Here is a 54,390-nt window from a genome sequence, read left to right as displayed (position 1 = left end):
TCCACGGCCCCCTCAAGCCGCCCTTCAACGACGAAAAACGCGCCGAGGCCGGGCTGCCGCCGGATTTCTACTGGCCCCTGACCGAAGCTCAAGAGCGCTGACGAAGCCCTTGGTGTCGGCGGATTTTTGCCAATTGGGCACAATTGCGCCGCTGCCTTCGAATCATTGCGCCAAAATTGTTGCGAAAAAGTGAATGGATGGGTAAGCCCCGTACCCAAGGCGCCACGGAGGGGGAAACCGAGCGTCGTAATTGGGACGGGAATGAGGGACAGGAACATTGAGAACGCGTTTCGCGATCAAGACACATGCGCTGATGGAACGGTATTTTCCCGAGCGTCGACTGTTCCTCAGGTCTGACAACGATACCCGCTTCATCCGACTTAAATCCGAAACACAGCTTCTGGCCTTTGCGGGCGGCGCGCTGGTCGTCTCCTGGACGATCGTGGCCACCGCGATCCTGCTCATGGACAGCATCGGCGCGGGCAACTTCCGCGAACAGGCCAAACGCGATCAGCAAACCTATCAGCAGCGGCTCAACGACCTGAGCCAGGAACGTGACGCCCGCGCCGCCGAAGCGCAGGCCGCGCAGGACCGGTTCAACACCGCGCTGCAGCAGGTGTCGGTCATGCAGTCGCAACTGCTCGACTCCGAAACCCGCCGCCGCGAGATCGAAACCGGGATCGAAGTGATCCAGGCCACGCTGCGCGACACCATGAAGCGCCGCGAAGAGGTCAGCGCCAAGCTCGCCAGCCTGCAGGCGCAGATCAACGGCGACGGCACCGCCATCGCCTCGGGCGGCGGCGACGATGCGACGGTCGAATTCCTCAACAAGGCGCTGGCCCAGACCGCGGCAGAGCGTGATCGGGTCGTGGCCGACGCGCAGGACGCGCTGATCCGCGCGGACGAGATGGCCACCGAAATCCGCCTGATGGAGGAAAAGAACGACGCCATCTTCCGCCAGCTCGAAGAGGCGATGACCGTGTCGGTCAAGCCGCTGGACAAGATGTTCGAAGCCGCAGGCATGAACCCCGACCGGATCCTGAACCAGGTCCGCCGCGGCTATTCCGGCCAGGGCGGTCCGCTGACCCCGCTGTCCTTCTCGACCCGCGGCGAAGATCCGTCGCCCGACACGCTGCGCGCCAACCGCATCCTGGGCGAAATGGACCGGCTGAACCTGTACCGCATCGCGGCACAGAAGGCGCCTTTCGCCTCGCCGCTCAAGGACGCGTTCCGCTTTACCAGCGGGTTCGGTTATCGCTGGGGCCGACTGCACGCAGGCACCGACTTTGCCGCCCCGCACGGTACCCCGATCTATTCCACCGCCGATGGCGTCGTGGTGCACGCGGGCTGGCAGTCGGGCTATGGCCGTCTGGTCAAGATCCAGCACGAGTTCGGCATCGAAACGCGCTACGCGCACATGTCGAAAATCCGCGTGAAGGTCGGCCAAAGGGTCTCGCGCGGGGATCGCATCGGTGATATGGGGAATACAGGACGGTCGACCGGCACGCATCTGCACTACGAAGTGCGCGTGGGTGGTGAGGCCGTAAACCCCATGATCTATATCAAGGCTGCAAACGATGTTTTCTAAGAGCAAGATCAACGAGCCCGGGCCGAAGGCTGACGAGGCGGCCAAGCCCGCCTCGCCCGAGATGCCGCGCCCGGCCCCGCAGGATTTCAAACCCTCTGCCCCCAAGGCCAAGCCGCCCGCATCTGTGCTGTCCAACGATCTGCACATCACCGGCAACCTCAAGACCACCGGCGACATCCAGGTCGAAGGAACGGTCGAGGGTGACATCCGCGCGCATCTGCTGACCATCGGGGAATCCGCCACCATCAAGGGCGAAGTGACCGCCGATGACGTGGTGATCAACGGCCGGATCGTCGGCCGCGTGCGCGGGCTCAAGGTACGCCTGACTGCCACCGCGCGGGTCGAGGGCGACATCATCCACAAAACCATCGCGATCGAAAGCGGCGCGCATTTCGAAGGCTCCGTGCAGCGTCAGGACGATCCCCTGTCGCAAAAGGGCAAGGCCGCAGCCCCCGCACCGCAGGGCGGTGGCCAGCAGCCGGCCAAGGCACAGCAGAACGGCTGATCGCCCCTGCGTCCGAAGTTTGATTAGGCCGTCCCCCCGGGGGGCGGCCTTTTTCGTTGGTCCGATACGGGGTCGGACGGGCCATTCCCTACCCCCGCGGCCTGCGCACCGGCCAAACCTCGAGCAGCCCGGCGCAAAGCACCAGTGCGCCCCCCGCGATCTCGATCCCGTTGAGCGTCTCTCCGGCCAGCCAAGCGGCGGATGCCGCGCCGACCAGCACCTCGGACATCAGCAGGATCCCGACCCTGGCCGGGTCCAGCCGCGCGGTGGCCCACATCAGTCCCGCCATAGACAGTACCCACCAGAACGCCGCCGCCGCCAGCGCCCAACCCAGCGCCACGGCCAGCCCTTGGGGTGCCATGTCCTGCGGCCAGGGGGCGAAAAGCGGCGCCGCGATCCCGGCCATGACACAGGCCCCGCAGGCAAAGACGAAGGCCGCATCGGGCGGCGCCATGGCGGGCCGCATGCGGATGCCCGTCGTCGCCAGCGACCAGAGCAGACCGGACACCAGCCCGCACCATTCGCCGATGCCGCGCGGCCAGGGCATAGTGCCGCCCGCGCTCAGCATCACCGCCAGCCCGGCCAGGCCCAGACAGATCGCCACCATGCGCAGCCGCGGCGTCTGCCAGCCCAACACGAAGCGCGCCAGAAGCACGCTCCAGACCGGGGTGAGAAAGAACAGCAGCACCACGATGGCCACCCGCCCATAGACCAGCCCGACGGAATAAAGCACGAAGGCCCCGCCCCCCAACGCCACCGCCGCAAGCGCTCCGGGGTCGGCGGCGCGCAGATGCGCCCGCCGCACCAGCGCCACGGGCGCCAGCATCAGCACTGCCAGAAACACGATGGCGAGCGTGCCCCAGGCACCGGCAAGCCCGGCTTCCTCCAGCCTGCGCACCGGCAGCCAGTAAAAACCCCAGAGCACACCTGCGGCAGCGGTGACGAGACTGGCAAAGAGCGAAAGGCGCGCGTCGGTCATGCGGCGGCTATACCCCCGACCGCGCGCCCGGCCAAGACGGTTGTCATCCCGGGGGTCGCCCGTGAAAAAGGCCCGTCAAAAAAGCTGGCCCAAAGCCCCAAGTTGCCCTTCTTACTTCGGCAAAACTTCGCTAGGGTGCGGCACTTTCCCTAAAAACAAACGAAGCAGGCGATGGCAGCGACAAAAGACGGCGGCCCCCAGGGGGCCGCGCGAGAGTGGGTCAAGGTACTGGCCAAATACCGAGAGCCCAATACAGCGCGCAGCCTGTTCGAACTGGCCGTGACCGTGGTGCCGTTCCTGGGCCTTTGGGCGCTGTCGTGGTGGCTCCTCGATCACAGCTATGTGGCGGCCGTGCTGGTGGCGATGCTCAACGGCGGCTTTCTGGTGCGGCTTTTCGGCATCCAGCACGACTGCGGGCACGGGTCGTTCCTGGCCAGCCGCCGCGCGCGCGACTGGATCGGGCGCATCCTGGGCGTGGTGACGGTGACGCCTTACGACGTCTGGCGGCGGGCGCATTCGATCCATCACGCGACCTCGGGCGACCTGTCGCAACGGGGTCTGGGGGATGTGACCACGCTGACCGTGGCAGAGTACCGCGAAAAGGGGCCGCTGGGGCGGCTGCAATATCGCATCTATCGCAATCCGCTGGTGATGTTCGGCATCGGGCCGGTCTACCTTTTCATGCTGCGCAATCGCCTGCCGTTCGGGTTGATGAACCAAGGGCGGCGCTACTGGATCAGCGCCATGGGCACCAACCTGGCCATCGCGCTGGTGCTGGGCGCGCTTGCCTATTTCGGCGGCTGGCAGCCGCTGGTGCTCATCTTCCTGCCCTCGACCCTGACCGCGGCGTCGATCGGCGTTTGGCTGTTCTACGTGCAGCATCAGTTCGAGGATACGCATTGGGACGGGGCCGAGGACTGGCAGGTGCACGAGGCGGCGCTGCACGGCAGCTCGCATTACGACCTGCCGCTGGTGCTGCGCTGGATCACCGCCAATATCGGCATCCACCACGTGCATCACCTTTACAGCCGCATCCCGTTCTACCGCCTGCCGCAGGTGCTGCGCGACCATTCCGAACTGGTCGACTGCAGCCGCATGACCCTGCGCGACAGCCTGAAATGCGCCCGCCTGCACCTGTGGTGCGAAGAGCATCGCAAGCTGGTGACCTTTGCCACCGCCAGACGCGGGGCGCTGGCGTGATCTTGCGCCCCGGCCCCGGTCAGGCCTGAAGCTCGGCGTCCCAGTAGAGGAAATCCATCCAGCTTTCGTGCAGGTGGTTGGGCGGAAACTTCCGCCCCATGTTCAAAAGCTCTTGGGCGTTCGGCTGGCGCGGCGGCTTGCGCAGGCTCAGCCCCACCTGCCGCAGGCTTTTCGACCCCTTGCGCAGGTTGCAGGGCGCGCAGGCCGCAACGACGTTTTCCCACGACGTGATGCCCCCGCTGGCGCGCGGCACCACGTGATCGAAGGTCAGTTCGCTGCGTGTGCCGCAGTACTGGCAGCGGAATTCATCCCTCAGAAAAAGATTAAAGCGCGTGAAGGCCACGCGCTTTTGAGGTTTTACGAAATCCTTGAGCACCACAACGCTCGGTATTCGCAGGGTCATCGAGGGGCTTCGGACCACCTCTTCGTATTCCGAGACGATGTCCACCCTGTCGAGAAACGCCGCCTTGACCGCATCCTGCCAGGGCCAGAGGCTGAGCGGGTAGTAGGACAGCGGACGGTAGTCCGCATTGAGCACCAGCGCCGGATAATGTCGCAGCGCCCCCGGCTCTCTCACAAATGCGGTTCTGAACTCAGCATCCATCTGCGACTCGTCTCCTGCCCTGTCTGCCCGTCGTCCGGCACCAGAGCGGGACACCCCGCCCCAGTTGCGATCACTATATATCGCGGAAGGCATCTGGCAAGCCCCGCAATATGCGGTGTCGTCCTTACGGATACGGCACGGTTGTAACGCCTTTTTGACAGGCATGGCTGACGATATCGCGGGCGCATGCTAGGGTGCGGCCATGTCGCAATCCGACCTGCCGCCCGCCCCTTTGCCGCCCGCGCTGCTGGAAGCCGCGCTATATTGTGACGACCTCGACCGGGCCGAGGCGTTCTATGCCGGGATATTGGGTCTGCCGCGCATCCAGCGGGTCGGGAACCGGCATGTCTTTTTCCGCGCCGGAACCGGCACGCTGCTCGTCTTCAACGCGGATGAAACCGAGAAGCCGCCGACCAACCCGGCGATGCCGGTGCCGCCGCACGGCGCCCGCGGGCCAGGCCATGCCTGCCTTGCCATGCCGGCCGAGGGGATCACCGCGTGGGAGACGCGCCTGCGTGCCGCCGGGGTGGAGATCGAGGCGGATTTCACCTGGCCCAACGGCGCCCGGTCGCTCTATTTCCGCGATCCCTGCGGCAATTCGCTGGAATTCGCCGAGCCTTGGCTCTGGGACGAAAGCTAGAACCGCAGCGGTCTGCGTGATCCGGTCCCGCCGCGCGGGTCTCGTTGATCGTTAGTCAGCGCGACGCCTGTTCAAAGGTTGCACTTGTCCCGCATGAAGGCCAGCGCCACCGACAGCCCGTCGGGCGCGATGCCATGCGCCGTGCCCTTCATGATATGTGCGAAGACATCCGTCCAGCCCGCCTCTTGCAGGGCCTCGGCGGCAGCAGGCAGCGACTGCGGCGGCACCACATCGTCCTGATCGCCGTGCACCAGAAGCACCGGCGGTCGGCTCAGCGCCGCGTCGGCCAGCAGTTCGGGCTGCAACAGCCGCCCGGAAAAGGCGACGATGCCCGCCACCGGATCCTCGCGCCGCGGCGCGACGTGCAGGCTCATCATCGTGCCCTGGCTGAAGCCGAACAGCACGACCTGTTCGGGCAGCAGATCCTCGTCGACCATCAGCGCATCGAGGAAGGCATCCAGATCCTGCGCCGCCTGCACCAGACCCGCTTCGGCCTCTTCCTCGCTCGACCCGTCGATCCAGGGGATTGGAAACCACTGAAATCCGAAGGGCGCCCCGGCACACGCCTCGGGCGCATCAGGGGCCACGAAGAGCGTATCGGGCAGATGTTCGCCCAGCGGATCGGCAAGGCCCAAGAGGTCCGCGCCATTGGCACCATAGCCGTGCAGGAACACCACGCAGGACCGCGTCTCTCCCGATACCGGCGCCCGCTTTTCCGCCTGCAAAACCCGTGTCATGCGATGCCCTCTCTCTGTTTTCTCACGTGGTAGTAGGCCCAGAGCGTGCGCGCCGCAACCGATCTCCACGGGCGCCAGTCCTGCGCCATCTGCCGCAACGCCCGGTCCCGGGGCCGCTCGGGAAGATCGAACAACAACCGCGCACCTTCCTGCAAGGCCAGATCGCCGGGGGCGAAGACATCGGCCCGACCCAGGCTGAACATCGCATATATTTCCGCCGTCCAGACGCCGATGCCGGTCACCGCCGTCAGCTCCTTGACCACCGCGTCGGTGGGCGTTTGCCGCAACGCGTCATAGTCGATGCCGGCCCCCGCCAGCGCCATCGCATAGCGCGCCTTCTGACGGCTGAGGCCGAGGCCCCGCAGATGCGCCTCATCCACCGCGAGGATCGCCTCGGGCGTGACCATGCCCGCCGCCTCGAGCTTGGCCCAGATCGCGCGGGCGCTGGCGACGCTGACCTGCTGGCTGCAGATCGCGCTCAGCAACTGCGCAAAGCCGTCGGGGCGCAGGCGCAGCGGCAAAGGGCCTGTTACCTCGAGCGCATGGGCAAAGCGCGGGTCGTGCCGCGCGAGCCACGCCGCGCCTTCGGCGACGCAGGCATCGCCCTGGATCACCCGCCCGATATCTGTATCCGCCTCAGCCATGCCAGCGCCCCTTTCACATCCCTCACCCTTGCCCCACCGGGTCGCACGGGGCGGCGCAGCATCGCCACCCGCAACCCCAGCGCCCGCGCCGCCGCCAGTTTCGGCCAGCCGCCCGGGCCCCCTGCATTGCGCAGCACCAGCCAGTCAATCCGAAGCCTGCGCAAAAGCCGCATCTCGTCCGCAACGCTGAACGGCCCCTGCCCCGGCACGAAGCGGCCGCGCCGCAGCGGAAAGGCCCCGTCGGGTGCCCCCAGAAGCCGGGCAAAGACCGGCCCGCGCAAGGCCCGAATATCCGCCATCCCGCCGCGCCCCAGCGTGGCAAAGACCCGCGCTTCGGGCGGGACCACGCGCGCCAGATCCCGCGCGGCCCACACATCGACCCAGCGGTCGCCCCGGCCCGCGCGCCACGCCGGGCGCACCAACTGAAGATGCGGCACTCTGCAGGCGCGGCAGGCGGCGGCGACGTCATGGGCGGTCCCGGCATCGCAGGGATGCGCCGCCTCGATCACCGCCCGCAGTCCCTGCGCCGCCAACCAGTCCGGCGTGACCCGCCCCATGCTGTCGGGCGGCGGTCCGGCCTCGGGCACGCGCTCCGCCACCGGCAGGTGCAGCCGCGCCCCGGGCAAAGCCCGCGCCAGCGCCCGCGCCTCGGCAGAGCCGCCGACGATCAGCAGGGGAAAGGCGCGGTCATCCATCATGGCGTGTTGATAATCGACGTGGTCCCGCCCCGCCATGCCAATCCGCGACAACATCGCGCTTGCGGCCCTTCGCGCGGCGGACTACGCCAAGCCCATGGAATACGGCCACCCTTCCGCGAAACGAAACGTCCTTGTGCTGGTGACGGCGCAGGCGTTTCTGGGCGCGCAGATGCCGATGATCTTTATCATCGGCGGGCTGGCAGGGCAGTCGCTGGCCTCGAACGTTTGCCTTGCGACGCTACCGATTTCGCTGATCGTGCTGGGCTCGATGCTGACCGCGACGCCGATTTCATGGTTCATGCAGCGCTTTGGCCGCCGCGCGGGGTTTTTCGTGGGGGCGGTGGGGGGCGCGCTCGGGGGCGCTGTCGGGGCATACGGGCTTTACCTCGCGTCCTTCCCGGTTTTCCTGGCCGGGTCGTTCCTGACCGGTATCTACATGTCGGCGCAGGGATTTTACCGCTTCGCCGCCGCCGACACCGCTTCTGCAAGCTTCCGGCCCAAGGCGATTTCCTATGTCATGGCGGGCGGTCTCGCCTCGGCCATCATCGGTCCGCAACTGGTGAAGGTCACGGCGGATGCCTATGTGATCCCCTTCCTTGGCACCTATTTCGCGGTGATCGCGGTCAACCTCGTGGGCGCGCTGGTCTTCCTGTTTCTCGACATCCCCAAACCGCCGGTCCCAGCCGAGGACGCCCCGCGCGGCCGGTCGCGGTGGGAACTCATCACCACCCCGCGGATCGCCGTTGCGGTGATCTGCGCGATGGTCAGCTACGCGCTGATGAACCTGGTGATGACCTCGACCCCGCTGGCGGTCGTCGGCTGCGGCTTTGACAAGAGCAACGCGGCGGACGTGGTCACCGGCCACGTGCTGGCGATGTTCGCGCCGTCCTTCTTCACCGGCCACCTGATCGCGCGGTTCGGCACCGAACGGGTCGTGGCCGCCGGGCTGCTGATCCTTGCCGGGGCCGGGGCGGTGGCGCTGTCGGGGGTGGAGCTTGGGCATTTCTTCGTCGCGCTGATCCTGCTCGGGCTGGGCTGGAACTTCGGCTTCATCGGCGCCACCACCATGCTGGCCGAAGCGCATGCCCCACACGAACGGGGCCGCATGCAGGGCATGAACGACCTGCTGGTCTTTGGCGGCGTGACGCTGGCCTCGCTGTCGTCGGGCGGGCTGATGAACTGTTCGGGCGGCACGGCACAGCAAGGCTGGACGGCGGTGAACCTCGCGATGGTGCCCTTCCTGGTGCTGGCGGGGGCGGCGCTGATCTGGCTGGTGATGCGCCCCGATCCGCGCCCCGCAGAATAGAGCGAGATACAGACAGTCTGGATCGCGCGCGACCGTGCTGAGGCGGACGTTCGAGCCAAGTACCCGGCGCGGAATCGAGGCCGAAGGCCGCCGCGCCATCGCAGTCGCGCGCCCACGCGGCTGCGATTTGGCTGAGCTTGGTGTATCGTGGACGTGGTGTGCGAATTTGGCTGGCATAAAGCGCAGAGCTGAAACACCTGATCGCATCCGCGCGCGACTGCAATGGCGCGGCGCCTCACCCGGTTGCCCAAGGTCCGCTACAGGCCGGTTCAAGCCAATCGCATCACGCTGTATCGCCTCGACCGTGCCTGGGCGTCAGACCCGCCCCAGCGCCGTCACCCGCAAAAGCCGCAGCCTCTTGCCAACCTCCGACAGACCCAGCCGCCCGTCCTTGACGCAGGCGGGATCGCGCACGACCTGCCGCAGGAGAGGCCGTGCCGCCCAGGCCGCCAGCACCGCGGGCCGCGCCGCCTTGGGCACACCGACCTGCTGCCCCCGGTCGAGCCGCATCAGCGCATCCTGCGCCAGCACCGCGACCGCTTCGGGCCGCCCGTCGACCATCGGCACCCGCCCCTTGGCCTCAAGCTCCGGCACCGCCTGCAGAAACGTAGCCAGACCCTGGGCATAGCCCAGATCCAGCAGCGGCTGCGCCTCGACCGACGTCAAGGCCCGCGCCGCCGCCAGCATCAGATGCCCCGCCGTCTGTTCCAGATAGACGGCAAAATGCGCCTCATCCTCGAACGCGTCGCGGTAGACATCCCAGCGCCGCGCCTGCACCAACCGGTCCAGCAACGTCGCGCCATCGGCATCCAGCACCCGGGCCAGCGGCGTGACCACCTCGTGCCGTCGCACCGGTCCGCCTGTGCGGATTTCTTCCAACGCGTCGCGCCACCATTGCAGGCGCATTTCGGCGATCATCGGCTCTTGCGTGACCCAGGGCGCGCGCGCCACCTCGATGTTGAAGGCATAGATCGGGAATAGCCGCGCCCGCGCCCACACCGGTCCCGCCATGACGCTGGCAAAGCGGTCGGGATCCCCCCGCTCCACGATCTGCGCGCAGGCGGTAACATCGGCATCGAAGTCCGGCGCCGTGGTCACTCGGGCTGCACCAGCATCAGCACATAGGCGATCTCATCCGGGGCGGCCTTCCAGCGGGCGATCTCGGCCTCCGACGCCTCGATGACCTCGGCCAGCGCCTCGGCGCGCCCTGCGGCCTTCAACTCCGCGATCCGCGCCGCCAGCGGATCATAATAGGCGGCCCAGGCCTCTCCGGTGATCAGCCGTTCGGCCCGCACAGCGTACCCTGCCGCCGCGACCCGCGCGCGAATGCTGTCGATATCGCCGACAGCGCCTTCCCCCTCCCAAAAGGCACGCGCCGCCTCGGACGGCGGATCGCTCAGGTACACCGGTTCGGAAAACGCCACCCAGCCGCCGGGGGCCAGCGCATCGGCCCACCCCTGCAATCCCTCGGTGACGCCCAGAAAATAGAGCGCCCCCGCGCACCAGATCAGGTCATAGGGCCCCTCAACCTGCGCCATGTCGCCTTCGCGCGCGGTCACACGCGGCCCGAAGGTGTGCAGCCGCGCCTGCGCTTCGGACACGAACTGCGCCACGCCCTCCACCGCGTCGATCCGGGCCTCGGGCAGCGCTTGCGCCAGCGTTTCGCTGTCCGCCCCCGATCCCGCGCCTGCGTCCAGCACCCGCAACGGGCCCGACAGCCCGCTTTCGTTCAGCGCCCAGACCACATCGGCGGGCAGGCCCGGCCCCTGCCGGTGCAGGTCGGTATAAAGCTCCAGAAATCCGTCGGGTAGGGTCAAATGCTCTCTCCTGTATCGCGGATCAGTTTCCAGCGCACCGCGTCCAGCAGCGCCTCGAAACTCGCATCCACTATGTTGGCCGACACGCCGACGGTGGACCAGCGCCGCCCCTGCCCGTCTTCGCTGTCGATGATGACGCGGGTCACCGCCTCGGTCCCGCCCTGGGTGATGCGCACCTTGAAGTCAATGAGGCGCATGTCCGCGATGATGTCCTGATAGCGCCCCAGGTCCTTGGCCAGCGCCTTGGCAAGCGCGTTGACCGGGCCGCGGTCGCTGCCGGTCTCGTCCATCGACTCGCTGACCGACAGCTTCTTTTCGCCGTCAACCTTCACCACCACCACCGCTTCGGACAGCGACACCATGCGGTCGTACTTGTTCTTGCGCCGCTCGACCGTCACACGGTAGCGCTTGACTTCGAAAAACGCGGGCAAGAGGTCAAGCTCGCCCCGCGCCAGCAGTTCGAAACTGGCCTCGGCGGTGTCGTAGGAATACCCCTCCGCCTCGCGCGCCTTCACCACCTCGAGGATCCGGCCCAGGGCCGGATCTCCCGGCGCGACCTCCAGCCCCGCCTCGGCGAGACGGCGGCGCAGGTTCGACTGCCCGGCTTGGTTCGACATCGGAATGAACCGCCGGTTGCCGACCAGCGCCGGGTCTATGTGTTCATAGGTGCTGGGGTCCTTGAGGATCGCACTGGCGTGCAGCCCGGCCTTGTGGGCAAAGGCCGAGGTGCCGACATAGGGCAACTGCTTGAGCGGCACGCGGTTGAGGATATCGTCGAGCATCCGGCTCAGCCGCGTCAGATCCTCCAGCGCCTCCATGCTCACCCCGATATCGAACCGGTCCGCATAGGGCGCCTTGAGCATCAGCGTCGGGATGAGAGACACGAGGTTGGCATTGCCGCAGCGTTCGCCCAAGCCGTTGAGCGTGCCCTGGATCTGCCGCGCCCCTGCCTCGACCGCAGCCAGCGACGCCGCGACGGCGGTTTCGGTGTCGTTGTGGGTGTGGATGCCAATACGGTCGCCGGGCAGGTCCGCCGCGATCACCTCGGTCACGATGCGCCGCACCTCGGCGGGCAACGTGCCGCCGTTGGTGTCGCACAGCACCACCCAACGCGCACCCGCGTCCAGGGCTACGCGCAGGCACGACAGCACATAACCCGGATCGGCGCGGTAGCCGTCAAAGAAATGCTCCGCATCGAACAGAGCCTCGCGCCCCTGCGCCACCAGATGCGCGACGCTGGCGCGGATGTTGTCCAGGTTTTCCTCCAGCGTGATGCCCAGTGCCGTGTCGACATGGAAAGGATGCGTCTTGCCCACGATGCAAACCGCCCCGGTACCCGCATTCAACACCGCCGCCAGCACATCGTCATTCTCCGCCGACCGCCCGGCGCGCTTGGTCATGCCAAAGGCCGTCATCCGCGCCCGGGTCGCGGGCACCTCGTCAAAGAAGGCCGAATCCGTCGGGTTCGCCCCCGGCCAGCCGCCTTCGATATAATCCACGCCCAGCGCATCCAGCGCCCTGGCGATCTTGAGCTTCTCGGCGGTCGAGAACTGCACGCCCTGCGTCTGCTGCCCGTCGCGCAACGTGGTGTCATAAAGGTACAAACGCTCCTTACCCATGCCACACCCCCTGCTTCTTCTTGGTCAATATCCTCCGGGCGTGTGGGGGCTGGCCCCCACCATTCCTTGCATCCAGAGCCGACAAGCCGGGCAGCCCCCGACCGCAGGTGGGGGTGAAGCCCCCGCCCGTGGGGGCGGTCGGGGGCTGCCCGGCGTGCCGCCGGGCCAATTCCCTCAAATGTCCAGTCATTTCAAGGCCTCCAGCTTGACCGGATCAAAACCGGCAACCTTTTCAGCCTGAACTGCACCCTTCAATGCGCTCAGAACCAATCCGGCATCTGCTGCACGCGTCTTTAGCTCATCCGCATGATCATAGTTCTTCGCGATACGTAGATCGTGCCATTTCTGCGCAACGGCTCTGGCCAATGAACCATAGGTCTCGTCACCGTCGCCAACGAACTGAATGACACCATCGGTTTTTTCGACCTTCTGCCATTTCCATCCAGCGAGTTCATCGCCGAACAATCCAAGCAGTGAACCGGCGCTGCGGAGCCCGGCTCTATCACCGCTGTTTGCAAGCTTATGCATTTCCGCGATCGCGCCAGCCGTGTTCAAATCATCCGACAACGCAAGCACGATTTCGTCTGGAACGTCCGTGGCCTCGACACCATCGACCAATCGCCGCCACTTGCGCAGCGTCGCCTCCGCCTCCCTCGCCTTCTTCTCCGTCCAGTCCATCGGCTTGCGGTAATGCGTGCTCAGCATCACAAAGCGGATCACTTCACCCGGCACGCCCTGATTCAAGAGATCGCGCACGGTAAAGAAGTTGCCCAGGGACTTGGACATCTTCTTGCCCTCGACCTGCAGCATCTCGTTGTGCAGCCAGACCCTGGCGAACCCGCCTTCGGGATGCGCGCAGCAGCTTTGCGCGATCTCGTTCTCGTGATGCGGAAACATCAGGTCGTTGCCGCCGCCGTGAATGTCGAAGCTCTCACCCAGCAACTCCTGCGCCATGGCCGAGCATTCGATATGCCAGCCCGGACGCCCCCGGCCCCAGGGGCTGTCCCACCCCGGCAGATCGTCCGGCGACGGCTTCCACAGCACGAAATCCATCGGGTTGCGCTTGTAGGGCGCAACCTCGACCCGCGCCCCCGCGATCATGTCGTCAACCGACCGGCCCGACAGCTTGCCGTAGTCCTTGTAGCTCTCGACCGCGAACAGCACATGCCCCTGGGCCTCATAGGCATGGCCTCTCTCGATCAGCCCCGCGATCATCCCAACCATCTGCGGAATGTACTGCGTGGCGCGGGGCATGTGATCTGGCTCCAGCGCCCCCACCGCGCCCATGTCGTCCAGGAACCACTGCGTCGTCTCGGCGGTGATGTCGCCGATGGGGCGGCCACTCTCCGCCGCGCGGGCGTTGATCTTGTCGTCCACGTCGGTGAAATTGCGCACATAAGTCACATGCTCCGCCCCGTAGACATGCCGCAGCAGCCGGTAAAGCACGTCGAATACGATCACCGGTCGCGCATTGCCCAGATGCGCCCGGTTATACACCGTCGGGCCGCAGACATACATCCGCACATCCTGCGGATCGATCGGATTGAACCGCTCTTTTTTCCGTGTGGCGGAGTTGGTGAGAGAGATATGCATGGGCCGTCCTCGCGCGGGGTCGCGGCGGGCTTATCAACTCTGTCTATGATTGGGAATAGAAGACCGGCCCGCCAGATGGGTTAGCGGATAATGCAGCAAATGAGGGATGCAGCGGTCATCATGGGAACTGCATAGCACTCCGCACCCGCCCCCACAAGCGAGGACTGTCCGCTCAGGACAGGAGGAGCTACGCCCCGTAGCTCACAACCTCGTATTCCACCTCGTCCGGCCCGTCGAAATAGAACCGCCGCCCGGGCTCGTAATCGGCATGCGAATGGGTCCTCAGCCCCTCGGCCCGCACAGCCGCTTCCAGCGCGTCCAGATCCTCGACCACCACCCCGATGTGATTGAGCGATGCCCAGCGCCGGTACTTCCCCTCCGCCGCGTTCATCTCGTGCCCGGGCCGGTAGAGCGCCACATATCCCCGGTCGTCCCCCACATGCACCGAATAGCCGTCCCCCATGGCCGCGCCTTCCCAGCGGACCCGCCAGCCGAACAGCCGCCCTAGGACCTCTGCCGTCGCCTTCGGGTCCGTCACGCATATGTTCACATGTTCCAGCCGTGCCACCATCGTCTCTCTCCTTTTGAGTTGCGATTCACTGACCGTAATTCCTCAAGCGCGCTTGAGATCAAGCCCATTCCCCTTGACCGTCGTCGTTTTCGCGCCGACCCTTCGGGCATGAGCCGCGACACCGTCAACGATCTCTGCCGCGCCCTGCCCGGGGCCGACTGGTCCGAACCCTTCGGGCCGGGCCATGATGTCTGGAAACTTGGGGGCAAGATCTTCGCCGCCATCGGCAGCCAGGGCACCGGCGTGTCGGTCAAGACCCCGTCGGTCGAGGATGCGCAGCTGCTCATCGACATGGGCCGCGCCACCCGCGCACCCTATTTCCACCGCTCCTGGGTTCATGTGCCGCTCAACGCCGACGCGGACGAGTTGCAGGACCGCATCGCCATCTCCTACAGCCTGATCCGCGCCAGCCTGCCGAAAAAGCTGCAGGCCACGCTCGCGCCGCTTTAGCCGCCTGCTCTTGCACCCGTTCGCACCGGCTGGCAGAGAGGCAGGGCCATTGCCGACAGGAGTTTCGCCATGCCCGCGCTTTCAGACCGCATCACCGGGATCAACGGCGGCGGGTCGGACGGCTGGGATGTTTTCTACCGCGCGCGGGCGATGATCGCGGACGGCATCGCCGTCACCGAACTCACCATCGGCGAACACGACATCCGCACCGATGCGTCGATCCTGAATGCCATGCATGAGGCCGCGATGGCCGGGCACACAGGCTATGCCATCGTGCCGGGCACCCCCGGCCTGCGCGACGCCATCGCGCGCCGGGTCAGCGACCGCACGGGTGTTGCCACCACGCGCGACAACGTGCTGATCACCCCGGGCGGACAGGCCGGGCTTTTCGCCGCGCACATGGCCTGCTGCAATCCCGGTGATACCGCGCTTTACGTCGATCCCTATTATGCCACCTATCCCGGCTCGATCCGCGGCGCCGGTGCGGTGCCGCGCGCCATCACCACCCGCGCCGCCGACGCCTTCCTGCCGCAGCCCGATGCGCTCGACGCGGCGGCAAAGGGGGCCGCGTCGCTGCTGATCAACACCCCCAACAACCCCACCGGCGTGGTCTATCCTGCCGACACCATGGCCGCCATTGGCCAGACCGCGCGGGACCATGACCTCTGGCTGATCTCGGACGAGGTGTACGACACGCAGGTGTGGGAGGGTACGCATCTCAGCCCCCGCGCCCTGCCCGGCATGGCCGAGCGGACGCTGGTCATCGGGTCCATGTCGAAAAGCCATGCCATGACCGGCAGCCGCATCGGCTGGATCGTCGCCCCCGCCCCGGTGATCGAGCGCCTTATCGATCTGGCGACCAACACCACCTACGGCGTGCCTGGCTATATCCAGGACGCCGCCCTGTTCGCGCTGAACGCCGGTCCATCTCTCGAAGAGGCCATCGCCGCACCGTTCCGCCGCCGCCGCGCGCTGGCCACCGACATCCTGTCGCGGCAAAGCACCGTCGGCCATATCTCCAGCCAGGGTGCGATGTACCTGATGCTCGATATCCGCGCCACGGGACTGGATGGCGAAGGCTTCGCCAACGCGCTGCTGGATCAGCACCAGATCGCCGTCATGCCCGGCGAAAGCTTCGGTACGTCGGCCAAAGGGCATATTCGCGTCGCGATGACAGTGGATGACGACACCTTCGCCCGCTCCCTGACCACCCTCTGCCGTTTTGCCGAAACCCTGCGCGCCGCCGCCTGACCCGCGGTTGACCAAGCCCGGACCCACCGAACACAGTGATGCCATGACCAAGGCCCCCGTCTCGTCCCTGCGCAACCTTGGCCCTGCCGTCGAAGCCGCCTGCACCCGCGCGGGCATCGACAGCGCCGAGGCGCTGCGCGATCTGGGCGCGCATGAGGCCTATCGCCGGATGGTCGCCACCGGCACCCGCCCGCATTTCATCGGCTACTACGTGCTGCACATGGCGCTGCAGGGCCGCCCCTGGAACGACTGCACCGGCGACGAGAAAAAGGCCCTGCGCCGCGCCTTCGACCAGCTCAAGGCCGAACGGCGGGACGCCCCCGGGCGCCCCTCGTCCGAGCTGGAAAAGTTCCTGGCCGAGATCGGGCTGAGCCGTCCGGATCCCAGATAGGCGGGAACCATCCGGTCCGTTCACGGGTTTGTCAGGCAAGCACGTAAACAGAAAGGGACTGAACCATGGACCTTATCCGCATCATTCTTTCCGTCATCCTGCCGCCTCTGGGCGTCTTCCTGCAGGTCGGCATCGGCAAACATTTCTGGATCAACATCCTGCTGACGATTCTGGGCTATATCCCGGGCATCGTACACGCCGTCTGGATCATCGCCCGCACCGGCCCCGCCCGCGCGTGACCAGGCATCCCGACTTCAAGCGGGTCGAAAGAGCAGAGGCGCTGGCCCATCGCATGGACAGCGCCTTTCGCTTGCCTCTGACCCGGATCCGCCTGGGCTGGGACTCAATTCTGGGCCTCATCCCGGGTGTCGGCGACACGCTGGCGCTCATGCCCGCCGCCTATATCGTCTGGAGCGCGCATGACATGGGCGTGCCGCTGCACCGCAAGACGCAAATGGTCGGCAATGTCTTTATCGACTGGCTACTTGGCCTTGTCCCGCTGGTCGGCGACATTTTCGACGTCGGCTTCAAAGCCAACCGAAAGAACGCCGCGATCCTGCGCCAGCATATCGAAGAGCGTCACGCCGACACATCCTCGCCCGGGACGTGACTACGGCGCACCCGTCAAATCCGACCCTGAACGCAAAACGGGGGGCCAAGGCCCCCCGTTTCTGACGTTTGAAAAGGTCCTGACCCCGGCTCAGCCGACCAATTCGAGACCCGAAAAGAAATACGCGATCTCTTCCGCCGCGGTTTCCGGCGCGTCAGAGCCATGGACCGAGTTTTCGCCGACCGACTCGGCGAATTCCGCGCGGATCGTGCCTTCGGCGGCATCGGCGGGGTTGGTGGCGCCCATCACTTCGCGGTTCTTCGAAATCGCGCCGTCACCTTCCAGCACCTGCACCACGACCGGCTCGGATGCCATGAATTCGCACAGTTCGTCGTAGAACGGACGCTCTGCATGCACCTTGTAGAATTCACCGGCCTGCGCCTTGGTCAGCTGGATGCGCTTTTGCGCGATGATGCGCAGGCCCGCTTCTTCGAACTTGGCATTGATCTTGCCGGTCAGGTTGCGCTTCGTGGCATCCGGCTTGATGATGCTCAGGGTGCGTTCGGTGGCCATATGTCTTGCTCCATGGTCAAAGCCGGGCCTCTGCCCGGCCGGAATTACGATTGGCGCCCCGATAACATGCGCCGTGGGCCTTGGGAAGGGCGCGCAGAACCGTCACCGCCGCAAATCGCGCCATCTCCGCGTGGGCCAACGGGCGCGATGGGCCGCCGCATTGACAGCACCTCACGGCTGGGGCATTGCCCCGCCCATGCTGCAGATCAAGGACATCTCCTATTCGGTCGAGGGCCGCCCGCTTCTGGTCGACGCGTCGGCGACCATCCCCGATGGCCACAAGGTCGGCCTTGTCGGCGCCAACGGCGCGGGCAAGACCACGCTCTTCAAGCTCATCCGCGGCGAACTTGTGCTCGACACCGGCAGTATCTCCCTGCCCAGCCGCGCCCGCATCGGCGGCGTCGCGCAAGAGGTGCCCGCGTCCGAGACATCGCTGCTGGACACGGTGCTGGCCGCCGATACCGAACGCGCCCGCCTGATGGCCGAGGCTGAGACCGCCACCGACGCCCACCGCATCGCCGAGGTCCAGACCCGGCTGGCCGATATCGACGCCTGGTCGGCCGAGGCGCGCGCCGCCGCGATCCTCAAGGGGCTTGGCTTCGACGACCATGAACAGCAGCAGCCCTGTTCCGCCTTCTCGGGCGGCTGGCGCATGCGCGTGGCGCTGGCGGGGGTGCTCTTTTCGCAGCCCGACCTGCTGCTGCTGGACGAGCCGACGAACTATCTCGATCTCGAAGGGGCGCTCTGGCTCGAGGCGTATCTCGCCCGCTATCCGCACACGGTCATCATCATCAGCCACGACCGCGGGCTTCTGAACCGCGCCGTCGGCGGCATCCTGCATCTCAGCGAAAAGAAACTGACCTACTGGACCGGCCCCTATGACCAGTTCGCGCGCCAGCGCGCCGAACAGCGCGCCGTGCAGGCGTCGATGGCCAAGAAACAGCAGGCCCGCAAGGATCACCTGCAAAAGTTCGTGGACCGCTTCAAGGCCAAGGCGTCCAAGGCCAAGCAGGCCCAGGCCCGGGTCAAGATGATCGAAAAGATGGACACGATCACGCCCCCAGAAGAGGCGGCCAAGCGCGTCTTCTCTTTCCCGCAGCCCGACGAGTTGTCGCCCCCGATCATCCACATCGAAGGCGGCGAGACAGGGTATGGCGACACGGTGGTGCTGAGCCGCCTGAACCTGCGCATCGACCAGGACGACCGGATCGCGCTTTTGGGCAAGAACGGCCAGGGCAAATCGACCCTGTCGAAACTGCTCTCGGACCGGCTGCCACTGATGGCAGGCAAGATGACCCGTTCCAACAAACTGCGCATCGGCTATTTCGCCCAGCACCAGGTGGACGAGCTGCATATCGACGAATCGCCGCTCACGCATCTGCAACGCATGCGCCCGGACACGCCGCCCAGCAAGCTGCGCGCGAGGCTCGCAGGCTTCGGCCTCGGCGCCGATCAGGCCGATACCGAGGTCGGGCGCCTGTCGGGCGGGCAAAAGGCGCGGCTGTCGCTGCTGCTGGCCACACTCGACGCGCCGCATCTGCTGATCCTCGACGAACCGACCAACCACCTCGACATCGAAAGCCGCGAGGCGCTGGTCGAGGCGCTGACCGCCTATTCCGGCGCGGTGATCCTGGTCAGCCACGACATGCACCTGCTGGGCATGGTCGCCGACCGGCTGTGGCTGGTCAAAGGCGGCAGCGTCGCGCCCTATGACGACGACCTCGAAGCTTATCGCAAGATGCTGCTGAGCACCGACAAGCCCGTCAAGGCGGCAAAACCCGAAAAGACCGAGCCCAGGCAGGCCAAGCGCCCCAGCCGCGACCAGATGCTGGCCCTGCGCGCCGAGGCCCGCAAAAGCGAGGAGCGGGTGACCAAACTCAACGACATGCGCGACAAGCTGGCCAGGAAGCTCGCCAACCCTGAGCTTTACGACGACACCCGCAAAGGCGAGCTGGAAACCTGGAACCGCAAGTACGCCGAGGTGATGGAGGCGCTGACACGTGCCGAGGCGCTGTGGATGACCGCGCTCGAAAAACTCGACGCCGCCGAAACCGTCTGACCCCCATGCAGCGCCGCCCCTCGCGCGCCACACCCCCCACTCTCCGGTTCCAATAACCTCAGAGAGCACGAGAGACAGCGTCTCTCGTAGCCGCGCGCCCGCGCGGCTTCCCGGACCACAACGCTTGCCTCCAATCGCGTCGGCGCATAAAGCGATGCCATGGACAGCGCCTTTCTGATTTCCGCCTTCGTAACGCTCTTCGTGGTGATCGACCCGGTCGGCCTGACCCCGATCTTCATCGCGCTCACCACCGGATCGGATGCCCGGCACCGCCGCGCCGTGGCCTACCGCGCCTGCAGCATCGCCGCGGTGCTGCTCTTCCTCTTCGCCTTCTTCGGCGAACAGCTTCTGGGCTTCGTCGGCATCTCCATGCCCGCCTTCCGCATTGCGGGCGGCATCCTGCTGTTCCTCACCGCCCTCGACATGCTGTTCGAACGCCGCACCAAGCGGCGCGAGGACACCGCCGAAGCCGAAGAGGATTTTCCCGATCCTTCGGTCTTTCCCATCGCCATCCCGCTCATCGCCGGGCCAGGGGCCATCGCCACGATCATTCTGCTGGTGGGCCAGGCGGACGATGCCACCGGCATCGCCGCGGTGCTGGGGGTGATGGTGGCGGTGTTGCTCATCGTGCTGATGTTCTTTCTGATGGCCGGGCTGATCGAACGCGCGCTCGGCAAGACCGGCATCACCGTGGTCACACGTCTGCTTGGCATGCTGCTGGCGGCGCTCTCGGTGCAATTCGTCCTCGACGGGCTGCGCGCTTTCGGATTGGCGGGCTGACCCTTCCCACCGCCCCACTGCGCCCCTAGATAAAGGGGCAGCAGGAGGGCACAGATGTCATCGATGGAATACGGAAACCTGGCCTACCTAGGCCTTCTGGGCGCGGTGCTGGTGTTCTGGGTCTTCATCCAGAACCGCGACTCGCTCACGAAAAAGGTGCAGCAGTTGGCCGCCTGGGGGCTGATCTTTCTGGGCACCATCGCCGCCATCGGCCTTTGGGACGACATCCGCCAGACCGTGCGCCCGCAGCAGACGGTCTTTGCCGATGCGGGCCGGGTCGAACTGCCGCGCGCGCCCGACGGGCATTACTACGCCACGCTCGACATCAACGGCGCGCCCACCTTCTTTGTGGTCGACACCGGCGCCACCAGCATGGTCCTGACCGAGCAGGACGCGGCGCGCGCAGGCCTCTCGACCGACACCCTCGCCTATGTCTCCGAAGCGATGACGGCCAACGGCCTCGTGCACACCGCCGCCGTGACCCTGGACGAGGTCGCCCTCGGCCCCTTCTCCGACCGCGACGTGCGCGCGTTCGTCAATAGCGGCGAGATGGAGCAAAGCCTGCTCGGCATGACCTACCTCCAACGCTTCGCCCGGCTGGAAATCTCCGGCGGCAAGATGATCCTGGAACGCTGAAAGATCGCCGAGGTCTGGCCGCAATGAGACGCCACGGAGGAAAGGGCGGGAAGCAGCCCTGCTCTGCAGGTGCGAAAACTCATAAAACAACGCGGGAGCGGACATTGGTTTTGCGCCGCCTCGCGAGACGGCTCTTGTGTTCAGATCTCAATAGCCGCTGCAATCGCCAGAGCATCTTCGAGTTCAACGCCAAGGTACCGGACCGTGCTGTCCATCTTGGTATGGCCGAGAAGGAGTTGGACGGCTCGCAGGTTACCGGTTTTCTTGTAGATCTGAGTGACCTTTGTTCGCCGCTTGGAATGGGTCGCATATGCGCTCGCCTCGAGGCCGACCGACGTGACCCAATCTCGGACGATCCGTGCGCATCGACACGCCGAATTCATCGGCAATCTGTCGGGCAGACCGGCCTGCGGCATGCCGCGACACGATAAGCTCTCGACTGTGAACGGTGAGACGTGCACCTTGATGCGGGTTGTTCATCCTTCGGGGTCCTCGGCTGGAGTTTGGCGATTGCAGCCTAACTCCGAACCGGATGAACAACCTACTGAGAGTTCACAGCTAGGTCTCGATGGTTTTCAGCGAGTTCAAGTCGGTCGCGAATTGCCCGAACGTGCTTTGGTTTCAGCGATCGCTTCTGCCGACAATCCGCGCCTTGTTCCAAGCTGGGCGAAGTGCGCGAATGGCTGGTAGGTTTGGTGTAGGTTCCATGACTGATCCTCCGATCCGCCATACCTTCCCAGAACGACACCCCCACGCTGCCTATTTGACCTTATCGCAAGTCTCAAAAGGTCTTTCGGTCCTTACTCTATCTGGCGCACCCAAAGCATGCATTGCGCCGCGCATTCAACGGGATCGATAACCGCAGCAGAGAGTTTACTTCTGACCGCATCGACAACTTCGACCATGCCGGCACAGCCAAGGATGATTGCGGATATGCCGTCTTCCTGTTCAGCCACCAACGCTTCTTGCGCAACCATCTTGCTGGCAAGACGGGTGTTCGTTTCCAATTCCAGAACCGGAATTTCAGAGGCGCGGACTTTTGACACAAAATGGCCGAACCCATACCGCTCTATGTTTGATTGAATGATTGGCTTCGAGATGGAGAGGGACGTTACGACGCTGAAGCGCCAGTTTCTGAGGGCTGCATAGTGATAGGATGCCTGACCGATGCCAATGACCGGGCAATCCGCAATTGCAGCGGCCTCTTCCAGGGCGGTGTCGTCAAAGCATCCGATGATGATACCGTCGGCCCCCTGCGAGGACGCGCGTTTGACCAACTCAAGCAACGGCGCACGCGCGGCTTCGCCATCGGCCTCGCCCTGAATAGCGGCAGGCCCATCCTGCGAGGTCCAGCCCTCGAACGCCAACTCGGGGGCTGATCTGCGTGCCTGGGCGAGCATGGCATCGGTCATTGAGCGCGTGCTGTTGGGGTTGATGATGATCACGGCCATCAGATCATGCCTTTGCCAGCATCGGAGCCTTTCCGTGCGCGGCGGTGGTTCATCAGCCAGACGATAACCAGGAAGACGCCGATCACAAGCAACGAGAATACAGTCGTCAGTGTGCCCAAGGCGAACAACACTGGCGTGGTCACGTTGGTCGTCATGCCGAAGATCTCGAGCGGCAGCGTGTTGTAGCTACCGGCTGTCAGCAGGGTTCGGGCGAATTCATCGTAGCTGAGCGTGAAGCCGAAGAGAGCGACGCCGATCAGCGAAGGCGCGATGATGGGAAGGACCACATGACGGATGACCTGCCACGGGCTTGCACCCAAATCGCGGGCGGCTTCTTCATAGGACCGGTCAAAGCGATTGAACACGGCGAACATGATCAAGAGGCCAAAGGGCAGCGTCCAGGTCAGCTGTGCGCCAAAGCCGGAGCTCGCCCAATGGACCGGCAGGCCAGATTGCGACCAGATAAGGCCGACGCCCAATGAGATCAGGATCGACGGGATCACAAGCGATGTGATGATCAGGTAGAACAACGCGGTGGACCCGGCAAAGCGTTTGCGAAAGGCCAACCCACCCATGACCGAGACAACGACAGTCGTGACCATCACCATGAGTCCCAGAACAAGCGAGCGCCTGAAAGACCCCCAGATGTCGCCCACGGCTTGTTGTTCAAACAGGTCCCTGAACCAGTGCAGGGACACGCCCCGCATCGGGAAGGTCAAGCCGCCCCCGGGACCTTGGAACGACAGGATGCCGATGGTTATTGTCGGGCCGTAAAGGAACACAAGGAACAGGATGAAGAAGGCACTGAGGTAGTAAAAAGACTTGGGGCGCGGCTCCATGATCAAAGCTCCTTGCGGATATCGACGAACCGCAGAAGCGTCCCGATCAGCATGAGGACCGTGACCAGAAGGATGACGGCGGTCGCACTAGCGGATGGATATTGCAGCAGTGAGATGTCGTTCTGGATCAGACGTCCCATGTTGGCGGACTGGCTACCCGACATGAACCGCACGGTGATAAAGTCGCCCATGACAAGCGCGACCACGAAGATCGTGCCGATCATGATACCGGGTTTGGTCAGCGGAACGATGACGTGCCAAAGCGTCTGCCAACCCGTGGCTCCTGCATCCACCGCCGCTTCGATCAGGGATTTGTCGATGCGCATCATCGTGTTGAAAATCGGAACCACCATGAACAGCGTGTAGAGATGAACAAAGGCAAGGATGACGCTGAAATCGCTGAACAGCAGCCATTCCAGCGGCTCATCGATAACACCCATTGAGATCAACGTTGAATTGGCGATCCCGTTGCGCCCCAGAAAGGGAATCCAAGAGATCATCCGAATGATGTTCGAGGTCAGAAAGGGGATCGTGCATAGCAGGAACAAAGCGATCTGCCAGGTCAGGCTGCGGATATGAAACGCCAGATAATAGGCGACGGTAAACCCGATCAGCAGGGTAAAGACCCACGTGATAAAGGCATATTTGAAGGTGTTGAAAAAGACCCGATAGGTCACATCGGAAGTCAGAAGAAATTCATAGTTGTCGAACAGAAACGCGGGGTAAATTGACCATTCCGTCGCGCCCCAGAAGCTGACAACCACGATCATCGCGATTGGTGCGGCGAGGAAGACCAGCAGCACCAACGATAACGGGGCTGCGAGGAGCCATCCTATGACTGAATTGTTCCGCAAATCTGCCTCTGGAGTTGTTTTCAAGATTCTTGTGTGCCGGAGGACCAAGGCCCCCCGGCGCGCATCGCTTAGGCCGCGATGAATTCGTTCCACTTGCGGACCATGTACTGGTTCTCGTCCATGACGGAATTCCAGCAGACGACGTTGCCCATGCGGTCCTCGAAAGATCCGCCATCGCGCACATCACCTGCACCGGCCAGCTTGTCACCGGTGGGTGACAGGATGTCCCCCTCAGCGGGCTTGCCTTCGTACCAATAGCCCCATTCGTCGGCGGTCATGAATTCCTTGGAGGTGCTTGGAACAGCAGAGTAGTAGCCTTGACGCATCAGGTATCCGCCGACCCAGCCGGACAGGTACCAGTTGATGTATTCATAGGCCGCATCCAGTTCCATGCCCGAAAGCGATGCCGAGAGGCCAAGGCCGCCGCCCCATGACCGATAGCCCTCTTCCAACGGCTGATAGACGCATGGGATACCTTGCGACCGTACGGCTGTAATTGCAGGCGACCACATGGACTGGATGACCACCTCACCAGATGCCATCAGGTTCACCGATTCATCGAAGGACTTCCAGAACGCGCGGAACTGACCGTTTTTCTTGGCTTCGGTAAAGATGCCGAGCGTCAGGTCGATCTCTTCCTTCGTCATATTGCCCTTGTCTGGGTATGTGTACTCACCCATGGATTCCACGACCAAGGCCATGTCCATGATCCCGATGGACGAAATATCGAGGATTGAGGCCTTGCCTTTGAATTCCGGATTCAGCAGCTCGGACCAGTTGTTGATCGGGCGACCGATCAGATCGGGGCGGATGCCCAGCGTGTCGGCGTTGTAGATAGTGGGGATCAGCGTCATCCAGCCGGATTCTTCCTGAACGAACTCCGTTCCGTCGACGCCGGTGGTGAACCCGACAGTGTGCGGTGCTGTGCCCTGGGCAATCGTGCTGTCAGGGGTCAGAAGACCACTTCGGAAGGTGCCCGCGATGTTGTCGTATTGTTCAATCTTGGTGGTATCCATCGCCTGCAGGTTGCCCGCGGCCCACACCTTTTTGCAGATGAAGTATTCGATATCCGCGATGTCAAAGCTGTTGGGCTGTGTCGCCGCGCGCTGCGTCACGCTGTCGGTATCCAGCGCGGTCATTTCCAGATTGAAGCCAAGGTCTTCCTTGACCTTCAGGGCCACGTCATTCAGGTTTGACACCCCGGTGCCGAACTGGCGCAAGGTGATGTCTTTCGTCTCTTGCCCCCAGACCATTGGAGCCGGAAGCGCGGCGGCCGCCACCGCCGCGCCACCGGCTTTCAGCAAGGAACGACGCGAATAGCGTACTTTTGAGATTATCGTCATGGTTCGTCCTCTCTGTTGAACGTCTTGTTATCCAGCCAGGGCGTGTGCTGCCTCGGCCTCCCAGTCGAGGCCGATCGCCTCGCCCAACTCCTTCGGGTTGCCGAAGAAATCCTTGTCAGACAGCAGCGCGGTGACCTCTTGTTCGCCGGGAACTGAAGCGGTCAGCGCGACATGCGTGCCTTGATATTCGATGTTTGTAATGGTGCCCGGCAGCTTGGCGGCCTTGTCGGCTGTCACCGTCAACGCATCAGATCGTATCGCGACCATCCCTTCGGGCATCGCCACCACATTGTGAGAGCCCAAAAAACGGGCGACAAAAGCCGTCTTTGGCGCATCGAAGACTGAGCGCGTCTTGCCAGCTTGCTCAATTTTCGCGTCGTTCATTACGACGATCTCATCAGCAAGCGCCAAAGCCTCGTCCTGACCATGAGTGACGTGGACAAAGGTGATGCCAAGTTCCCGCTGCAGCTTTTTCAATTCGGCCCGCATCCGGATACGCAAAAAGGGATCAAGCGCTGATAGCGGCTCATCCAGCAGCAAAACGTCCGGTTTCGTAATCAACGCCCGCGCCAAGGCCGCGCGCTGCTGTTGGCCACCAGACAGTTGTGCAGGCAGCCGGTCCGCCATGGCCGTCATGTCCACAAGCTCCAACAGCTCTTTTGCACGGGCATGGCGCGTGGCTTTATCGACCCCTTTCATGGTTAGGCTGAAGGCCACGTTGTCGAGCACGCTCAGATGCGGGAACAATGCGTAGCTCTGAGACATCATCGCTGTGCCCCGCTTGGCAGGCGGCAGCGCAGAGATGTCCCGACCTGCAAGTGTGATCGAGCCATCAGACACGGTTTCATGCCCGGCAATCATACGTAGAGTGGACGACTTCCCGCATCCAGACGGACCCAAAAGACATGCGTAGGTGCCCGCGCTGAAATGGTAATTGATCGCGTCAACGGCGACCGTGGTGCCGTAGCGCTTCGTGAGACTGATCAGCTCGAGATCGATCTTTTGAGTCATGTTGCCCCCGCAGTGATGCAGTCACGCTGGCGCACATCTTTTGTTTCAGCCAAATTGATTCCAAAGAAATCGCCATGACGGGAGCGAAAGCTTCTCCAATTTATGCGGGTTAGGTTAATGTTGTACAAAAAATAGGCAAAAGTTGTATACAATTATAGAAAAGATTGTGTCTCCGGTTGTGTGTAAAAACTGCGACTTGCAAGTTGGGGAAAGAGAGACCCGTATGACAAAAATGACCAAACTCAAGGCCGCAACCGCAGAAGATATCACTGAGCAGCTTGCGCAGGCGGTGCATGAGCATCGGCTCAAGCCGGGGGCGAAATTGCGCGAGGATGAGGTCAGCGAAGTCTTCGGCGTCAGCCGGACCGTTGTTCGTCAAGCCTTGCATGCCTTGGCCTTCGAAGGCCTGCTGACTATTGAAAGGAACCGTGGTGCCTTCGTCTCGAAGCCGACATTGAAAGAGGCCCATGAGGTCTTTCAGACCCGCGCCCTTCTAGAACCCAGCACAGCACGCGCTGCCGCCGAGCGCACGACACCGGCCGATATCGCCCTGCTTGAGCAGCACATCAAGAAAGAGCATGAAGCACTTGATCAGGGTCAGCCCGGTCTGGCTTTGAAGCTTTCGGGGGATTTCCATCTGGAAATTGCCCGCATCGCGGATCAGCAGACAATCGAGCAGTTCTTGAAGCAATTGGTATCCCGCTCATCGCTTGTCATTGCCCTTTACTGGCAACGCCGGAATGCCCTGTGCGAAAGCAACGCCCACCACGCCCTTGTCGATGCATTGCGCAACCACGATGGCACCGGCGCGGAAGACCTAATGAAGGGCCACCTTTTGGACATCTATTTGCAGTTGGACCTGCGTGAATATGATGAGGGGTCAACATCCCTGAAAGAAGCCTTGCGAAAGTGACAGGTTGCCGAAACGCGGTAAGGTCTTCCACATAACTGCAAGACGCAGCGAATGTCCGGAATGCGGGCTGCGGTCGCAGCATCCTGCAAGTAGGGCCAATTTCGGGTCTGGGCCGGAAGTGACGGAGGCCATGACCAAGAAGCCCCTGGTCGCCGCGCCGCCGCAAGTCCGCAGTGAGCCCAGAATCACCGATTTTTCGGAAGGCATGAATGTCCGCTATGAAAGACGATTTACGATTTTAGGAGTTGCAATAATACTCGGTGTACTTGGGGGCAAAGAATTTGGTGAATGCTTTGACCTCTGGCCGCTTGTACGCAGTCGGGTTCACTAGAAGCCACACGATGGAGCCTGTACCTTCAGGCAGTTCAAAACATTTTACTAAATTCGGGTTGCCGCTTTGAAACCTTGTCGGCAACGCTCCGACGCCAATGCCCAGTTTGATGTTGCTTGCCATGGCCAAAATATCCCTGACAGTCATGATTACCTGGTCTTCGGCCACCCTCGCAAGAAGCCATTGATTGGCTGGATGGTTGGCTAGGTTCTCGTCAAAGGCCATCAATCGGTGGCCTGCCAGATCATCCGCAGAAGCGGGGCGTCCAAGCTTTTCTACGTAACTCCGGGACGCAAAGAGTGACATTCTGAGTTCAAAAATCCGGCGACAGATCAATGAGGGGTCGATATGGCGGTTCGGGTTTGCTAAGCGGATCGCGATATCGGTATCGCCAGATGAAATATCCGCCTCTTCATTGCTTGGCAGCAAGGAGAAGCGGACGTTTTTGTGCCGCTCTGTGAATTCGTTCAAGATTGCTGTGAACCCATCAGTAAAGGCACTTGTGATGGCGGTTACGCGAATGACGCTGGCCTGACTTGCCCGCTGCTTCACGGCCGTCTTCGCGAAGGCCTTCGCGCTGCTTTCCAGGCTTTCTGCATTTGCAAGCAGAGCGATGGCGCTGGGTGTCGGTTTTGCCCCCCGCGTTGTTTTCTCAAACAGGGTCAGGCCAACCGCGTGCTCCAAGACGTCGATGCGACGTGCAACTGTCGTTTGATTGATGCCTAGAACCCTAGAGGCCGCCAGCGTCGAGCCCTCTCGCATGACAGCGAGGAAAATGCGGACGTCGCCCCAGTCTTTGAACTTGCTCTGCATTTTCGCAGAACAGCACGGCGTCGTGGCGAATACCAGCAGATTGTTAACCCGCATAGCCTGTCTTCACCCACTTCATGGAGACAAAGACTATGACATTTTCTGCGATCCGCCTGACATTTTTCACATCTCTCCCCCGGCGCACGGGGCCAAAGGACACGGACGAAACCGTGGATCACGCAGACCTGCGCCGCGAGTATGTCGAGAGGTTGCTGTCATCCGACGGCTGCGTCAGCGAATACAGCATGTCAGCGTTGATGGGACTGTTTCCGAAAGACTTTTGAACGCCGTTATCCAAGGACACAATCATGCAACATGATGTCAAAGACGTTCTTGAACTATGGTTTCCCGAAAATGGGTTTTGGGAAACCGCCGAAAGGTTTTCGGCTTGGCTTCAGCACCGCATGCACGGTGGTATGGACCAGACAATTTTCCAAGACTTTGCCGACCTGACCGTTGCTGCTGCCCGAAATGAATTGGATCACTGGGCGGACAGTGCAGAGGGACGCATTGCCCTGCTGATCGCGCTGGATCAATTTCCGCGATCCTTGTGGCGCGATACGCCAGCGGCCTATGCGCAGGACATAAAGGCTAACCGAATTGCGATTGAGGGGGTTGGAAATGGTCACTTCGCGGCTGTGAAGCCATGGAAGAAGCTGTTCTATATGATCGCGCTTTATCATTGCGAGGGTCCCGATCATCTTGAGCGATTAACGCTTGGAGAAAAACTAGCTGAGGCGATTATCGTCGAGTTGCCCCCGCACCTTGCGTACGCTGCCGATCTGATGCGGGGGCAAAACGCTCGCGGGCGATCTATCATCGAGCGGTTCGGGCGGCACCCGCATCGCAACGCCCACTTTGGACGGATTTCTTCCCCGGCAGAGGAAGCCTATATTGCCGCAGGGCATTTTCCCCATGTTCAAAAAACGAGTTGATGGATTGCCATAATCCGATGACGGCATGGGTGCCATTTCCCCTTTTTTCGAGAAAAATTGCAAAACATTTTGGTGCTGAACCTCCCAAGGCCGACGTTGGAATGAATTCAACGAAATGTTGCTCTGTCCGGCGCAGCGGTCATCCACCTTCCCAAAATGCTGCGCTGCGCACCAACGACCGCTATGGCGGGCCGCACTGCGGCATTGGGACCGACGGCTGGACGTCGGCTCAGGGCCGTTTACGCTGCCATGTGAGTGATCTTTACCCGAAGATTTTCCGCACACACCTCTGCCGTGAGGTTTCTGATTGCCTTAAGTCCGATAGACTTTTGCTGTCTCGGCAGTTGTTCGGCCCGGATGACAAAGAAACGCCATTCCGACGCTATACGCTGGTCGCCTCCTTCATGCCATGCGAAGATGTATAAATCGGCGAGCCTGCTGCCCGAAGGATTTGGGGTGTAGGTCTTGCCATCGGGATAGTGGGCTTTGGCGGCTGCGATACTGAACCGAGGCGAGGTTGTCGAACTGCCCCAGGACTGAGCAGATGCCGATTGCTTGACTTCGACCCTAAGCCCATCTGAGCGTTCTAAATCCCAAGGGGCCCAATCATTCCCGACTTGCTTCCAATCAGGGCCAAGGATCTCGGCGACCATCAGCTCAACCCAAAGTCCCCTAAGGTTGTTTTGCATCACCGGAACATCAAACATAGCCCGGATACGCTTGAGAATTTGCTCTTTGTCCATTGGCGCATTTGAGCAGATCCAAGCACTGCTAAGAAGCACTAAATCTTGTTTTGCGCATGTCCGCTTCGACGAAACTGAACCGTGGCATCAGCTCCTGTGTGAACGGCAGCAACGGGCCGCGAGCGGCGGGTACCTCCGCAGATTGGCTCTCGGCGCCTTGTGCATCCTGTCTCTCAACAGTCACCTTTGTGAATGGAGAACCGGTCGAGAAAAGTTTCAATTGCCGACAAGAACTGCTCGTACGCCCGCGTCCCCGGAATGGGCATATGGTTGTCGCCCTCCAAAGGAATCAATTCGCATTCCGAAATCAGAGCGGCTAGTTCGGTAGCTGATGCGAAAGGTGTCGCCCGATCTCCTCGGGAATGGAGCAAAAGCACAGGGCAGTTGAGCCGTCGCGCTTGTTCCGTAACATCAACACGGCACCAGAAATCAAGGTTCGCCAGCATCGATTTCGGATCGACAGCCAGTCGCTGCAACTCATCGTATTCCCGGGCAAGGTCGGGGTAGGCATCCGGGAACAAGCGGGCGGTAAAGAAACGTCGGTATTCAGGGTTCTCGTCATGCCATCCGATCTCTATCATGCGTCGGCTGGTCTCGTACTTCACAGCTTGAGTCGGATCGCCGGTTGCAAGCCAACCCCGTGCAAATCCGCCCCGACCAATGATGCCTAGTACGCGTTCCGGATAACGTGCGGCGAAGTCGATCGCATAGCTCATCCCTTGCGAAGGCCCAAACATGACGAACCGATCGAGACCTGCGGCATCAGCCACCGAAAGGATGTCTTCGCACATCGCGTCGAGCGTGATTGGTCCAGTCAGAGGGCCGGACAAAGAGCTTCCCCTTTGGTCAAAACTTACGGTCCGCGCGCGCTCCGCAATGCGCCTGATGAATGGACCGTGCAGCTTGCTGCTTGGTTCGGTTTCGATGTTGGTGATCCAGCTTGGTGTCTTCAGCAGTGGCACACCCTGTCCGGTTTCGGTCCAAGCAATCCGCGTCTGATCGCGTGATGAGGTATACCGAATGACCGGCGCGCTGTGACTCTGACTTCGTGCCAACGGGGCTTCGACAACAAGGAGATACCCGCGCCGGGGTACGGTCTGGACGATCTCTTTTGCGCTGGCCCCAATCGCCCTGCGAATATCCGCGATACATTGCGTCAGGCTGTCATCCGAAACGTGGATGTCGCCCCACGCCGCCGTGATCAGGTCATCCCTAGAGACAACCTTGCCCGGGTTGGCTGCCAACGTTCGCAGGACAGTAAGCGACTGAGGCCGCAGGCTCTTGCGTTCGCCGTCGGCGGTAATCAGCCCGACCTTGTCGTCAAGAACATATCGTCCAACTCTAAGTATTTCGCCACCTCTTCGGTCACATTTGCACGACGGTTGCACGTTGTGAATAGGGCAATGCGCTCCGGCAGCAGGTTCCCTATTATCAGGCCCACGGGCAAATTTCAGATTTCTTCAGATCATTTCAGCGGGCCATTCATGACTTCCGTCTGACTGCGATGGCAATGTCTTCCCATAGCACTGCCTCGCACATTTGCGCCGGGCGTCCTCCCGACAACCGGTAGAGAGAAACTGGAGAATGACATGAAAACCCTGCTCGTATCCGCCGCCCTGATGTCGGCTCTCTTCGGCTCGGCTGCGTCCGCGGATTCTTGGGTTTGGGCACCGATCCAAGATGCAAGCACCTTGGATGCTCATCTGGAGCGTTGCGACTTCGCACGACCGAACGCATTGCCCATCTATTCGCTGATCAACGATCTGCAAGCGGGATTTACGGGCGCAGAAGCCGCCAACGCAGAGCCCCAGTCCTGACGCGCGGGCTAGGCGACCGATTGTGAGATTGCATAGCGCCGAGTCGTTGGGGCGGGGCGAAAAGCTGAGAGCTTTCCCCAAACGCCCAGCGACGCTTCTCGCAATAGCGGCGACTTTGGAGTGTCCCTTCCCGCTCTCTTTTCTTGGGTGCGAATGGCTCGTTCCGCTGCGGTGCAAAGAGGCGCGCTCAGCATCTACCGCCGATGTTAGTCTTGATCGCGGTTTGGTTCTTTTGTCGATCCGGCATGACTCCCTGCCGGCGGCTGGAACGCGCGCACCCGCTCATTTTCTGCTTGGTCCGGCGTCGCAAATATCTGGAGCTATGAAATGATCGAACTTGCCTTTGTTGCTTGCCTTCTCGGGGAATCGGAAATCTGCCGACGCGAGTCCCTGCTGTTTTCGAACATTCCCTTGATGACTTGTATGTTGCATGGCCAGGCCGAACTCGCGAAATGGAAAAGCACACATCCGGATTGGCGGATCGACCGGTGGTCTTGCGGCTATTTCGACTCCTCACGGGCGGAGACATAAGAACTTGGTTGGTACTGGAAAGCCAAATGGTGTTCCGCTACCGCGACTACACCATGTCGCACCTGTCCGGCTTCAGGGACGATTTTGGTCTCGCAATCGCTGCGAATGTCCCGTTAGTTGAAGTCGCGCCATGGCGTCGATCTAGATTGCGAAAGTCGGCCAATATCCGGCTCTGGTTCCGGCAGTTGGTCAGACACATGTCTGCTTGGTCCGCCATTTCCGACATCGGGCAACGCATCGTTCTCGCGGGCGCAGCAAATGGCCGGTTCGGTGAGGCTGCATTGCGGCGTGGCTTGACCCGATGAACGGCTGGTATGGGCCGTTCTCGACAAACCGCCTGTCGCAAAACCGCCGCAAACATCTCTCAAACTCCGCCCCGCTCAAGCCTCCGCCTTCTTCTCCCAGCGGCCGGACTCTTCGGACCAGTATTGCGCCTTGCAGCCGGCGCCGGTCAGCGCTTTCCACTGGCCGCGCGCCGTCTGCACCGCCTCGGGGTCCTGGCCGTCGAACAGGATGCACACCCGCTCCAGCCCCGTGACCTCTTCGGGGGCGACCTCAGCGCCATCGATGGCCATGAGGCAGGCCGGGTCGTTGGGCGCCTCACGCGCCTGGGTCAGCAGGATGGGCTGCGCCGCGTCATGAGGGCCACCCGCCTGCCCGTGCGGCAGAAAGCTGTCATCCGACGTCAGCCACAGCTTCTGATCCAGCCAGTCCAGCCTTGCCGGATCGCGCCCGCGCACCGCCACGCGCCAGCCGGCCCCCAGCGATTTCTCCAGCAGCACGGGCAGCGTCACCTCCAGCGGCCGCTGCGTCAGGTGATAGAAATACGCGGCGCCCATGCGCGCTAGCCCTCGAAACGGTCGGCGATCAGGCGGTTGAGCGACAGCACCCCCCAGCCGGTGGCCCCCTTGGGCGACAGCGTCAGGTCGCGCGGCACATGTGCGACGCCCGCGATGTCCAGATGGATCCAGGGCGTCTCCTCCTTGACGAACCGGTGCAGGAATTCCGCCGCGGTGATCGACCCCGCGGGCCGCCCGCCGGAATTCTTGATATCCGCGATGGGGGATTTGATCAGGTCGGCATAGGGTTTGCCCAATGGCATGCGCCAGGCGCCTTCGTCCTCGGCCCCGGCGGCGCCCAGGAAATCGGAACACAGCGCATCGTCGTTGGAAAAGACCGCCGCGTTGTCATGCCCCAGCGCCACGATGCAGGCCCCCGTGAGGGTCGCCAGGTCGATCATCGCCGCGGGTTTGTAGGTTTCCTGGGCGTACCAGAGCACGTCGCACAGCACCAACCGCCCCTCGGCATCGGTCGAAATGATCTCGATCGTGTCGCCCTTCATCGAGCGCAGCACGTCACCCGGGCGCATCGCGGCGGCGTCGGGCATGTTCTCGACCAGGCCCACCAGCCCCACGACGTTGGCCTTGGCCTTGCGCTTTGCGATGGCGCGCATGGTGCCCGCGACGACACCCGCGCCGCCCATGTCCATGGTCATGGATTCCATGCCCTGCGACGGCTTGAGCGAGATGCCGCCGGTGTCGAAGACCACGCCCTTGCCCACCAGCGCCAGCGGTGCGGACCCGTCCGCGCCACCGTTCCAGCGCATGACCACCAGCTTGGTCGGCGTGACCGATCCCACGCCCACCGCCAGAAACGCCCGCATGCCGAGCTTTTCCAGCGCGTCCTCGTCCAGCACCTCGACCTCGACGCCCAGATCGCGCAGCCCTTCCAGTCGGCTGGCGAATTCCGTGGTGCTGAGCACGTTGGCAGGCTCGTTGACCAGATCGCGGGTAAAGACCACCCCCTCGGCCACCGCAAGCAGCGGCTCTGCCGCGGCGGCCACGGCGTCGGCATCGCTGCAGTGAAAAACCGCTGGTTCCGGCGCATCGCCCTTGTCGGTCTTGTGATCGGTGAAGCGGTAGCCGCGCAGGCCCAGCCCCAGCGCCACCTCTTCGGCGCGTTTGAGGCTTTCGCAGAGCACCAGCAGCCCGGCGCTGCCTGCGATGCGCGCCAGAGCCGCACCCGCCTTGCGCGCCTCCGCCACCGAGGGACGGCGCGACAGCCGCACGAGATCGACGCCCTGCGCCTTCATCCCCGCCGGAAAGCCCAGCGACAGCACGTCGCCGTCTTTCAGCTTCTCCCAGCGCTCCGACTCCAGCGCGCGTTCCACCGCGCCCTTGGTCAGCCGGTTGAGCCGCCGCGCCCCGCGCGACAGCTTGCCGTCGGCGCCGACGAAGACCGCGACGCGGCCCTTTGCATCTGGCAGGTCGTCCAGCGACACGGGCACGAAGGTGATGCTGCGAAGATCGGTCATGGCGGATTTTCCTTTTGCTTTGGCCCAGAGGTAAAGCCCGCCGCGCCGGTTGACCAGTGCCACCTTTTCCCCCCTGCCCCAATCCGCTAGGGTCTGCGCCAGGACGTGTTGTTTCGGGGGGAACGCCTTGGCCAGATTCGACAGATACATGCTGTCGCAACTCATGGTGCTGTTCGGTTTTTTCGCCCTGGTGCTGGTGTCGGTCTACTGGGTGAACCGGGCGGTGATCCTGTTCGACCGGCTGATCGCCGACGGCCATTCGGCCGGCGTCTTCCTGGAATTCACCGCGCTGTCGCTGCCCAACGTCATCCGCATGGTGCTGCCGATGGCGGCGTTCGCGGCGGCCGTTTACGTCACCAACCGGCTAAGCTCGGAATCCGAGCTGACGGTGGTGCAGGCGACCGGCTATTCTCCCTGGCGCCTGGCGCGCCCGGTGCTGATCTTCGGGCTGATCGTGGCCCTGATGATGACGGTTCTGACGCATTTCCTCGTGCCTGCGTCGAACGCGCAGCTGCGCGAACGCGAAACGGAAATCTCGGGCTCGGTCAGCGCGCGGCTGCTACGGGAAGGCGTGTTCCTGCATCCCGCCAAGGGCGTGACCTTCTACATCCGCGACATCACCGTCGATGGCGAGCTGCGCGACGTCTTCCTGTCCGACCGGCGGCTGGAAAACCGCGACGTCACCTATACCGCCGCGCGGGCCTACCTGCTGCGCGATGCCGAAGGGCCGAAGCTGGTGATGCAAAGCGGCCTCGCGCAGACCTTCGAGCGTGAGGGCGACCGGCTGTCGACCACCAATTTCACCGACCTCACCTATGACGTGAGCGGACTGATCGCGGCCGACAGCAACAAGCGCCGCAAGATCCGCAACATCCCCACGCTCGAGCTCCTGTCCGATCCCGCCGCCATTGCCGAGGAAACCAACGACAGCATCGGCGAGGTGCTGGAAGAGGCGCATGGCCGGTTCCAGCAACCGCTGCTGTCTGTCGTGGCAGCACTCATCGGCTTTTCGACGCTCATGCTGGGGTCGTTCAGCCGCTTCGGCGTCTGGCGTCAGATCATCGGCGCGATCTTCCTGCTGGTGGTGGTCAAGCTTGCCGAAAGCGCCGTGACCGACCCGGTGCGGTCGAACGCGGCGCTTTGGCCGCTGGTCTACCTGCCGTCGGTCGTGGGGCTGGGCCTGTCGGCGGCGATGCTGCACCACGCAAGCCGCCCCTTCCGCCCGCGCGGGGCCACGGCCACGCCCGCCCCGGGGCCGGAGGCCGCGACATGATCCTGCATGCCTATTTCGCCAAGCGGTTCCTGTGGATCTTTCTCAGCGTGCTGGCGATCTTCTTTCTGTTCCTGACCCTGCTCGACCTTGTCGAACAGCTGCGGCGGTTCGACGATTCGGTGGGGTTCGGGCAGGTTCTGCAGCTCACGATGCTCAACACCCCGCAGGCGCTTTATCAGATGCTGCCGCTGGTGGTGATCCTGTCGACCATCACGCTGTTTCTGGGGCTGGCGCGGTCGTCGGAACTGGTGGTCAGCCGGGCCGCGGGCCGATCCGGTCTGGCGGTGCTTGTGGCGCCGGTGACCGTGGCGGCACTCATCGGCGCGCTGGCGGTGGCGATGTTCAACCCCGTTGTCGCGGCTACGTCGAAACGGTTCAGCGACTTGTCCGAAATCTACCAGAACGGCGGCAGCAATGCGCTGTCGATCGGGGCCGAAGGGCTCTGGCTGCGCCAGGGCGATGCCAGCGGACAGACGGTGATCCGCGCCAGCCGCGCCAACCCGTCGGCGACCGTGCTTTACGACGTGACCTTCGTGGCCTACGCCCCCTCGGGAGGCCCCGTGCGCCGGATCGAGGCGGCAGAGGCGGCGCTCGAGGAAGGCGCCTGGGTGCTGAGCGATGCAAAATCCTGGGATCTGTCCAACGGCGGCAACCCTGAAACCCGGGCCGAGACCTTGCCGACGCTGCGACTGTCGTCGACCCTGACGCAGGACAGCATCCGCGACCGCTTCGGCAACCCGTCGGCGGTGGCGATCTGGGAACTGCCGACCTTCATCTCGGATCTGGAACAGGCCGGGTTTTCCGCCCGCCGTCACATCGTCTGGCTGCAGATGGAACTGGCCCGGCCGCTGTTTCTGGTCGCGCTGGTGCTGGTCGGGGCTGGCTTTACCATGCGCCACAGCCGCCTTGGGCGCACCGGCGTGGCGGTGCTGTCGGCGATCCTGCTGGGCTTTGGCCTTTACTACATCCGCAACTTCGCGCAAATCCTTGGCGAGAACGGCCAGATCAACCCGATGCTGGCCGCCTGGGTGCCGCCCGTCGCGTCGCTGCTGCTGGCGCTGGGGCTGATCCTGCATATGGAGGATGGCTGATGCGGCGGCTTGCGGCCCTGCTGATTGGTGCGCTGCTGCTGACGACGGGCCCGGCCCGCGCGCAGGAGGCCGACACCGTCGATGCCGCCCTTCTGGTCGCCGACAGCGTGCTGATCGAAGGCGAAACCCGGCTGATCGCCCAGGGCAATGTCGAGGCGCTTTATGACGGCACCCGCCTGACCGCGACGCGCATCATCTACGACCAGGCCAGCGACAGCCTGACCCTCGAAGGGCCGGTGCGGGTCACCGATGCCCAGGGCAACGTGCTGGTGGCCGAAGGCGGAACCCTGGGGGCCGATCTCGAGAACGGCATCCTGCGCGGCGCACGCATGGTGCTGGACCAGCAGTTGCAGCTTGCCTCGGTCGAGGCGCGCCGGGTGAGCGGGCGCTTTACGCAGCTGTCCAAGGTCGCTGCGACCTCGTGCCAGGTCTGTGGCACGCAATCGCCGCTCTGGCAGATCCGCGCCAGCCGCGTGGTCCACGACCAGGAGGAACGGCAGCTTTATTTCGAAAACGCCACGCTGCGCATCAAGGATGTGCCGATCTTCTACATCCCCTACATGCGCCTGCCCGACCCGACGCTGGACCGCGCACGCGGCTTTCTGATCCCCACGGTGCGGTCGACCACGCTTTTGGGGTTCGGGATCAAGACGCCGTATTTCATCCCCATCGGCGATCACCGCGACATCACGCTGACACCGTACCTGTCGCCCGTGACCCGCACGCTCGAGGCGCGCTACCGCCAGGCCTTCCGCAATGGCCGGATCACCCTGACCGGCGCGATCTCCAAGGACACGCTGATCCGCGACGAAACCCGCGGCTACCTCTTTGCCGAAGGCGCGTTCGACCTGGGCCGTGACTTCAAGCTGGAATTCGATCTGCAGGCCACCACGGACGAGGCGTATCTGTCGGATTACGGCTATTCCGGCGCCGACAGGCTTTATTCCACGATCGAGCTGCGGCGCGTGCGGCGGGACGAGCTGATGCAGGCCACGCTGACCCATACCGAAACCCTGCGCGACGATGAAAGCAACGCCACGCAGCCGTCGATCATCACCGACGTGCGGTTCGAAAAGCGGTTCTTTCCGCAACGCCTGGGCGGCGAGTTCCGGCTGGGCGCCGTGGGCCACAGCCACTACCGCTATTCCGATCTGGACGTCGACGGGCCGGACGACGACACCATCGTCGATGGCCGCGACGTGACCCGCGTCAACGCCACCGCCAGCTGGCGCAACCGGTGGACCCTGCCCGGCGGCCTGCGCGCCGGGGCCGAGGGGCATCTCTGGATCGACCGGTTCTGGATCGACCAGGACGCCGCCAGCCCCCGCGACGTGACGCAGGTCACCCCCGCCGCCTCGGTCGAACTGCGCTGGCCCTTCGCCATGACCGGCCCCAGCGGCGCGCGCTACCTGCTGGAGCCGGTGACGCAGGTGGGCTGGGTCGGCGGCGAAAGGCTGGGCCAGCCCAACGACGAAAGCACCCGCGCCGAATTCGACCAGGGCAACCTGCTGTCGCTGTCGCGCTTTCCCGCCGCCGACCGGCGCGAACGCGGGCGGCTCACTGCCGTGGGCTTGCGCTTCGTCCGCGACGATCCTACCGGGTGGAGCTCGGGGCTCACCCTTGGGCGGGTCTGGCGCAACACCGACGATCCGGCCTTCTCGCGCTCGTCCGGCATGGACAGCCGCGGTTCGGACTGGCTCATCGCCGGGCACCTGCAGACCGCCTCGGGCCTCAGCTTTTCCGCCCGCGGGCTTCTCGACGTGGGCAACCTGCAATTCTCCAAGGCCGAGGCGCGCGCCGGCTGGGTCACCGACCGCATGGACCTTGGCGCCTCCTACCTGCTGCTGGTCAGCGACCCGGCCGAGGACCGCAGCGGCGCCGTGTCGGAATGGAGCTTTGACGGCCGCTACGAGATGACCAACCACTGGGCCGGAGAAGCCAGCTGGCAATACGATCTGGCCGACCGCCGGTTCGCGAAGGCGGCGCTTGGCCTCGAATACCAGAACGAATGCGCACAGGTGAATTTTTCGGTCTCGCGCCGGTTTGCCTCTTCCACTAACCTAGAACCATCGACAGATTTCGGCCTGACAGTGGCGCTGAAAGGCTTCAGCACCGGTGGCAGCGCCAAGGAGTACCGCCGCTCATGCAGCAACTGATAGCCCGCCTTTTCCGCCCGCTTGCCCTTTGTGCCCTTCTGGCCGCCACAGCGCTGCCCGGGCAGGGCATGGCGCAGAACCTCTTTGCCCCCGCGATCATCGTGAACGATTCGGTGATCACCAATTTCGAGGTCGAACAGCGCGCCCGGATGCTGCGGGTGCTCAGCGCGCCGGGCAATCCCGACACGCTGGCCCGTGAACAGCTGATCGACGACCGCATCCGCCTGCAGGCCGCCGCCGAAAATGGCATCGTGCTCTCGGACACGGATATCCTCGAGGGGATGGAGGAATTCGCAGGCCGCGCCAACCTCAGCCGCGAGGAATTCACCGCCGCGCTGGAACGCGCGGGCGTGGCCGAACAGACCTTCCGCGACTTCGTCCGTGCCGGTCTGGGCTGGCGCCGGGTGGTGCAGGGGCGCTTTGCCGGGCAGGCCAATATCTCGGATGCCGAGATCGACCGCGCGCTGTCCTCGGGCAGCGGGTCCAGCAACGTGCGGGTGCTGCTGTCGGAAATCATCATGCCCGCCCCGCCGCAGCAGGCCGAGGCCGTGCGCGCCCGGGCCGAGCGGATTTCGCAGCTGACCTCGGAATCGGCCTTTTCCGCCGAGGCGCGCCGCTATTCCGCCACCGCCACGCGCGGCGCCGGGGGCCGCCTGCCCTGGCAGGACCTGACAGAACTGCCGCCGCGTCTGCAGCCGCTGGTGCTGGCGCTGTCGCCGGGTGAAGTCACCGATCCGATCCCGATCCCCAATGCCATCGCGCTGTTCCAGCTGCGCGGGATCGAGGAAACCGGCTATACCGCGCCCGAAGTGGCCGCCATCGAATACGCCGCCTACTACATGCCCGGCGGCCGCAGCGCCGAAACCCTGGCCCGCGCCCGGGTGCTGGCCAGCCAGGTCGACCGCTGCGACGATCTTTACGGTGTCGCCAAGGGCCAGCCGCCCGAGGTGCTGGATCGCGGATCGCTGCCACCCTCGGAAATCCCCACCGACATCGCCTTTGAGCTGTCCAAGCTCGACCCGGGCGAGGTGTCCACTGCCCTGACCCGGTCGAACGGCCAGACACTGGTGTTCCTGATGCTCTGCGGTCGCACCAACGCGATTGCCGAAGATGCCTCGCGCGAGGATCTGGTGTCGGGGCTGCGCAACCAGCGGGTCGCGTCGCTGGCCGACGGCTACCTTGCGCAGCTGCGCGCCGACGCCCGCATCGTCGAGAAATGAGCCCCGCCCCCGTCGCGCTGACCTGCGGCGAACCCTCCGGCATCGGCCCCGAACTGGCCGAAGCGGCCTGGCGCGTGCTGGGCACCGAGGTGCCGTTCTTCTACCTCGGTGATCCCGCGCACCTGCCCGGCGAGGTGCCGCACGTGGTGATAAATATCCCCGATGCGGCCCGTTCAAGGGCCAAAGAGGGCCTGCCCGTGCTGCCCCACGCCTTTGCCGGGCCGCGCAGTCCCGGCACGCCGCAGGCCGCACAGGCGCAGGCGGTGATCGACGTGATCGCCCGCGCCGTCGACCTTGCTCAGGCCGGTCGGGCGGGTGCCGTCTGCACCCTGCCGATCCACAAGCAGGCGCTGCAGGATGGCGCGGGCTTCGCCTTTCCGGGGCATACCGAATACCTTTGCCATCTCGCGGATGCCGACGAGGTGGTGATGATGCTGGCCTCGGACCAGCTGAGGGTCGTGCCCGCCACGATCCACATCCCGCTGGCCCAGGTTCCCGCCGCGCTGACGCCCGACCTGCTGCGCGACCGCATCCGCATCACCCATGACGCGCTTGTCCGGCAGTTCGGGCTGACCGCCCCGCGCCTTGCCGTGGCCGGGCTCAACCCCCATGCAGGCGAAGGCGGCAAGATCGGCCGCGAAGAGATCGAGGTGATCGTCCCGGTGCTCGACGCGCTGCGCGCCGAGGGCATGGCCCTTGTCGGGCCGATGTCGGCGGACACGATGTTTCATGCCGCCGCCCGCGCGCACTACGATGCGGCGATCTGCATGTACCACGATCAGGCGCTGATCCCGATCAAGACGCTGGATTTCGACCGCGGCGTGAACGTCACGCTAGGTCTGCCCTTCATCCGCACCTCGCCCGATCACGGCACCGCCTTCGACATCGCCGGCACCGGCCGGGCCAACCCTGAATCGACGATTCACGCGCTGCGCATGGCCTGGCGGCTGGCGTCGGGCACCGCATGAGCGTCGGCGCGGCCCGACCGTGCCAAGGCGAGGGGCCAGCCCCTCGCGCTCCCCGAGGTATTTGGGAACCAGAGAAGCCATGAGCCGCATCGACAGCCTGCCCCCCCTGCGCCAGGTGATCGCCGATCACGGGCTGGTCGCGCGCAAGTCGCTGGGCCAGAACTTCCTGCTCGACCTCAACCTGACGGCCAAGATCGCGCGCCAGGCGGGGGACCTGACCGGCATGGATGTGCTCGAGGTCGGGCCGGGCCCCGGCGGGCTGACGCGCGGATTACTGGCCGAAGGCGCGCGCAAGGTGCTGGCCATCGAAAAGGATCGCCGCTGCCTGCCCGCCCTCGCCGAGATCGCCGCCGCTTGGCCCGACCGGTTGCAGGTGATCGAAGGCGACGCGCTCGAGATCGACCCGCTGGCGCATCTGACCCCGCCCATCGCGGTCTGCGCCAACCTGCCCTACAACGTCGGCACCGAACTGCTGGTGCGCTGGCTCACGCCCGATGCCTGGCCGCCGTTCTGGTCCTCGCTGACCCTGATGTTCCAGCGCGAGGTGGCAGAACGGATCGTGGCGCAGCCCGGCTCCAAGGCCTACGGGCGGCTGGCGCTCTTGGTGCAATGGCGGGCCGAGGCGCGCATTGTCCTGTCGCTCCCGCCCGAGGCGTTCACCCCGCCGCCCAAGGTCAGTTCCGCCGTGGTGCATCTGACCGCCCTGCCCCGGCCGCGGTTCGAGGCGGATGCCGCGGTGCTGGAACGCGTGGTCGCCATGGCGTTCAACCAGCGCCGCAAGATGCTGCGCGCCGCGCTGCGCGGGCTGCATCCCGACATCGAGGCGCTGCTGGAAAGTGCCGGCATCCCGCCCACACAGCGCGCCGAACAGGTGCCGCTCGAGGCGTTCTGCGCGCTGGCCCGCGCGGTCGCGGCGGCGCGCTGACCGTTCAGCTGTCGCGGCGATCGCGGTCGGTGCGCAGGCGGCGCACCAGCGTGCTGCAGGTCTCGATGATGCCCTGAAGCCGTTCCTCCAGCCGCGTCATCTCGATCATCGACCCCTTCAGCGCCTCGCTCCGGTCGCCCAGATCGGCGAGCCGCGTGAACATCGCCTCTGATGCCGCGATCTGCGCCTCGGCATTGGCCACCACGTCGCGCAGGTTGCCCAGCAGCGCGGTCGCCGCCTCGGCCCCGCCGCGATCCGCCAGCCCGTCGTCCAGATCGGCAATCGTCGCGCGGATATCGGTGAACCAGGCCTGCGACAGGCGCGGTTCGCGCTTGGCCCCCAGCATCGCGTCGCGTTCCAGCTGGCGCAGGCCCGACGCGACCTCGTCCACGGTGCGCCGCAGATCGCCCTGCACCGCGATGATGGCGTCATTGGCCGACACCACCTTGGCCAACACCGTGTCCAGTTCCGCGACGATCTGGGTAATCCGATCCAGGAAAAGATTCAGGTCGCGCGCCAGAACACCGAATTCGTCGGATGTGCGGATCTCGGCCCGGTGGTCGAGCCGGCCGTAGGCCCGTGCGAGGTTCGACACCACGGACCGCAGCGACCAGAGCGGCTGCATCCGGGCGCGCAGGATCAGCAGCAGCAGGAAGGAATGCAGCACGATCTTGCCCGCCGCCAGGATCGCGGTCAGGCGGATGTCCTGAAACCACTTGGCGAAATCCTCTGCCAGGTAGGTGCGCACGGTGACCGTGCCCAGCACGTCGCCGACCTGCGCCTCGGTATGGCAGGCCAGGCAGAAAGGTTCGGCCCTCACGTCGACCGATGCCGCCTGGTACCGGCCCGCGGGCCAGTCATCGCCCGGGATGCCCTGCGGTGTGAAATCGAAATTCTGCTCGATCGACCGGACGGTGACCGGCGCCGGTTCGATGGCGATGGCATAGCCGAGGTTGGTCCAGTTCTCGTTGAGGATCGGGTACATCGTGCGTGCCGCCACCGGCCCGCCTTCGTTGCGCATGATCGACCGGACGTTTTCGGCCAGATCCTGCGCCACCTCTTCGGCCTGTTCGGTGCCGTTGGCGCGGTAGTCGTAATAGACCAGCGCCGCCTTGAGCGAGAATTCCAGCACCGTCACCAGCACCAGGATCAGGAAAAAGTCGCGGATCATGTGGATCAGGAACGACTTGTCGAACCGGCCGATGGACGGGCTGTTCTGGTCGATCATCGCGGCGCCTCCTGCACTGCGCCTCCAGATAGCCCGCGGGACGGGCGTGGCGAGGTCCGCCCGCACGCCGCTTTCCGTTTCCGTTCGCCGATGCGCTGCACTAGGCTTGCCGGGCCGACCCTTCAGACCAGAGGCCCCATGACCGACCCGCACCAGGATCTGCGCGACGCCGTGCGCGCGCTTTGCGCCACTTTTCCCCCCGAATACCACCGCGACATCGACCACCAGCGCGGCTATCCCGAGGCATTCGTGGATGCGCTGACCAAGGCCGGGTGGCTGGCCGCCTTGATCCCCGAAGACTACGGCGGGTCGGGCCTTGGCCTGACCGAAGCGTCGGTGATCATGGAGGAAATCAACCGCTCGGGCGGCAATTCGGGTGCCTGTCACGGGCAGATGTACAACATGGGCACGCTCTTGCGGCACGGATCCGACGCACAGAAGGCCGCATACCTGCCGCGCATCGCCAGCGGAGAGTTACGGCTGCAAAGCATGGGCGTGACCGAACCCACCACCGGCACCGACACCACCAAGATCAAGACCACCGCCGAACGCCGCGGCGACCGCTACGTGATCAACGGGCAGAAGGTCTGGATCAGCCGCATCCAGCATTCCGATCTGATGATCCTGCTCGCGCGCACCACGCCGCTGTCCGAGGTTCGCAAGAAATCGCTGGGCATGTCGATCTTCCTGGTCGATCTCAAGGCCGCGATCGGCCACGGCCTGACCGTGAAACCCATTGAAAACATGGTCAATCACGAAACCAATGAGCTTTTCTTCGACAACCTCGAAATCCCGGCCGAAAACCTCATCGGCGAGGAAGGCATGGGCTTTCGCTACATCCTTGACGGGCTCAACGCCGAACGCGCGCTGATCGCGGCGGAATGCATCGGTGACGGGCTGTGGTTCATCGACAAGGTCACCGACTATGCCAAGCAGCGCGAGGTCTTTGGCCGCCCCATCGGCCAGAACCAAGGCGTGCAGTTCCCCATCGCCGAGGCGCATATCGAGGTGCAGGCCGCGGGCCTGATGCGCGACCGCGCCTGCGCGCTCTTCGACGCGGGCCAGCCCTGCGGGACCGAGGCGAACATGGCCAAGTACCTCGCCGCCAAGGCCAGCTGGGAAGCCGCGAACGCCTGCATCCAGTTCCACGGCGGGTTCGGATTTGCCACCGAATACGATGTCGAACGCAAGTTCCGCGAAACCCGGCTGTATCAGGTCGCGCCGATTTCGACCAACCTGATCCTGTCTCATGTGGCCGAGCATGTGCTGGGCCTGCCAAGGTCGTTCTGATGCGCCCCCTCGACGGGATCACCGTGGTGTCGCTGGAACACGCAGTGGCGGCCCCCCTCTGCACCCGGCATCTGGCGGATCAGGGCGCGCGGGTGATCAAGATCGAACGCCCTGGAAGCGGCGATTTCGCCCGCGGTTACGACACCCGCGCGCGCGGGATGGCGTCGCATTTCGTCTGGGCCAACCGATCCAAGGAAAGCCTGACGCTCGACCTCAAGGCCCCCGCCGCGCGGCCCGTCCTGGACCGGCTGCTGACCCGCGCGGATGTGCTGGTGCAGAACCTCGCCCCCGGCGCCGCCGCGCGGCTGGGGCTGGGCCATGACACACTGAAGGTCGATCATCCGCGGATGATCGTCTGCGATATCTCGGGCTACGGCGCGGACGGGCCGGACCGTGACCGCAAGGCCTATGATCTGCTCATCCAGGCCGAGGCGGGTTTCCTTTCGGTCACCGGCCAGGCCGACGCCCCTGCCAAGGCCGGCATCTCGGTCGCCGACATCGCCGCGGGCGTCTATGCCTATTCCAACATCCTGACCGCGCTGATCCAACGCGGGCGTACCGGCACGGGCAGCCATATCGACATCTCGATGCTCGAGGCGATGGCCGAATGGATGGGCTACCCGATGTACTACGCCATGGACGGCGCGCCGCCGCCGCCCCGCGCCGGGGCCGCCCATGCCACGATCTTTCCCTACGGCCCCTTCACGGCGGGCGACGGGGTCGATGTCATGCTGGGTCTGCAGAACGACCGCGAATGGCGCGCCTTCTGCACCCAGGTGCTCGACCGTCCCGCCCTGACCGAAGACGCGCGTTTCGCCACCAACCACCAGCGCGCCGCCCACGCGGCAGAACTGCGCGAGATCATCCACGCAGGCTTCGCCGCCTTCAGCGCGGAGGAGGTCCTCACCCGGCTCGACGCGGCGGGCATCGCCAATGCCCGCGTCAACGACATGGCGGGGCTTTGGGCCCACGCCCAACTCGCCGCCCGCGACCGCTGGCGCGAAGTGCCAAGCCCCTCGGGCCCCCTGCCCGCCTTGCTGCCGCCCGGCGGCCTTTCGGGCATGCCCGCGCGCATGGACGCGGTACCGGCCCTGGGCGAACACACTGGCGCGTTGCTCACGGAACTGGGATTTTCAGAGGTCGAGATCGGCAAGCTGGCGGAGGATAAGGTGATCTGAGCCGGGCCACGTTCGGCCCCTCCGGACGCAACACCCGTCCCCCAGCCATAGCCAGCCCTTCCTGGCCCGTTTCTGCACGACCTTCAGCCGCTCGCGCCGCCATTTCCGCGTCGCCCGCATGGCGTTCAAGCGCCGCCCGACCCACCCGACCGAAAAGGACACGCTGTGACCAAGATTTCTCTGTTGACCCTGACCGCCATCTCGATCGCGTCTCTCTCCGGCTGTGTCGAAGACACCGGCCAGATGACGCCTGCCCCCGTCGAGGGGTTCAGAACCACCTTCGACGGATCGGTGAGCGCAGCCGCCTTCGACGCCTGCCAGACCGCGATGCAAAGCCAGATCGGCGCCCCCGTCCAGGCCGTCGGCAGCGAGTTTTCGCAGGCCAACTCCGCTGTTTTCTTCCGCGTCGTCAGCAACGGCGCGCTGTGGCGCTGCCTCGTCTCGAACGATGGCCGCGGTGCGGAAGTGATGTTCATGGGCAGCGAAGGGGCAGCCTGACGTGCGCCTTTTCGCCGCCGACGGCTGTGGCGACGCGTTCGGGACGGCAAAAACCCGGTTCCGGCGCAAGGAAGGCGGCCTGTCAGGACACGTCTTGCAAGACGCGCCGCGCCCGAAAATCTCTCCCGCACCGGTCAACCGGGGAGTTGTCGTGCAGAAGGCGGAAGTCGCACGTAGGAATGGCAGCCTGAGGCGTCCCGCTGTAGTGGGATCTGTTCCGCCATGTCGAGGCCGAGGGGCACGAAGCGGCGGCGCATTTCCGGGATGAATTCGAGAGCCTCCCGATGGCGCGGCCGCGTATAGCAGGATCGTAATTGTTGGGGCGGGGCCTCGAACCGCTCGGATCCGAGGCGATAGACAGCGACGGTTCGACGGCCCCTTGCTGCAATCGTGCCAGCAGAACACGCGCGCAAATCACGACATCGGATGGGGTTTGCTCCGCGGTCGTGTTTGAGCTGGCCAAGGGCTGCCACGAAGAGGACGGACAAGGATGCCAAAGAAACCCAGGGATCGTTGCCTCGGGATCCGGGCGTTTGACCTGTCTTGGCGGCTGTTCACCCCGGACGGCCGACCGTTCGACCCGCAGTTGCGTTTATGAGAGCTTCGCAGCAAGCTCTGGCAACCGGGAGTTCACACGATCGAAGTGACGAACCGCGGGAGCGGCCCATCGACGTTCAACGTCGTCGTCGGAGTAACCTTAAGAGCAGAAGATTTTACGCATCTTTATATGAACTGGAGAAATCAATCATGAAAAAGCCGATCAAAACCATCGTTTTGGGCGCAAGCCTGCTCGGTCTTGTCGCCTGTGTCGAAGAGAGCGGTTCCCAAGCACCGCAAAGCACGCCGTCCGTCGGCAGTTCGACCGATGTGACGTCGTTTCAGGGCGCGCGCGCCGGCCAGGCCGAAGGCGGTCTGATGTCACTGGGCTACGAGCCGATCCGCAGCCAGGGTCTTACCACCTACTGGTTCAACCGCGATACCGGCGCCTGCGCCGAGATCACGACCTCGGACGGGCGTTATTCAAGAGTCGTCATGGTCCCGGCGGAAGACTGCTGACAATCGCTTGGCCACCGCCTGCACATGGATCGTTCGGATCCTCGGGGTGCTCTACCTCGTGGCGCTGACCCTGCTCCTGATCGGAACCTACGGGCTCTTCGGTCAGGAGCAAGACCCTCTGGCAGGCGTGTTCCTGATGCCGCTGGGCCTGCCTTGGGTGCTCTGGATAGGTGGCGCGGCCGATGCCTTCAAGCCATGGGTGGCCGTCGTGGCACCGACCGTGAACTTGCTTCTGCTCACCCTGATATGTCGGACCCTGAGGCGAAAAGACAAATGACAAGAGAAGGTTCATAGGGCGGCAAAGGAAAGGTGCGTCGTTGATCACGTCAGCAGCAGATGGCCTGTCCGCGACACAACAGTCCTGATACGCCGACCCGCCCCCAACGGCCCGCCTGCTCTTGTTCCTTTTAATCGAACCTGTGCACGGAGTTGAAAGATGACATTGGATATTCCGCATATGATCGCCAGCTTGATAATCATCGGCGCCGTGATCTATGGCACCAATCACCTTTCGCAATTCGATGGCATTTCGAAAGGAAAACGCTCGCTGGTGCAGTTCGTGACCCTGTTCGTGCTGCTCTTCATCCTCAACCTTGCGTGGCCGTACGGCGGGTGAGCCCGTTGTCGGTGAAGGCACCAGGCTCGACCCTCGTCGCGGCCCAGAGCACCATGCTTGAGCATGGTCGCGGCCCGGGACTGTCGCGGCCGCGGCTGCTCTGGCTGGATGCCGCACGGACGCTCGCGCTGGCGGGCATGATCGTTTTTCACCTCATACGGGATCTCGAACTCTTCGGCGTTTTGCAGGCCGGAACGACACAAAGCGGCGGTTTGGCGCTTTCGGCGCGGATCATAGCGGGATCGTTTCTTTTCTTTTCCGGAATGAGCCTGATCTTGGCGCATCAAAGCCGGTTTCGGGCCGGTGCTTACGCGAAACGGCTGCTCGTCATCGTGTTGGCCGCGCTTGGCGTCACTCTGGCGACGTTCGTGGTCTTTCCGGAGCGCTTCGTGTTCTTCGGGATTCTGCATGCGGTGGCCTTTGCCAGCCTCGCAGGGGTCGTGGTCCTGCGCGCGCCTTTCTGGCTGACGGGCGGCTTGGCACTTGGCGTCTTGGCTGTGGAACACATATGGGGCGGCGGTCTGGTGCACACACCCTGGCTCGCCTGGACAGGCTTGTCCTCCGTTGTCCCGCCGTCGCTTGACTTCATCCCTGTCGTGCCATGGATCGCGGCTTTCCTTGCGGGGATGGCGACCGCGCAGGCCTTGCAGGTTTCACAGGTTGACCTGCCCATCCCCCATAACCGGACAGTCGCTCTGCTGACCTGGCCTGGCCGACATAGCCTCGTGGTGTATCTCGTTCACCAGCCGGTTCTCATCGGCCTTGTCTGGCTTTACGTCGGCGGTCCGTTGTGATCTGCGCAGCTAACCGTCACATCGCCAAAGCCCTAGCCGCACGGGGAAAGATGGCCGCGACCTGACGGCGAAATTCTGCTTTCTCTCCGGCGATCACGCGCCTGAACGGCGCGTAAAGCGGAATGATCTGATCGTAAGTCTAAAGCGCATAGGTCACCGCGGACGCTGTTTTGTACAGATAGCCAGGGTCGTTGTCGTCGCTCCGGGAACGTTTTGCACGATTGATGGCTGACGGTCTGTGAGGAAGAGATGCATCGCGCCGCATGCAGGTACCCGCCGCGACCGGTGCGCGCTGGACCAGTCAGATACGTAGGTCAGGCGTGTACGTAGGTCAGGCATGGCCGGTGTTGCCCCGATGGGCCGTCCGCCGGGCCGCGAAAAGTTGGCGGCCCAGGTCGATTTCTTCGAAGAACTGGTGCGCCCGGTGAGCGGCAAGGTCCGCTTCGAGGACATCATCCTCGCGGTCGTCCTCGTCGTCATCAGGCAGACGTACAGGCGCAGCGGCCTCGACGAAGCGCCGGGCGACCTGCCCCGCCTCGAACCGACGCAAGAGCCCCTCCAGCCCGCCTGCGGCCTTGAAGATCGTCCGATCCTTGGGGCGGAGCGCCTGGACGAGGCGATCAAGGTCCTTGCGTCGATCATCGTGCTCCCGGTCGGCCCGGCGGGTGGCCCGGATGATCTCCGGCCGCGCCGTGGCGGTCGCCGGGTCGGACCTGCGCAGGGATTCTCGGAGATCCTCTTTGCCGCGATAGTGGGCACGGTGGGATTTGGGAGTCTTCACGTTCGGGTAATAGGTTTCCCCCGCAGGATCGTCCCCGGAGTTTTCGTCTTCGCCATCACCAAACCCTGGTGTCACCCCCCGCAGGTTCGACAATCAGTGTGACAAAACACAAGGCAGAAGCCCTTGCTTTCCTGATGTTTTTGATTTTTCAGGAAGAAAAGTTGGTGCGGTCGAGAAGACTCGAACTTCCACGGGTGTTACCCCACAGCGACCTCAACGCTGCGCGTCTACCATTCCGCCACGACCGCACGTCCTGACTTGGTGCGCCGCGTATAGACGACAGCGGATGCCTTGTGAAGGGGGAAATAAGCGAAAAACCGATGCCGTCACCAGCCGGCCGATGCACACCTCGGCGCAGGCTCAGACCGTGTCGTCCAGCGTTTCCCAAAGCCCGTCGCGCTTGCGAAACCGGCCCGTCGACAGGCGGCTGAATTCGATCGCATCCGGGTCCGTGGCATGGCGTTCGATGTTGACCTCGCTGTGGGCAATGTCCAGCAGGTTGAAATCGTTGGGCGCGCCCCGATGGCGGGTCGAAAGCCCCGTGCCCGCCTGCACCAGCAACACCGACCTTTGCGCCGTGAAGGGCGCCACCCGCCAGCTGTGCAGATGTCCGCACAGCACCACGTCCGCGCCGCAATCGCTCAGCCTGGCCAACCCCGCCTGGGACCCGCGCATGAGGCGCTTTTTCTCGTCCTTTTCGTGTTCGGGCGGGTGATGCATCATCACGATGCCCACATTTTCGTCCGAGGTTTGCGCGCTCAGGAACCGGCATGCCCGGCGCAGGCCGGAGCTGCGCAGCTTTCCCCGCTGCCAGGCCCAGGGATCGGCGGTGTTGATCCCCGCCACCGTGTAATCCGGCCCGGCCTCGCACGGCTGAAGCTCGGCAGCGATATGCTGGCGGAAGCGCGACCAGGGCCGCAAAAGCCGCACCCAGAGGTTGTCAAGCGGCGTATCATGGTTGCCAGGCACCGCCAGCACGTCCGCTTCCAGATGGTCGAAGAAGGTGCGCGCGGCGCGGAACTGGCTGTGCCGCGCCCGCTGGGTCAGGTCGCCCGACACCAGCACCAGGTCTGGCTTCAGCCCGTTCACATAGGCCAGAAGCGGGCGCAGCAGGTCCGGCCGGTCGCGACCGAAATGCAAATCCGACAGGTGCACGATCCGGCTCATGCGCCGTCCTGCGGTTCCGGGGCCAGCACCCGCAGCGCATCGGGCAGCATCTTGAACCGGAACGGCCCCGACATGACGAACCGTTCGCCATCCATCGCCACGGTCTGGCGCGGGCGCGTGGTCTCGATTTCAATCTCGTCGCTGCAGATCAGCTCGAAATCGCGGCCCGCGTTCATGCCCTTGCCGGCCAGACGCAGCGCGCGCAGCAGCAGCTGCCAGCGCGTGCAATCGGGCGCGAGATAAAGCGCAAACGCCCCGCTGCGCACGCAATCCACCCCTTCGAGCCCGAAATGTTCGAGTTGAAACGCGCTGCGCCCGACAAAGGCCAGCGGCGTCTTGGCGCGGATTTCCTTCCCGCCCACATGCACGCGCATGCGCTCGGGCACCTGGAATTTCATGAAGGTCCGCAAGACCGACCAGTGCGCGGCGATCCGGCTGCGGCCCCAGCGCTTGTAGACGCCTTCGCGTTCCTTGAGAACCTGCGGATAGATGCCAAGGCTCGCGTTGTTGAGGAACACCTGCCCGTTGACCTCGCCCACCGGAAAGGCGCGCGGCGTGCCGTTGGCAATGAGCTCGACCGCCTCTTCCAGATCCTCGGGGATGCCCAGCCCCCGGGCGACGAAGTTGAACGTGCCCAGCGGCAGGATGCCCATGACCCGACCCTTGCCTGCCATCTGCGCCGCCACGCCAGAAATCGTGCCGTCGCCGCCACCGGCGACGATGGTGCCGAATCCGTCCTTGAGCGCGCTCATGCAGGCGGCGCCAACGCCGTCTCCCTTGCTCAGCTGACGCAGTTCGAACCGTCCGGGGTAGCGGTCAAAGGCGGCGCGCAGGTGCTCCGTCACTTCGTCCTTGTCGTCGCTGCCCGATGCCGTGTTGAGCAAGACACAAATCCGGCTATTGATGGCCGGCTCCGGGGCCTTGAGCCCGTTATCACTGAAAGATTTGGTCATACCGCTCCTCGCTGGTTGGTGCGGGTTGCGACGCACATGGTCCAACGTGAGCGGAGCGGCAGTGGTTCCCGTCACCAGAGCAGTCGCGTCGCCGCACCGGCCATCAGACCGGCAAGGGCTTGCGATGCCTCGCAAAACATATTCCAAAACAAAAGGGGCAGGTCACCCTGCCCCTTTCCCGACCGATGTCTGACGCCTTATTCCGAAACGGTGAACACCGGCAGCCCGGCCGGAACCGGTGTCGCGGCCGCCGTCGGCGCTGCGGCGGAATTGCCATTCAGCATCATCGACGCGGACTGGATCAGGTCCATCCGCTCGGGCTGGCCGGGGGCAAAGACCGCCGCCTCGCCGCGCGCCTGACCGTCCAGCGCGTGCGTGTACCATGCCAGCGCCAGATCGTTGCGGTTCGTCGCCCCGAAGCCCTGGCTCAGGTGATGGCCCAGAAGTTCCGAATAGGCCGACTGACCCAGCGCCACCAGCAGCAGCGCCGACCCGACGGCGACAGTCATGTCATCGGTCTTGTAGCCCGAGGTCAGGCAGATCTTGGCGGTCGATTCCAGCTGCTCGGGCGACATGCCCGAACTCAGCACAAAGCCCGACACGCCGCGCAGCACCTCTTCGCGGCTTTGCAGCGACACCGCCGACACATGCTCTTGCAGCAGCGGCGCAAACCCCTTGCACTGCGCGGCGATCTGCGCGGGCGTGGCCCCGTCGACCTTGGCCATCAGCGCCTCGCCCTGGGCGATGGCATAGGTGCGGGTCAGGCACATCTGTTCGCTCAGCGCCAGCTCCGGGTCGGTGATGTTGGACGCGTTGATGAACCCGCCGTTGGTCGAGGTCAGCAGGTTGACCGTGTTGCAATGCGACGCCAGCGACCGCGCCGCGGTGTCGCCGCCACCAAAGAAGTTCGGGATCGCCGGAGCCGCGGCCGCCGCCTGCGGTTGCGCCTTCACCACCGGCTGGGCGGACGGCACCGGCGTACCAAGCGACGCCATCTGGGTCTTGGGCTCGGCCCCCATCTGCGGCGCAACCGGCGCCTGCGCCATCTGGGTGGTCGGCGCGTCGGACTTGGAACAGGTGCCACGAATGCAGGTGAACATCGCGGGCGTCACGTTGAACGCCTGGAAATCGTTGCGCTCGTACCCTTCGGGCGTGGAGGCGAAGACCCGCACCGAACAGCTTTGCGCGTTGCACCAGAAGGCGCTGCCGGTGACCGAGGTGTCGAGCACGTAGTCGGTCTTGCCATCACCGTTGATATCGGCCAGCTGGATGAAGCCCGAGCGCTGCACCAACTGCTCGGCCGAGGGGTCAGAGCTCTTGGCGATCTCGTTGACCGCCGCCGCCACGACGCTGGGCAATCCATAGTGTCCGCCGATCGACGCCGTCGCCGACCTGCCAACGCCGTTGATCTGTTCATCGCGGTAGACGGTCAGCAATCCCCGGACGCCCTGCGGATTGGACGCGATCAATTGCGCCGTCGTCGGCCCGCCCGATTGCGCGCGGTAATAGGACGAAATCAGGAAATCCCGTTCGTATTGCGTCAGTTGCCCGGTCGGGGAATAGCCCAGATGCGCCTGGAAGGCCGATGTGGCCGCGCGCGATTTGCGGCCCATCACGCCATCGGGCGTGCCCGCATTGAAGCCGAAATAGTTCAGCGCGGTCTGGGTTTCGCGATTGGCCTGCCGGGCAGCGGTGTTCACCGGGGATGCGGCGCGCTTCTTGGTATAGGTCTTTTTCTTGTAGACCTTCTTCGTGCTGCGCTGATTGCTGTTGGAAATGGCGCCGCCGATGATTCCGCCCACGATTCCGCCGATCAGCGCGTCGTTGGCCATGACCGGCAGCGGCGTCAGCGCAAGGCTTGTCGCCACCGCGACGCTCAGAATTCTTTTGTTCAACATATCTTATCTCCAACTGAACACGAACGGAAATGATGGCTCGACCAGGATGAATGGCGTCGTCACCCGCCCAATATCCAATGACTTTCCACCGACTCCGATTGAGCTGTCAACAAAAGATGGAATTTCACCGGGAAGTGGGTCGAATACCGGCAAAAGCCCGGTGTTGTTTTCGATTTCCGGGCCTAGATCCCGCGGGGACCGATCAGGAGGCCGCT

Annotated in this window: 58 protein-coding genes, 1 tRNA gene and 1 pseudogene (1 of these 60 running past the window's edge); 32 read left to right on the top strand and 28 right to left on the bottom strand. The window is 64.1% G+C overall.

The window, feature by feature from the left end:
- The 3 genes from ACOXXX_RS08545 to ACOXXX_RS08535 all read left to right on the top strand — a co-directional run.
- A protein-coding gene (locus tag ACOXXX_RS08545; protein WP_422826176.1) for a ferritin-like domain-containing protein crosses the window boundary here: on the top strand, positions 1-101 show its 3' portion. 697 nt of this gene lie to the left of the window's left edge; 101 of the gene's 798 nt are visible here — the last part of the coding sequence; its start codon lies beyond the left edge, outside the window; its stop codon occupies positions 99-101.
- 176 nt (positions 102-277) lie between these two features.
- Positions 278-1,588 carry a DUF5930 domain-containing protein gene (locus ACOXXX_RS08540; protein ID WP_422826138.1) on the top strand — a complete coding sequence of 437 codons (1,311 nt, stop codon included), beginning with the start codon at positions 278-280 and terminating at the stop codon, positions 1,586-1,588.
- Entirely contained in the window at positions 1,578-2,093 is a 516-nt protein-coding gene (locus tag ACOXXX_RS08535; RefSeq protein ID WP_422826137.1) for a bactofilin family protein, read from the top strand. The genes ACOXXX_RS08540 and ACOXXX_RS08535 overlap by 11 nt, the downstream gene beginning before the upstream one ends.
- An 88-nt stretch (positions 2,094-2,181) precedes the next feature.
- Here the strand turns inward: ACOXXX_RS08535 and ACOXXX_RS08530 are convergent, their stop codons facing one another.
- A complete protein-coding gene (locus ACOXXX_RS08530) occupies positions 2,182-3,072 on the bottom strand; it encodes a DMT family transporter (RefSeq protein WP_422826136.1) in 891 nt (296 codons plus the stop codon).
- 171 nt (positions 3,073-3,243) lie between these two features.
- Between ACOXXX_RS08530 and ACOXXX_RS08525 the strand changes: the two genes are divergently transcribed.
- On the top strand, positions 3,244-4,272 hold the full coding sequence (locus ACOXXX_RS08525; protein WP_422826135.1) for a fatty acid desaturase: 1,029 nt from the start codon (positions 3,244-3,246) through the stop codon (positions 4,270-4,272).
- Positions 4,273-4,291: 19 nt separating this feature from the next.
- Here ACOXXX_RS08525 and ACOXXX_RS08520 read toward each other — a convergent pair whose 3' ends face one another.
- Positions 4,292-4,876, bottom strand: coding sequence for an HNH endonuclease (locus ACOXXX_RS08520; protein ID WP_422826134.1), 585 nt, complete (start codon positions 4,874-4,876; stop codon positions 4,292-4,294).
- A 202-nt stretch (positions 4,877-5,078) separates the two neighbouring features.
- Here ACOXXX_RS08520 and ACOXXX_RS08515 point away from each other — a divergent pair, with 202 nt between their 5' ends.
- Positions 5,079-5,516 (top strand): VOC family protein, encoded by a 438-nt coding sequence (locus ACOXXX_RS08515; RefSeq protein ID WP_422826133.1) that lies wholly within the window; start codon positions 5,079-5,081, stop codon positions 5,514-5,516.
- A gap of 71 nt (positions 5,517-5,587) precedes the next feature.
- Here the strand turns inward: ACOXXX_RS08515 and ACOXXX_RS08510 are convergent, their stop codons facing one another.
- The 3 genes from ACOXXX_RS08510 to ACOXXX_RS08500 are packed head-to-tail and all read right to left on the bottom strand — an operon-like array spanning position 5,588 to position 7,595.
- The gene (locus ACOXXX_RS08510; RefSeq protein WP_422826132.1) at positions 5,588-6,253 is read right to left on the bottom strand and encodes an alpha/beta hydrolase; all 666 of its coding nucleotides are present in this window, start codon (positions 6,251-6,253) and stop codon (positions 5,588-5,590) included.
- A complete protein-coding gene (locus ACOXXX_RS08505) occupies positions 6,250-6,897 on the bottom strand; it encodes a DNA-3-methyladenine glycosylase family protein (protein ID WP_422826131.1) in 648 nt (215 codons plus the stop codon). Before ACOXXX_RS08505 ends, ACOXXX_RS08510 begins: the two co-directional genes overlap by 4 nt.
- The gene (locus ACOXXX_RS08500) at positions 6,864-7,595 is read right to left on the bottom strand and encodes a precorrin-6A/cobalt-precorrin-6A reductase (protein ID WP_422826130.1); all 732 of its coding nucleotides are present in this window, start codon (positions 7,593-7,595) and stop codon (positions 6,864-6,866) included. The genes ACOXXX_RS08505 and ACOXXX_RS08500 overlap by 34 nt, the downstream gene beginning before the upstream one ends.
- 94 nt (positions 7,596-7,689) lie before the next feature.
- Here ACOXXX_RS08500 and ACOXXX_RS08495 point away from each other — a divergent pair, with 94 nt between their 5' ends.
- Positions 7,690-8,901 (top strand): MFS transporter, encoded by a 1,212-nt coding sequence (locus tag ACOXXX_RS08495; RefSeq protein WP_422826175.1) that lies wholly within the window; start codon positions 7,690-7,692, stop codon positions 8,899-8,901.
- Between the two features lie 315 nt (positions 8,902-9,216).
- Here the strand turns inward: ACOXXX_RS08495 and ACOXXX_RS08490 are convergent, their stop codons facing one another.
- The 5 genes from ACOXXX_RS08490 to ACOXXX_RS08470 all read right to left on the bottom strand — a co-directional run bounded on the left by ACOXXX_RS08490 (position 9,217) and on the right by ACOXXX_RS08470 (position 14,501).
- The gene (locus ACOXXX_RS08490; RefSeq protein ID WP_422826129.1) at positions 9,217-9,999 is read right to left on the bottom strand and encodes a phytoene/squalene synthase family protein; all 783 of its coding nucleotides are present in this window, start codon (positions 9,997-9,999) and stop codon (positions 9,217-9,219) included.
- A complete protein-coding gene (locus ACOXXX_RS08485; RefSeq protein WP_422826128.1) occupies positions 9,996-10,718 on the bottom strand; it encodes a class I SAM-dependent methyltransferase in 723 nt (240 codons plus the stop codon). Before ACOXXX_RS08485 ends, ACOXXX_RS08490 begins: the two co-directional genes overlap by 4 nt.
- Positions 10,715-12,337 (bottom strand): citramalate synthase, encoded by a 1,623-nt coding sequence (gene cimA / locus ACOXXX_RS08480; protein ID WP_422826127.1) that lies wholly within the window; start codon positions 12,335-12,337, stop codon positions 10,715-10,717. Before cimA ends, ACOXXX_RS08485 begins: the two co-directional genes overlap by 4 nt.
- 186 nt (positions 12,338-12,523) lie before the next feature.
- On the bottom strand, positions 12,524-13,930 hold the full coding sequence (gene cysS, locus ACOXXX_RS08475) for a cysteine--tRNA ligase (RefSeq protein WP_422826126.1): 1,407 nt from the start codon (positions 13,928-13,930) through the stop codon (positions 12,524-12,526).
- A 187-nt stretch (positions 13,931-14,117) separates the two neighbouring features.
- On the bottom strand, positions 14,118-14,501 hold the full coding sequence (locus tag ACOXXX_RS08470) for a VOC family protein (RefSeq protein ID WP_422826125.1): 384 nt from the start codon (positions 14,499-14,501) through the stop codon (positions 14,118-14,120).
- A 108-nt stretch (positions 14,502-14,609) separates the two neighbouring features.
- Between ACOXXX_RS08470 and ACOXXX_RS08465 the strand changes: the two genes are divergently transcribed.
- The 5 genes from ACOXXX_RS08465 to ACOXXX_RS08445 all read left to right on the top strand — a co-directional run bounded on the left by ACOXXX_RS08465 (position 14,610) and on the right by ACOXXX_RS08445 (position 17,203).
- Complete coding sequence (locus ACOXXX_RS08465; RefSeq protein ID WP_422826124.1) at positions 14,610-14,951, top strand: MmcQ/YjbR family DNA-binding protein; 342 nt, start codon at positions 14,610-14,612, stop codon at positions 14,949-14,951.
- A gap of 69 nt (positions 14,952-15,020) precedes the next feature.
- A complete protein-coding gene (locus ACOXXX_RS08460) occupies positions 15,021-16,202 on the top strand; it encodes a pyridoxal phosphate-dependent aminotransferase (RefSeq protein WP_422826123.1) in 1,182 nt (393 codons plus the stop codon).
- A gap of 43 nt (positions 16,203-16,245) precedes the next feature.
- Positions 16,246-16,593, top strand: coding sequence for a TfoX/Sxy family protein (locus tag ACOXXX_RS08455; protein ID WP_422826122.1), 348 nt, complete (start codon positions 16,246-16,248; stop codon positions 16,591-16,593).
- Positions 16,594-16,658: 65 nt separating this feature from the next.
- The gene (locus tag ACOXXX_RS08450) at positions 16,659-16,832 is read left to right on the top strand and encodes a YqaE/Pmp3 family membrane protein (protein WP_422826121.1); all 174 of its coding nucleotides are present in this window, start codon (positions 16,659-16,661) and stop codon (positions 16,830-16,832) included.
- Positions 16,829-17,203, top strand: a complete 375-nt coding sequence (locus ACOXXX_RS08445; RefSeq protein ID WP_422826120.1) for a DUF4112 domain-containing protein — start codon at positions 16,829-16,831, stop codon at positions 17,201-17,203. Before ACOXXX_RS08450 ends, ACOXXX_RS08445 begins: the two co-directional genes overlap by 4 nt.
- Before the next feature lie 90 nt (positions 17,204-17,293).
- Here ACOXXX_RS08445 and ndk read toward each other — a convergent pair whose 3' ends face one another.
- Positions 17,294-17,716: a nucleoside-diphosphate kinase gene (gene ndk, locus ACOXXX_RS08440; protein ID WP_422826119.1), complete on the bottom strand. Its 423-nt coding sequence runs from the start codon at positions 17,714-17,716 to the stop codon at positions 17,294-17,296.
- Positions 17,717-17,912: 196 nt separating this feature from the next.
- Between ndk and ACOXXX_RS08435 the strand changes: the two genes are divergently transcribed.
- The 3 genes from ACOXXX_RS08435 to ACOXXX_RS08425 all read left to right on the top strand — a co-directional run bounded on the left by ACOXXX_RS08435 (position 17,913) and on the right by ACOXXX_RS08425 (position 21,191).
- On the top strand, positions 17,913-19,775 hold the full coding sequence (locus tag ACOXXX_RS08435) for an ABC-F family ATP-binding cassette domain-containing protein (RefSeq protein ID WP_422826118.1): 1,863 nt from the start codon (positions 17,913-17,915) through the stop codon (positions 19,773-19,775).
- A 159-nt stretch (positions 19,776-19,934) separates the two neighbouring features.
- Positions 19,935-20,555 (top strand): MarC family protein, encoded by a 621-nt coding sequence (locus ACOXXX_RS08430; protein ID WP_422826117.1) that lies wholly within the window; start codon positions 19,935-19,937, stop codon positions 20,553-20,555.
- A 54-nt stretch (positions 20,556-20,609) separates the two neighbouring features.
- The gene (locus ACOXXX_RS08425; RefSeq protein WP_422826116.1) at positions 20,610-21,191 is read left to right on the top strand and encodes a retropepsin-like aspartic protease family protein; all 582 of its coding nucleotides are present in this window, start codon (positions 20,610-20,612) and stop codon (positions 21,189-21,191) included.
- A gap of 140 nt (positions 21,192-21,331) precedes the next feature.
- Here the strand turns inward: ACOXXX_RS08425 and ACOXXX_RS08420 are convergent.
- The 6 genes and pseudogenes from ACOXXX_RS08420 to ACOXXX_RS08395 all read right to left on the bottom strand — a co-directional run bounded on the left by ACOXXX_RS08420 (position 21,332) and on the right by ACOXXX_RS08395 (position 26,689).
- Positions 21,332-21,899 (bottom strand): annotated as a pseudogene (locus tag ACOXXX_RS08420) (tyrosine-type recombinase/integrase).
- 92 nt (positions 21,900-21,991) lie between these two features.
- Positions 21,992-22,642 (bottom strand): aspartate/glutamate racemase family protein, encoded by a 651-nt coding sequence (locus ACOXXX_RS08415; RefSeq protein ID WP_422826115.1) that lies wholly within the window; start codon positions 22,640-22,642, stop codon positions 21,992-21,994.
- Entirely contained in the window at positions 22,642-23,481 is an 840-nt protein-coding gene (locus ACOXXX_RS08410; protein WP_422826114.1) for an ABC transporter permease, read from the bottom strand. The genes ACOXXX_RS08415 and ACOXXX_RS08410 overlap by 1 nt, the downstream gene beginning before the upstream one ends.
- A gap of 2 nt (positions 23,482-23,483) precedes the next feature.
- Complete coding sequence (locus ACOXXX_RS08405) at positions 23,484-24,359, bottom strand: ABC transporter permease (protein WP_422826113.1); 876 nt, start codon at positions 24,357-24,359, stop codon at positions 23,484-23,486.
- A gap of 44 nt (positions 24,360-24,403) precedes the next feature.
- Positions 24,404-25,669 carry an ABC transporter substrate-binding protein gene (locus ACOXXX_RS08400; RefSeq protein ID WP_422826174.1) on the bottom strand — a complete coding sequence of 422 codons (1,266 nt, stop codon included), beginning with the start codon at positions 25,667-25,669 and terminating at the stop codon, positions 24,404-24,406.
- Positions 25,670-25,705: 36 nt separating this feature from the next.
- A complete protein-coding gene (locus tag ACOXXX_RS08395) occupies positions 25,706-26,689 on the bottom strand; it encodes an ABC transporter ATP-binding protein (protein WP_422826112.1) in 984 nt (327 codons plus the stop codon).
- Between the two features lie 223 nt (positions 26,690-26,912).
- On the opposite strand from ACOXXX_RS08395, the gene ACOXXX_RS08390 reads away from it, so the two are divergent.
- Entirely contained in the window at positions 26,913-27,602 is a 690-nt protein-coding gene (locus ACOXXX_RS08390) for a GntR family transcriptional regulator (protein WP_422826111.1), read from the top strand.
- A 238-nt stretch (positions 27,603-27,840) separates the two neighbouring features.
- On the opposite strand, the gene ACOXXX_RS08385 is transcribed toward ACOXXX_RS08390, so the two are convergent.
- Entirely contained in the window at positions 27,841-28,746 is a 906-nt protein-coding gene (locus ACOXXX_RS08385; RefSeq protein ID WP_422826110.1) for a LysR family transcriptional regulator, read from the bottom strand.
- A gap of 89 nt (positions 28,747-28,835) precedes the next feature.
- On the opposite strand from ACOXXX_RS08385, the gene ACOXXX_RS08380 reads away from it, so the two are divergent.
- Both ACOXXX_RS08380 and ACOXXX_RS08375 read left to right on the top strand, forming a co-directional pair.
- Positions 28,836-29,027 carry a hypothetical protein gene (locus ACOXXX_RS08380; RefSeq protein WP_422826109.1) on the top strand — a complete coding sequence of 64 codons (192 nt, stop codon included), beginning with the start codon at positions 28,836-28,838 and terminating at the stop codon, positions 29,025-29,027.
- Between the two features lie 24 nt (positions 29,028-29,051).
- The gene (locus ACOXXX_RS08375; RefSeq protein WP_422826108.1) at positions 29,052-29,678 is read left to right on the top strand and encodes a DUF924 family protein; all 627 of its coding nucleotides are present in this window, start codon (positions 29,052-29,054) and stop codon (positions 29,676-29,678) included.
- Positions 29,679-29,917: 239 nt separating this feature from the next.
- Here the strand turns inward: ACOXXX_RS08375 and ACOXXX_RS08370 are convergent, their stop codons facing one another.
- Together ACOXXX_RS08370 and ACOXXX_RS08365 are read right to left on the bottom strand one after the other, a co-directional pair.
- Positions 29,918-30,421 carry a hypothetical protein gene (locus ACOXXX_RS08370; RefSeq protein WP_422826107.1) on the bottom strand — a complete coding sequence of 168 codons (504 nt, stop codon included), beginning with the start codon at positions 30,419-30,421 and terminating at the stop codon, positions 29,918-29,920.
- Positions 30,422-30,594: 173 nt separating this feature from the next.
- Positions 30,595-31,809 carry an alpha/beta fold hydrolase gene (locus ACOXXX_RS08365; RefSeq protein ID WP_422826106.1) on the bottom strand — a complete coding sequence of 405 codons (1,215 nt, stop codon included), beginning with the start codon at positions 31,807-31,809 and terminating at the stop codon, positions 30,595-30,597.
- A gap of 201 nt (positions 31,810-32,010) precedes the next feature.
- Between ACOXXX_RS08365 and ACOXXX_RS08360 the strand changes: the two genes are divergently transcribed.
- On the top strand, positions 32,011-32,238 hold the full coding sequence (locus tag ACOXXX_RS08360; protein WP_422826105.1) for a hypothetical protein: 228 nt from the start codon (positions 32,011-32,013) through the stop codon (positions 32,236-32,238).
- Positions 32,239-32,795: 557 nt separating this feature from the next.
- A complete protein-coding gene (locus ACOXXX_RS08355) occupies positions 32,796-33,074 on the top strand; it encodes a hypothetical protein (RefSeq protein ID WP_422826104.1) in 279 nt (92 codons plus the stop codon).
- A 75-nt stretch (positions 33,075-33,149) separates the two neighbouring features.
- Here the strand turns inward: ACOXXX_RS08355 and ACOXXX_RS08350 are convergent, their stop codons facing one another.
- Complete coding sequence (locus ACOXXX_RS08350; protein ID WP_422826103.1) at positions 33,150-33,608, bottom strand: DNA polymerase III subunit chi; 459 nt, start codon at positions 33,606-33,608, stop codon at positions 33,150-33,152.
- 5 nt (positions 33,609-33,613) lie between these two features.
- The gene (locus ACOXXX_RS08345; RefSeq protein WP_422826102.1) at positions 33,614-35,083 is read right to left on the bottom strand and encodes a leucyl aminopeptidase; all 1,470 of its coding nucleotides are present in this window, start codon (positions 35,081-35,083) and stop codon (positions 33,614-33,616) included.
- A 148-nt stretch (positions 35,084-35,231) separates the two neighbouring features.
- On the opposite strand from ACOXXX_RS08345, the gene lptF reads away from it, so the two are divergent.
- The 6 genes from lptF (at position 35,232) to rsmA (ending at position 42,716) form a co-directional block, all read left to right on the top strand.
- A complete protein-coding gene (lptF, locus tag ACOXXX_RS08340; protein ID WP_422826101.1) occupies positions 35,232-36,356 on the top strand; it encodes an LPS export ABC transporter permease LptF in 1,125 nt (374 codons plus the stop codon).
- Complete coding sequence (gene lptG / locus ACOXXX_RS08335; RefSeq protein WP_422826100.1) at positions 36,353-37,447, top strand: LPS export ABC transporter permease LptG; 1,095 nt, start codon at positions 36,353-36,355, stop codon at positions 37,445-37,447. The genes lptF and lptG overlap by 4 nt, the downstream gene beginning before the upstream one ends.
- Positions 37,447-39,603 carry an LPS-assembly protein LptD gene (locus tag ACOXXX_RS08330; protein ID WP_422826099.1) on the top strand — a complete coding sequence of 719 codons (2,157 nt, stop codon included), beginning with the start codon at positions 37,447-37,449 and terminating at the stop codon, positions 39,601-39,603. The genes lptG and ACOXXX_RS08330 overlap by 1 nt, the downstream gene beginning before the upstream one ends.
- Positions 39,591-40,823 carry a peptidylprolyl isomerase gene (locus ACOXXX_RS08325; RefSeq protein ID WP_422826098.1) on the top strand — a complete coding sequence of 411 codons (1,233 nt, stop codon included), beginning with the start codon at positions 39,591-39,593 and terminating at the stop codon, positions 40,821-40,823. The genes ACOXXX_RS08330 and ACOXXX_RS08325 overlap by 13 nt, the downstream gene beginning before the upstream one ends.
- A complete protein-coding gene (pdxA, locus tag ACOXXX_RS08320) occupies positions 40,820-41,791 on the top strand; it encodes a 4-hydroxythreonine-4-phosphate dehydrogenase PdxA (protein WP_422826097.1) in 972 nt (323 codons plus the stop codon). Before ACOXXX_RS08325 ends, pdxA begins: the two co-directional genes overlap by 4 nt.
- 79 nt (positions 41,792-41,870) lie before the next feature.
- On the top strand, positions 41,871-42,716 hold the full coding sequence (gene rsmA / locus ACOXXX_RS08315; protein ID WP_422826096.1) for a 16S rRNA (adenine(1518)-N(6)/adenine(1519)-N(6))-dimethyltransferase RsmA: 846 nt from the start codon (positions 41,871-41,873) through the stop codon (positions 42,714-42,716).
- 4 nt (positions 42,717-42,720) lie between these two features.
- On the opposite strand, the gene ACOXXX_RS08310 is transcribed toward rsmA, so the two are convergent.
- A complete protein-coding gene (locus ACOXXX_RS08310; RefSeq protein WP_422826095.1) occupies positions 42,721-43,944 on the bottom strand; it encodes a HAMP domain-containing protein in 1,224 nt (407 codons plus the stop codon).
- A 138-nt stretch (positions 43,945-44,082) separates the two neighbouring features.
- Here ACOXXX_RS08310 and ACOXXX_RS08305 point away from each other — a divergent pair, with 138 nt between their 5' ends.
- The 7 genes from ACOXXX_RS08305 to ACOXXX_RS08275 all read left to right on the top strand — a co-directional run bounded on the left by ACOXXX_RS08305 (position 44,083) and on the right by ACOXXX_RS08275 (position 49,376).
- Positions 44,083-45,234, top strand: a complete 1,152-nt coding sequence (locus tag ACOXXX_RS08305) for an acyl-CoA dehydrogenase family protein (RefSeq protein ID WP_422826094.1) — start codon at positions 44,083-44,085, stop codon at positions 45,232-45,234.
- The gene (locus tag ACOXXX_RS08300; protein WP_422826093.1) at positions 45,234-46,412 is read left to right on the top strand and encodes a CaiB/BaiF CoA transferase family protein; all 1,179 of its coding nucleotides are present in this window, start codon (positions 45,234-45,236) and stop codon (positions 46,410-46,412) included. The genes ACOXXX_RS08305 and ACOXXX_RS08300 overlap by 1 nt, the downstream gene beginning before the upstream one ends.
- A gap of 165 nt (positions 46,413-46,577) precedes the next feature.
- On the top strand, positions 46,578-46,910 hold the full coding sequence (locus tag ACOXXX_RS08295) for a hypothetical protein (RefSeq protein ID WP_422826092.1): 333 nt from the start codon (positions 46,578-46,580) through the stop codon (positions 46,908-46,910).
- Positions 46,911-47,657: 747 nt separating this feature from the next.
- The gene (locus ACOXXX_RS08290; RefSeq protein WP_422826091.1) at positions 47,658-47,966 is read left to right on the top strand and encodes a hypothetical protein; all 309 of its coding nucleotides are present in this window, start codon (positions 47,658-47,660) and stop codon (positions 47,964-47,966) included.
- A 7-nt stretch (positions 47,967-47,973) separates the two neighbouring features.
- The gene (locus tag ACOXXX_RS08285) at positions 47,974-48,243 is read left to right on the top strand and encodes a hypothetical protein (protein WP_422826090.1); all 270 of its coding nucleotides are present in this window, start codon (positions 47,974-47,976) and stop codon (positions 48,241-48,243) included.
- A gap of 159 nt (positions 48,244-48,402) precedes the next feature.
- On the top strand, positions 48,403-48,582 hold the full coding sequence (locus ACOXXX_RS08280; RefSeq protein ID WP_422826089.1) for a hypothetical protein: 180 nt from the start codon (positions 48,403-48,405) through the stop codon (positions 48,580-48,582).
- Positions 48,583-48,593: 11 nt separating this feature from the next.
- Complete coding sequence (locus ACOXXX_RS08275; RefSeq protein ID WP_422826173.1) at positions 48,594-49,376, top strand: heparan-alpha-glucosaminide N-acetyltransferase; 783 nt, start codon at positions 48,594-48,596, stop codon at positions 49,374-49,376.
- 331 nt (positions 49,377-49,707) lie between these two features.
- On the opposite strand, the gene ACOXXX_RS08270 is transcribed toward ACOXXX_RS08275, so the two are convergent.
- From ACOXXX_RS08270 to ACOXXX_RS08250, 5 genes are all read right to left on the bottom strand, one after another.
- The gene (locus tag ACOXXX_RS08270) at positions 49,708-50,250 is read right to left on the bottom strand and encodes a hypothetical protein (RefSeq protein ID WP_422826088.1); all 543 of its coding nucleotides are present in this window, start codon (positions 50,248-50,250) and stop codon (positions 49,708-49,710) included.
- Positions 50,251-50,319: 69 nt separating this feature from the next.
- A tRNA-Leu gene (locus tag ACOXXX_RS08265) sits at positions 50,320-50,405 on the bottom strand.
- A gap of 112 nt (positions 50,406-50,517) precedes the next feature.
- Complete coding sequence (locus ACOXXX_RS08260; protein WP_422826087.1) at positions 50,518-51,324, bottom strand: metallophosphoesterase family protein; 807 nt, start codon at positions 51,322-51,324, stop codon at positions 50,518-50,520.
- Complete coding sequence (locus tag ACOXXX_RS08255) at positions 51,321-52,277, bottom strand: diacylglycerol/lipid kinase family protein (RefSeq protein ID WP_422826086.1); 957 nt, start codon at positions 52,275-52,277, stop codon at positions 51,321-51,323. The genes ACOXXX_RS08260 and ACOXXX_RS08255 overlap by 4 nt, the downstream gene beginning before the upstream one ends.
- A 197-nt stretch (positions 52,278-52,474) precedes the next feature.
- Entirely contained in the window at positions 52,475-54,175 is a 1,701-nt protein-coding gene (locus tag ACOXXX_RS08250; RefSeq protein WP_422826085.1) for a peptidoglycan-binding domain-containing protein, read from the bottom strand.
- Between the last annotated feature and the right edge of the window lie 215 nt (positions 54,176-54,390).

The organism is Thalassococcus sp. BH17M4-6 (assembly GCF_049323015.1).
Taxonomy (GTDB): Bacteria; Pseudomonadota; Alphaproteobacteria; order Rhodobacterales; family Rhodobacteraceae; genus Puniceibacterium.
The sequence above is the reverse complement of the archived record's forward strand: the minus strand, read 5'-3'. Positions and strand labels throughout refer to the sequence as shown.

What these genes read in the sequence shown, in the direction of transcription:
- ACOXXX_RS08535 (WP_422826137.1), top strand. Translation starts at nt 1,578, where the DNA reads ATGTTTTCTAAGAGCAAGATCAACGAGCCCGGGCCGAAGGCTGACGAG.
- ACOXXX_RS08530 (WP_422826136.1), bottom strand. Translation starts at nt 3,072, where the DNA reads ATGACCGACGCGCGCCTTTCGCTCTTTGCCAGTCTCGTCACCGCTGCC.
- ACOXXX_RS08525 (WP_422826135.1), top strand. Translation starts at nt 3,244, where the DNA reads ATGGCAGCGACAAAAGACGGCGGCCCCCAGGGGGCCGCGCGAGAGTGG.
- ACOXXX_RS08520 (WP_422826134.1), bottom strand. Translation starts at nt 4,876, where the DNA reads ATGGATGCTGAGTTCAGAACCGCATTTGTGAGAGAGCCGGGGGCGCTG.
- ACOXXX_RS08515 (WP_422826133.1), top strand. Translation starts at nt 5,079, where the DNA reads ATGTCGCAATCCGACCTGCCGCCCGCCCCTTTGCCGCCCGCGCTGCTG.
- ACOXXX_RS08510 (WP_422826132.1), bottom strand. Translation starts at nt 6,253, where the DNA reads ATGACACGGGTTTTGCAGGCGGAAAAGCGGGCGCCGGTATCGGGAGAG.
- ACOXXX_RS08505 (WP_422826131.1), bottom strand. Translation starts at nt 6,897, where the DNA reads ATGGCTGAGGCGGATACAGATATCGGGCGGGTGATCCAGGGCGATGCC.
- ACOXXX_RS08500 (WP_422826130.1), bottom strand. Translation starts at nt 7,595, where the DNA reads ATGATGGATGACCGCGCCTTTCCCCTGCTGATCGTCGGCGGCTCTGCC.
- ACOXXX_RS08495 (WP_422826175.1), top strand. Translation starts at nt 7,690, where the DNA reads ATGGAATACGGCCACCCTTCCGCGAAACGAAACGTCCTTGTGCTGGTG.
- cimA (WP_422826127.1), bottom strand. Translation starts at nt 12,337, where the DNA reads ATGGGTAAGGAGCGTTTGTACCTTTATGACACCACGTTGCGCGACGGG.
- cysS (WP_422826126.1), bottom strand. Translation starts at nt 13,930, where the DNA reads ATGCATATCTCTCTCACCAACTCCGCCACACGGAAAAAAGAGCGGTTC.
- ACOXXX_RS08470 (WP_422826125.1), bottom strand. Translation starts at nt 14,501, where the DNA reads ATGGTGGCACGGCTGGAACATGTGAACATATGCGTGACGGACCCGAAG.
- ACOXXX_RS08465 (WP_422826124.1), top strand. Translation starts at nt 14,610, where the DNA reads ATGAGCCGCGACACCGTCAACGATCTCTGCCGCGCCCTGCCCGGGGCC.
- ACOXXX_RS08460 (WP_422826123.1), top strand. Translation starts at nt 15,021, where the DNA reads ATGCCCGCGCTTTCAGACCGCATCACCGGGATCAACGGCGGCGGGTCG.
- ACOXXX_RS08455 (WP_422826122.1), top strand. Translation starts at nt 16,246, where the DNA reads ATGACCAAGGCCCCCGTCTCGTCCCTGCGCAACCTTGGCCCTGCCGTC.
- ACOXXX_RS08450 (WP_422826121.1), top strand. Translation starts at nt 16,659, where the DNA reads ATGGACCTTATCCGCATCATTCTTTCCGTCATCCTGCCGCCTCTGGGC.
- ndk (WP_422826119.1), bottom strand. Translation starts at nt 17,716, where the DNA reads ATGGCCACCGAACGCACCCTGAGCATCATCAAGCCGGATGCCACGAAG.
- ACOXXX_RS08435 (WP_422826118.1), top strand. Translation starts at nt 17,913, where the DNA reads ATGCTGCAGATCAAGGACATCTCCTATTCGGTCGAGGGCCGCCCGCTT.
- ACOXXX_RS08430 (WP_422826117.1), top strand. Translation starts at nt 19,935, where the DNA reads ATGGACAGCGCCTTTCTGATTTCCGCCTTCGTAACGCTCTTCGTGGTG.
- ACOXXX_RS08425 (WP_422826116.1), top strand. Translation starts at nt 20,610, where the DNA reads ATGTCATCGATGGAATACGGAAACCTGGCCTACCTAGGCCTTCTGGGC.
- ACOXXX_RS08415 (WP_422826115.1), bottom strand. Translation starts at nt 22,642, where the DNA reads ATGGCCGTGATCATCATCAACCCCAACAGCACGCGCTCAATGACCGAT.
- ACOXXX_RS08410 (WP_422826114.1), bottom strand. Translation starts at nt 23,481, where the DNA reads ATGGAGCCGCGCCCCAAGTCTTTTTACTACCTCAGTGCCTTCTTCATC.
- ACOXXX_RS08395 (WP_422826112.1), bottom strand. Translation starts at nt 26,689, where the DNA reads ATGACTCAAAAGATCGATCTCGAGCTGATCAGTCTCACGAAGCGCTAC.
- ACOXXX_RS08390 (WP_422826111.1), top strand. Translation starts at nt 26,913, where the DNA reads ATGACAAAAATGACCAAACTCAAGGCCGCAACCGCAGAAGATATCACT.
- ACOXXX_RS08385 (WP_422826110.1), bottom strand. Translation starts at nt 28,746, where the DNA reads ATGCAGAGCAAGTTCAAAGACTGGGGCGACGTCCGCATTTTCCTCGCT.
- ACOXXX_RS08380 (WP_422826109.1), top strand. Translation starts at nt 28,836, where the DNA reads ATGACATTTTCTGCGATCCGCCTGACATTTTTCACATCTCTCCCCCGG.
- ACOXXX_RS08375 (WP_422826108.1), top strand. Translation starts at nt 29,052, where the DNA reads ATGCAACATGATGTCAAAGACGTTCTTGAACTATGGTTTCCCGAAAAT.
- ACOXXX_RS08370 (WP_422826107.1), bottom strand. Translation starts at nt 30,421, where the DNA reads ATGGACAAAGAGCAAATTCTCAAGCGTATCCGGGCTATGTTTGATGTT.
- ACOXXX_RS08360 (WP_422826105.1), top strand. Translation starts at nt 32,011, where the DNA reads ATGAAAACCCTGCTCGTATCCGCCGCCCTGATGTCGGCTCTCTTCGGC.
- ACOXXX_RS08355 (WP_422826104.1), top strand. Translation starts at nt 32,796, where the DNA reads ATGGTGTTCCGCTACCGCGACTACACCATGTCGCACCTGTCCGGCTTC.
- ACOXXX_RS08350 (WP_422826103.1), bottom strand. Translation starts at nt 33,608, where the DNA reads ATGGGCGCCGCGTATTTCTATCACCTGACGCAGCGGCCGCTGGAGGTG.
- ACOXXX_RS08345 (WP_422826102.1), bottom strand. Translation starts at nt 35,083, where the DNA reads ATGACCGATCTTCGCAGCATCACCTTCGTGCCCGTGTCGCTGGACGAC.
- lptF (WP_422826101.1), top strand. Translation starts at nt 35,232, where the DNA reads ATGCTGTCGCAACTCATGGTGCTGTTCGGTTTTTTCGCCCTGGTGCTG.
- lptG (WP_422826100.1), top strand. Translation starts at nt 36,353, where the DNA reads ATGATCCTGCATGCCTATTTCGCCAAGCGGTTCCTGTGGATCTTTCTC.
- ACOXXX_RS08330 (WP_422826099.1), top strand. Translation starts at nt 37,447, where the DNA reads ATGCGGCGGCTTGCGGCCCTGCTGATTGGTGCGCTGCTGCTGACGACG.
- ACOXXX_RS08325 (WP_422826098.1), top strand. Translation starts at nt 39,591, where the DNA reads ATGCAGCAACTGATAGCCCGCCTTTTCCGCCCGCTTGCCCTTTGTGCC.
- pdxA (WP_422826097.1), top strand. Translation starts at nt 40,820, where the DNA reads ATGAGCCCCGCCCCCGTCGCGCTGACCTGCGGCGAACCCTCCGGCATC.
- rsmA (WP_422826096.1), top strand. Translation starts at nt 41,871, where the DNA reads ATGAGCCGCATCGACAGCCTGCCCCCCCTGCGCCAGGTGATCGCCGAT.
- ACOXXX_RS08310 (WP_422826095.1), bottom strand. Translation starts at nt 43,944, where the DNA reads ATGATCGACCAGAACAGCCCGTCCATCGGCCGGTTCGACAAGTCGTTC.
- ACOXXX_RS08305 (WP_422826094.1), top strand. Translation starts at nt 44,083, where the DNA reads ATGACCGACCCGCACCAGGATCTGCGCGACGCCGTGCGCGCGCTTTGC.
- ACOXXX_RS08300 (WP_422826093.1), top strand. Translation starts at nt 45,234, where the DNA reads ATGCGCCCCCTCGACGGGATCACCGTGGTGTCGCTGGAACACGCAGTG.
- ACOXXX_RS08290 (WP_422826091.1), top strand. Translation starts at nt 47,658, where the DNA reads ATGAAAAAGCCGATCAAAACCATCGTTTTGGGCGCAAGCCTGCTCGGT.
- ACOXXX_RS08280 (WP_422826089.1), top strand. Translation starts at nt 48,403, where the DNA reads ATGACATTGGATATTCCGCATATGATCGCCAGCTTGATAATCATCGGC.
- ACOXXX_RS08260 (WP_422826087.1), bottom strand. Translation starts at nt 51,324, where the DNA reads ATGAGCCGGATCGTGCACCTGTCGGATTTGCATTTCGGTCGCGACCGG.
- ACOXXX_RS08255 (WP_422826086.1), bottom strand. Translation starts at nt 52,277, where the DNA reads ATGACCAAATCTTTCAGTGATAACGGGCTCAAGGCCCCGGAGCCGGCC.
- ACOXXX_RS08250 (WP_422826085.1), bottom strand. Translation starts at nt 54,175, where the DNA reads ATGTTGAACAAAAGAATTCTGAGCGTCGCGGTGGCGACAAGCCTTGCG.